We start from the raw sequence: 46625 nt of genomic DNA, 5'->3' as shown, positions 1-46625 counted from the left end.
TAACTTTAAACAATTATTATATTTGAAAAATATAGTATATCTATGTAGTCTTTCACTTATAATATCATTACCATACATTATATATGCGTGGAAATGTCTTAAATCTAATAGAGAGGAAAAATAACATGATTGAATTAACAGTAAAAGAGCTAACTCTAGTGACAGGTGGTTCTAAAGATATTGATGTTAGAGCATATGCAACCGCTGCTGGTATTGGAGCAATTGGTGGTGCATCAGCAGGTTTTTCAGTTGGAGGCCCTCCAGGAGCAGTGGTTGGGGGAATAAATGGAGCAATTTATGGTGCTGCATCTAATTTGCCATTGGATCTTTATGATAATCTACCTATCCACTTACATGAAAACCAACTTCCTTCTGGAACTCTATTTCCATCATCTTTTCCTGTTTCTCCTAGTTGGAGAAATGATAATAAAACCCAATCAGGTTCAGATTACAATGATGGTTGTAATTATTGCTAAGATTGCATAAGGAGAAGTAATATGCAAATTCATTTTCCAATCTCAGAAAAAGAATTTAGAAGCAATTTTTTTGAGAAAAAACCACTTTTAATGAAAAATGCAGTAAAAAAAGAAAACCTATTAAGTTGGAACGAAATTAACCAAATTTTCCCTCGATGTAATCTTATATCTGAAGATGATATTAAAGTTATGTATCGTGGAGAAAAATTACCAAAAGAATATTATTTAGAAGCTTATGATGATCTAGGGCATTTACGCTATAAATTTAAAGAGGAAGTGCTATATAACTTTATGAGAGATGGCGCAACACTTGTTGCTAATGGTATTGTTAATGAACCTAATGTCGATATTTTTTCACAAGAAATTGCTAACTTTAGCAAATGCCATACTTTTACAAGTTTATATATCGCATTTAATAATAAACGCTCTTTTAAAAGCCACTGGGATAGCCGGGATATTTTTGCTGTTCAAATGCAAGGTAAGAAACGTTGGATCATTCATGCACCAACATTTAAGGATCCTCTTTTTATGCACAAAAGTAAGGATATGCCTGAATATGAACCCAATCTAGAAGACGTATATATGGACATTATTTTAGAAGCAGGAGATGTTCTTTATCTTCCTAGAGGATGGTGGCACGATCCTATTCCAGTAGGAGAAGAAACTGTACATTTAGCTATAGGTATTTTTCCTCCCTATGCAAATAACTATTTAAATTGGATAGCTAAAGATATTGTCAAAAAAGAAGTAGCAAGAAAATCACTTTTTTGCTATGAACATGATCGTAAAATACTTGAAGAATTGGCAAGTGAAGTTTCTGAATTTATTATGGATAAAGAGAATTATTCTAAGTTTATAGAAGAATTCTATGATAATAAACGTATAGAAAAACCTTTAAATTTAGAAATATTGGGAAACCATAATATCACTAAGTTCTCAGGAAGCGAAATACTTTCCTTTCCAATAAAAAATGATAATTTAACTCACTCTAATAAAATTATCTCTAATGGGTATGGTATAACTATTGATGATGATTTTAAAAAGGTAATTTTATCTTTATTAGAAAATGATAAATTATCCGTAAATGAAATATCTTCTTTATTTTATCAAGGCAAAGAAGAAAAACTCAATGAACTACTTTGGAATCTTTCTTATTTAGGTATATTAAAACTTAATACTAATTAAATATGTTTAGAAAAGAAGCCCTAGAACATCAGAAATGGAAAAGTAATGCTGTATTGTTTTCCAAGATTCCAAGTTGGTTAGTTTTTTCTATTTCGACTGTCATCGTGGCTTCTTTTATTTTATACGTTACTTTTGGTAGTTATACCCGCCGAGAAATTGTTTACGGTGAAGTTGTGATGCAACCTCACCCAATCATACTTTCAGCATCTAAATCAGGTTATATTTCAGAAAGTTACATTAAAATAAATCAACTAGTAAAAAAGGGAGATCCGCTATTTAAAATTACATTAGATCGTATCACAGATAGTGGTAATGTTGGTATTAATTCAATTAATGCAATAAAAGCGCAGCTAGAAAAACTTAGTGAAATTATAACGTTAGTTAAAAGTAATCAGACTGAAACCTTAACAAACCTACAAAAGCAAATTGACAAAAACCGTAAAATCTATAATGAAACAAAAATATATTTAAATGAAGTTACCGCAAGCACAGAAGAATACCGCATTACATTAGAAAAATATGAAAAATTGATGAAAAAAGGCTATTCCTCTAATGATGAGGTGGCTCTGCAACGTTCGCGTTATTTCGATCAAAAATCTTTACGCAACAATTTACAAGAAAAATTAATCCAACAAGAAACTGTCATTATAGGGCTAGAAAATGAAATTGAGAGTCGTAGAACCGATTTTCAAAACCAGATTATTCGTTATGAATTACAACAAAATGATCTTGAAATTCGTTTACTTGAATTTGAATCTGTTTCAGAACTGATTGTTAATGCACCGCTAGATGGGTTAATTGAATCAATCAGTGCAACTGTGGGGCAAATTATTCGTGAAGAAGATGCTTTGGCTCAAATAATACCAGCTAATAAAGGAGAGTATCAGTTAGTAATGTGGGTGCCTAATAGCGCAATTTCTTTTGTTAAACCTGAAAATAAAATCAGTATTCGTTATGAGGCTTTTCCTTTCGAGAAATTTGGACAGTTTGATGGCACTATTAAATATATTTCGACTGTTCCTGCTTCTCTGCAAGAGCTTGCTTTTTATAAGAATGTTCCTAGTACAGATCCTAATAACCCATTATATAAAATTGTTGTAGAAATACCTGACCAAAATGTCTCTTATAACCATACCTCATTAGCATTTTTAAGTGGTATGAAAGCTGAGGCAACCCTATTTTTAGAAAAACGAAAGCTATATGAATGGATGTTTTTACCATTTTATGGTTTAACCAAAAATATGGAAAAAGAATAAAAATATAGGAAAACAGGGATATGTTAGATAAACTTAATTTTTCATTCTTTAGAAAAGTTCCTCTCGTATTACAAACAGAATCGGCAGAATGCGGATTGGCTTGCCTAGCGATGATAGCTGGCTTTTATGGAGGAGAATCTAATCTTTTTCAACTTCGTAGTAAATATGGTATTTCTTCTAAAGGTGCCACATTAAAAAATTTAATTGATATTGCACAAGATCTTAAATTAATTACTCGCCCACTTTCACTTGAACTTGATGAATTAAAATTGTTACGTTTACCTTGTATTTTACATTGGGATTTTAATCATTTTGTTGTTTTAACCAAGGTAAAAAATAAATCTGTTGTTATTTTTGATCCCGCTTTTGGTAAAAAGAACATCTCTTTTGCAGAGTGTTCAAAACATTTTACAGGGGTAGCCTTAGAAGCTTGGTCAGAGGTAAAATTTGAAAAATCTAAGGATAATGAGAAAATTAGCCTTTATGAAACATTTAAAAATATTTCTGGTATAAAAGGTGCATTATTAAAGATATTTTCTCTTTCTCTGTTAATTGAATTAATTGCGCTATTAATGCCTATTGGCACCCAATTAGTGATAGATCACGTTTTAAAAGCTAAAGATCAATCCTTGTTATTAATCATTTGTTTAGGTCTTTTTTTATTTACGCTCTTTAGAAGCGCGGTGAGTATGTCAAGAGCTTGGATTTCATTAAAAATGAATTATCTAATCGATTTTCAATGGACAAGCAGCTTTTTTTCTCATTTGTTAAAACTTCCTTTAGATTTTTTTGAGAAACGTCAAGTTGGTGATATTCAATCACGTTTTGATTCACTTAGAAAAATACAAAATACACTTACTAATAGCATAGTAACTACAATTATTGATTTAATTATGACTATCAGCGTTACTATTATGATGTTCCTTTATGGAGGATGGCTAACTTGGGTAGTGATAACTTTTTCCATTATCTATTTAATACTTCGGTTTGTAACCTATTTTACTTACCGCCAGATTACAGAAGAGAAAATTATTAAGAGTGCAAAATCTACTTCTCATTTTATGGAAACACTTTATGGTATCGCAACAATAAAATCTCTTGGATTAAATAAAAAGAGAGAAGAATATTGGATGTCATTGAATGCTGATGCTTTTAATACATCAATTAGAGTAACGAAATTAGATATGCTTTTTTCTGGTATTCATACTTTTATTTCTACCTTAGAACAAATTTTGATCTTATGGATTGGTGCAACAATTGTTATGGATAATATGATGACAGTTGGAATGTTTATGGCATTTAATTCCTATAGAGGCTCATTTTCCTCCAGAATGGGAAACCTAATTAATATTTTCTTTAATTTTAAAATGCTTTCTTTACACAGAGAAAGGATTGCCGATATTGCTTTAACTGAAATTGAAAATAGCATACACTCCTCACCATTTTCTTTATCAGAAGAACAAAAAGGTTTATCTATTTTAGTGAAAAATCTTACCTTTCAATATGATCAATTTACACAACCTATTATTGATAATTTAAATTTAGAAGTTAATGCTGGAGAAAGCATAGCGATCTCCGCTAAATCAGGTGCTGGTAAAACGACCTTACTAAAATTAATGTCGGGGCTCTTGAAACCAACAAAAGGAGAAATTTATATTAATAATATTGATATTAAAAACTTAGATATTTCACATTATCGCCAACATATTGCAACTGTGTTACAAGAAGATAAGTTTTTCTCTGGATCAATTTTAGAAAATATCGTCTGTTTTGATAATCAATATGATAAAGAATTTGCCATTCAATGTGCAAAACAAGCGCAAATTCATAATGAAATAATGAAGATGCCAATGAATTATGAAACATTACTTGGAGAACTAGGAAATAACCTTTCAGGAGGGCAAAGGCAAAGATTGTTTATTGCAAGAGCGCTCTATAAAAGACCTAAAATTCTTTTTATGGACGAAGCAACAAGTCATCTTGATGAAGAAAATGAAAGAAAAATTAATGATTCAATAGCTAAACTAAAAATAACTAGAGTAATAGTTGCCCATCGTCAATCTACTATTGAAAGTGCTGATCGATGTATAAATCTATAAAGCTAACCTTGATATAATTATTGTAATATGAGTTTTATAAAATCCTTAATACTAATAATTTAACCTATGATTTAATCTATGAAATATTTATAAGAAGCCTAAAAATACGATAGAGAAAATCATTGTAAACGTATTACTTATCGCAGTGATATTTACATTTATTACTCTCTGTTTATCTCTAAAAAATAAAGAATAAATAATCCAATTTATTCAAATTTATATGTTGTTGCTTTTATCACTTGATGATTTTTTGTATAATGCAATCGTTTTCGTTATTTTTTAGATTGAGGGATAGTCTATGTCAAGACCACTAAACTTTGTGATGATTTCACCCCATTTCCCGACCAATTTTGAAACCTTTGCCGTGCGTTTGCGGGAAAATGGTTTCAACACCTTAGGCATTGCCGACACGCCTTATGATCAACTGAGTGAAAATCTGCGCAATGCGCTGACGGAGTATTATCGTGTGGATAATATGGAAGATTACGATCAGGTTTATCGTGCGCTGGGCTATTTTGTGCATAAATATGGGCGTATTGATCGCATTGAATCACACAATGAATATTGGCTTGAGCTAGATGCGAAACTTCGCACGGATTTCAATGTATTTGGTTATAAAAATGACGATATGAAATCCATTAAAACCAAATCAAAAATGAAAGAAATCTTCCGCCAAACGGGCTTAAAAGTGGCGAAAGGACGTGTATTTGAAAGCGATGAAGATGCCAGAAAATTAGCACACGAATTGCATTATCCCGTGATTATCAAACCCAATTCTGGCGTGGGGGCGAGCGATACTTACAAGATCAAATCGGCTCAAGAATTGGACGCGTTTTTCAGCCAGAAAAATCCGAATGTGGAATACATTATGGAAGAATTTATTGACGGCGATATTGTTACCTTTGACGGCTTAACAGATCGCGATGGCAATATTGTGTTTTATTCCAGCCTTGAATATTCCGAAGCGGTGCTGGATACGGTGGAAAAAGACGGTGATATGTTCTACTACGTTCCCCGTGAAATCTCGCCAAAATTAGTGGAACTAGGCAAGCAATGCGTCAAAGCCTTTAATGTTAAAGAGCGGTTCTTTCATTTCGAGTTTTTCCGCGTAAAGAAAACCAACGAACTATTACCATTAGAAGTGAATTGCCGCCCACCCGGTGGATTAACCATTGATATGTGGAATTATGCTAATGACTTTGATGTGTTTAATGAATATGCACATATCGTCAAAGACAATCAATTCACTTCACAAATCACGCACCCTTGGAATGTGGTTTATATTTCCCGCAAAGCCAATCAGCGTTACGCTCATTCTATCGCTCAAATCTGGGAAAAATTCCCGCACAATATTATTAGCGTGCAGAAAGTGCCGGGTGTGTTTGCCAAAATAATGGGCGAGGAGGGCATATTGGCTCGCACGCCAAGCATTGAGCAAATGCGTGAAATCATTCAATTTGCACATCAAAAGCAGTAGGAGGCACAATGTTTTTTGAAGCTCGTCATCATTGGAGCGGTGAATTAGGCAGAGAAATGCCCTTCAATGTGTATGGACACAGTGGAAAACCCGTGATTGTTTTCCCATCTTCGGGCGGCAATCATAATGAATACGGCAATTTTGGAATGATTGACGCTTGCCGTTCTTTTATCGAACGGGGCTTAATCAAATTTTACACCCCGGATTCTTTTGATAAGGAATCTTGGCTCGCGGATTACAAATCAGGGCAGGATATGGCACAGGCACACAATGCTTATGATCGCTATATTATCAATGAATTAGTGCCATTAATTCGCTTTGAGTCCCAATGGCAGGGCGCAATGATCGCCACAGGTTGTAGTATGGGGGCATTCCACACGATTAATTTTGCCTTACGCCACCCTGATCTTTTTGACACTGCCATCGCACTTAGTGGGGTTTATGATGCCCGTTTTTTCACGGGTGAATATCAAGGCAATGCAGAGGTGTATTTTAACTCGCCGATTGATTATTTGTGGAATCAAAACGACCCGTGGTTTTTAGACCGCTACCGCCAAAACCATTATATAGTAGCTGTGGGGCAAGGTGCGTGGGAAGAGCAACACATCGCCGACACCGCAAGATTGCAAGAGGCTTTCCAAGCCAAAGATATTCCCGCGTGGTTTGACTTCTGGGGAACAGATGTGGATCACGATTGGCCTTGGTGGCGAGTACAAATGCCTTATTTCTTAGGGAAGTTGGAAGAGCAAGGGTTGTTAAAATAGGCAAAGGGCGGATTGATATTCCGCCTTTTATTTCTCGCTATTTATTCACAATTACTTATTCAATAACGCAAAATGCAAAAACTCGACAAAATGATCTGCCCAGTGCATTTCGTGGTGGATTTCATTTGCCATAATGCGTAGGCGAATATGATCGAGGGGTTGCCCCGTGCGTAACAAGGCTTGGTAGTAGCGTAGGGTGCAATCAATGTAGGTTTGGTTCATATTGGAAATGAATTGGGAATCCATTTCATCGCCCTCATTGGTGCCGACTTGAATAAACACACGGCTTTGCGGCTGCAAGGGGTGGCGATGAATAAAATCCATAAACGCTCCCTCACTAAACCAAGAGGCAAGGGAAAACACGCCCAAATGCCCAAAAACCTGCGGGTATGCCGCCCCCATATAAGCGGTAATAATGCCGCCCATTGAGCTTCCCGCCAGTAGGGTATGCTCTGCGTTAGGTAAAGTGCGGTAGTTTTCATCAATGAATTTTTTCACCTCGTTCACTACCCAATCGGCATATTCCGCCCCGCGTCCGCCAACGTTTCTTACTTCGGGGGAATGTCCCACTTCTGTTTTCCAAGGGGCATATTCATTTAATCGCTCTTCCCCCGCATTATCAATGCCGACAATAATTAATTTCGGCAACTGTTGATAATGCTTAATGGTAGGGATAATTTTCCACGAATGCCCCGAGTAGGATTCTTTGCTATAAAACACATTTTGCCCATCGTGCATATAAAGGACAGGGTAATGCTGCCAAGGTTCGTTGTGATAATCTTTTGGCAACAACACGCGCACACGGCGGTGGTGATGGTAATAAGGCACATAAAGAAAATGCTCTTGCATTTCCAGATAATGATTAAACACGCTCATTTTTTAACTTCTATAAAAAACGCTGGCAAGCCCAGCGTTTATCACAAATTATTTTCTCGCCAATGGCGGCACAAAGGTAATGCCCATATCCCAAGGCTGTTCAATCCAAGTATTTTGAGGAATATCAATCACATAGTCATCAACTAAATCCGCTCCCGCAGGTTTTGCGAACACCGTAACGAAGCGGGCATTTGGATAAAGCTCACGAATGGCACGCGCGGTATTTCCTGTATCCACCAAATCATCAACCACGATAAAACCCTCGCCGCCATTTGGCACTTGAGCAGCGTGAATCACATTCAGTTCCCCTTGTTGATTGTGATCGTAACTGGCGATACACACGGTTTCCACGTGGCGAATGCTCAATTCACGCGCTAATACCGCAGCAGGAAACAATCCCCCACGGCTCACTGCAATAATGCCTTTCCATTGTGATGCTGGCAATAAACGTTCAGATAATTTGCGTGCGTGCATATGGAACATATCCCAAGTCACAACATATTTTTCACTCATAACTCACCTTAACTTAAGAAAGGAGCGGAAACCGCCCAATAAATAAAATTGCGTTAGGATAACTTGAAACCAATTTTTATGCTATTATTTTGATGAATTTTTTTCATTTGAGGAAAAAACTATGTCTGAAATCCAACAACTTCAACCTACCTTGTTGTGGAAATGGTTCGATCAAATTTGTGCCATTCCTCACCCATCTTATCACGAAGAAGCACTGGTTAATTTCATCGTAAATTGGGCGAAAGAAAAACAATTTTTTGTCGAGCGCGATGAAGTCGGCAATATTTTAATTCGCAAGCCTGCAAGCGCTGGTATGGAAAATCGCCCTACCGTGGTGCTGCAAGCTCATCTTGATATGGTGCCACAAGCCAACGAAGACACCCAACACGATTTCCAAAAAGACCCTATTCAACCTTATATCGAGGGCGAATGGGTCACCGCCAAAGGCACAACCCTAGGGGCGGATAACGGGATTGGCCTTGCTTCTGCCCTTGCCGCATTAGAAGAGGAAAACCTTACTCACCCAGAGTTAGAAGTCTTGCTCACAATGACCGAAGAGCAAGGAATGGAAGGGGCAATTGGTTTGCGTCCAAACTGGTTGAAAAGCCAAATTATGATCAACACGGATACCGAAGAAAACGGCGAAATTTATATTGGCTGTGCGGGTGGTGTGAATGCTGATCTCAGTGTTCCTGTGCAAAAAATTGCCAACCCTTATGCGCATAGTTACGAGCTAGTATTAAAAGGCTTGCGTGGCGGGCATTCTGGCGTAGATATTCACACAGGACGCGTCAATGCTGTGAAAGCGCTAGTTCGTTTTCTTGCCCATCTCAAACAAGATCACCCACAAATTGATTTCGCCATTAGCCAAATTAAGGGCGGCTCAGTACGCAATGCCATTCCGCGTGAAGCCTTTGTAACCCTATGCTTTGATGGTGATCTCGCGCCATTACAAAGTGCGGTGGAAAATTTTGAAGTTTTATTAAAAACCGAATTAGCTATTGCCGAGCCTAACCTCAGCCTATTTTTGCAACCCGTTGAAAAAACTGCACAAATTTTTGACCGCACTTCACAAAACAACGTCATCAATCTGTTAAATGCGTTGCCAAACGGCGTAATTCGTTACAGTGATGCGGTAGAAAATGTAGTGGAAACCTCACTCAGTTTAGGCGTGCTAAAAACCTCAGACAACCAAGTGAACGCCACAATTTTAATTCGTTCATTGATTGAAAGCGGCAAATATTATGTGCAAGAAATGCTGAAATCTTTGACCGCACTTTGTGGTGCAAATGTCAATTTCGCTGGCAATTACCCAGGTTGGGAACCTCACCCAGACAGCAAAATCCTAGCCTTAACCAGCCAAATTTACGCGGATATTTTAGGCCATCAACCTGAAATAAAAGTGATTCACGCAGGGTTAGAATGTGGCTTGCTGAAAAAAATCTACCCTAATTTAGATGTCGTTTCTATCGGCCCAACTATTATTAACGCCCATTCCCCTGATGAAAAAGTGCATATCCCCGCCGTACAAACCTACTGGCAATTACTCACCAGAATTTTAGCGGAAGTGAAGTAATACATTAAAACATAAGTGCGGTGGAAAATTTCGAGATTTTTTACCGCACTTTTTATATATCCCCAAAATAAAAACCACCCGAAGGTGGTTTTTTTAGATACAGTAAAGAAAGTGCGGTAAAATTAGCGTTTGTTTTTGACTAATTTTTCTGTCAGTTCGTAAGCGCGTAGTTTAGCAAGCTCTTTAGAGAGTTTCGCGGCGAGCATTTCGTAGTTGGCGTCTTTGACGTTGGCTACGATATTTTGTTCTGCCTGGCGTTTCGCTTCTAAAATGCGATCACCATCAAGCTCTTTACCACGGATTGCGACATCCGCTAGGACGGTAACGACATTCGGTTGAACTTCTAAAAAGCCACCTGAAACGTAGATAACTTCTTCATTGCCATTTTCTAAGGTCAATTTGACGATACCCGGTTTGATTGCCGTTAATAATGGGGTGTGGCCTGGTAAGATACCAAGCTCCCCTTCAATCCCTGTGGCTTGAATGCTTTTTACTTGACCAGTAAAAATGCTTTCTTCTGCACTTACAACCGTTAAATTTAATGTTGCCATTGTGATTCTCCTTCAAGTGTTTAATCAGGCTTGAAGTGATTACATATTTTTGGCTTTTTCTAGCACTTCATCAATAGAACCAACCATATAGAACGCTTGTTCTGGGATATGGTCATATTCACCTTCTAAAATACCTTTGAAACCGCGAATAGTTTCTTTTAATGAAACATATTTACCCGGTGAGCCAGTGAACACTTCTGCAACGAAGAACGGTTGTGATAAGAAACGTTCGATTTTACGCGCACGCGCTACCACAAGTTTATCTTCTTCAGAAAGCTCATCCATACCAAGAATCGCGATGATGTCTTTCAATTCTTTGTAGCGTTGTAAGATACCCTGTACGCCACGCGCTACATCATAATGCTCTTGGCCAACCACTAATGGGTCTAATTGGCGAGAAGTTGAATCAAGGGGATCTACCGCTGGGTAAATACCTAATGACGCAATTTGACGGCTTAATACAACCGTTGAATCTAAGTGCGCAAAGGTCGTTGCTGGCGATGGGTCAGTTAAGTCATCGGCTGGTACATAAACCGCTTGTACGGAGGTGATAGAACCTGTTTTGGTAGAGGTGATACGCTCTTGTAATGCCCCCATTTCTTCTGCAAGGGTTGGTTGGTAACCTACCGCAGATGGCATACGACCTAATAATGCAGATACTTCTGTCCCTGCTAGGGTGTAACGATAAATATTATCCACGAAGAATAAAACATCACGGCCTTCATCACGGAATTTTTCTGCCATAGTTAAACCGGTTAATGCAACACGCAGACGGTTACCTGGTGGCTCGTTCATTTGTCCGTAAACAAGGGATACTTTATCTAATACGTTAGATTCGGTCATTTCGTGGTAGAAGTCGTTACCTTCACGGGTACGTTCACCTACCCCTGCAAATACGGAGTAACCTGAGTGTTCGATCGCAATATTACGGATTAATTCCATCATATTTACGGTTTTACCTACACCCGCACCACCGAATAAACCAACTTTACCCCCTTTTGCAAATGGACAGATTAAGTCGATAACTTTGATCCCTGTTTCAAGCAATTCTGTGCTGTTTGCTTGATCTTCATAGCTTGGTGCCGGTCGGTGAATTGACCAAGTTTCTTCTGCACCAATTGGGCCTTGTTCGTCAATTGGTTCACCCAGTACGTTCATAATACGTCCTAGGGTTTTTGTTCCCACTGGAACGGAAATTGGTTTGCCTGTGTTAGACACGGATAAACCACGTTTTAAACCATCTGATGAACCCATTGCGATACAACGTACGATTCCACCGCCTAATTGTTGTTGAACTTCAAGCACTAAGCCTGTTTCAACGTTTAAGGCATCATATACTTTTGGTACTGCATCTTGTGGAAATTCAACGTCAATAACCGCACCGATGATTTGTACAATTTTTCCAGTTGCCATTATCGATCCTCTTTACTTAAATTGCCGCTGCACCAGCAACAATTTCATTTAATTCATTTGTAATACTTGTTTGGCGAGCTTTGTTGTAAACTAATTGCAAGTCTTTAATTAAGTTTCCTGCATTATCAGTTGCCGCTTTCATCGCCACCATTCGTGCCGCTTGCTCAGAAGCCAAATTTTCAACTACCGCTTGATACACTTGAGATTCTAAATAACGAACCAATAAACTATCTAACAATACTTTTGGATCAGGTTCGTAAATATAGTCCCAAGATTGTGCGCTTTCACCTAAATCATCATTATCTAATTCAGGCAAAGGAACAAGTTTTTCTAAAGTAGGTTTTTGCGACATTGTGTTGATGAACTTATTGTAAGCAATGTAGATCGCATCTAATTTGCCTTCTCTATAAGCATCAAACATTTCATTTGCCGTACCAATTAATTCTTCAACAGAAGGCGTATCGCCCATTCCTGAATTTTGTGTGGCAATATTCAAGCCAAGAGATTGGAAAAACCCGATACCTTTTGCACCGATTAAACCCAGTGAAACTTCCACTTGTTTTTCCTTCCAACCTTTGATTTCTTGAAGTACGGTCTTAAATAAGTTGATATTTAAACCGCCACATAATCCACGATCTGTTGAAACAAGTAGGATACCTACTTTTTTCACTTCTCGTTCCACTAAAAACGGATGTTTGTAACCAATACTGGCTTTTGACACGTGGCTAATCACGCGGCGTATGGCTTGAGCATACGGGCGTGAAGATGACATACGATCCTGCGTTTTACGCATTTTCGATGCTGCAACCATTTCCATTGCCTTAGTAATTTTTTGCGTACTTTGAACACTGGAAATTTTGGTTCTTATCTCTTTTGCACCTGCCATTGATGTTCTCCGTTAATGTGAATTACCAAGCACTGTTTGCTTTGAAATTGTCTAAAATCGCTTGCAATGTTGCTTTGATTTCATCATTGTAATCGCCAGTTTTGGTTAATCCGTCCATAAAATCAGCATAGTTATGTGCTGCATATTCTAAAAGGGCAGATTCAAAAGAAGCGATACGCTCTAATTCAACATCTTCTAAATAACCAAATTCAACGGCAAATAATACTAATGCTTGTTGCGCAACGCTTAATGGAGAATATTGTTTTTGTTTCAATAATTCTGTTACTTTCTGACCGTGAGAAAGTTGTTTGCGTGTTGCATCATCAAGATCTGAAGCAAATTGTGCGAATGCTGCTAATTCACGATATTGCGCAAGTGCAGTACGAATACCACCTGCTAATTTTTTGATGACTTTAGTTTGTGCTGCACCACCCACACGAGATACCGAAATACCTGGGTTTACCGCAGGACGAATACCTGAGTTAAATAGGTTAGATTCTAAGAAGATCTGACCATCGGTAATGGAAATTACGTTGGTTGGTACGAAAGCCGATACGTCACCTGCTTGGGTTTCAATAATTGGTAATGCAGTTAAAGAACCTGTTTTACCTGTTACTTTACCTTGTGTGAAACGTTCAACATATTCTGCATTAACACGAGAAGCACGCTCAAGTAAGCGAGAGTGTAAATAGAATACATCACCTGGGAAAGCTTCACGACCTGGTGGACGGCGTAATAATAATGAAATTTGACGATAAGCAACCGCTTGTTTAGATAAATCATCATAAACGATGAGCGCATCTTCACCGCGATCACGGAAATATTCACCCATTGTACAACCTGCATAAGGCGCTAAATATTGTAACGCGGCAGATTCTGATGCAGATGCCACAACCACGATGGTATTTTGTAATGCGCCGTGTTCTTCTAATTTACGCACTACGTTAGCAATGGTTGATGCTTTTTGACCAATCGCTACATAGATACATTTAATGCCAGAATCTTTTTGGTTGATGATGGCATCGATAGCTAATGCGGTTTTACCTGTTTGACGGTCACCGATAATTAACTCACGCTGACCACGACCGATTGGCACCATTGAGTCCACCGCTTTATAACCAGTTTGAACAGGCTGATCAACAGATTTACGATCGATAACCCCTGGTGCGATAACTTCAACAGGCGCATAGCCATCGTTTTCAATTTCGCCTTTACCATCAATTGGCTGACCAAGGGTATTCACCACGCGACCTAATAAACCGCGGCCTACTGGCACTTCAAGAATACGTCCTGTACATTGAACTTCCATACCTTCAGAAAGATCAGTATAAGGCCCCATTACAACCGCACCTACCGAATCACGCTCTAGGTTAAGTGCCATTGCATAACGATTGTCGGGTAATGCAATCATTTCCCCTTGCATTACATCGCTTAAACCGTGGATACGAATAACCCCATCGCTCACAGAAACAATGGTTCCTGTGTTGCGTGGTTCACTCACCACGTTAAATTCGGCAATGCGTTTTTTAATTAATTCACTAATTTCAGTCGAATTTAGTTGCATCTTTTATTCCTCTTATAATTGCAACTCATTTGCAAGACGAGCCAGTTGCCCACGGCTACTTCCGTCAATGACAAAATCATCTGTACGAATAATAACACCAGCAATCAGTGCATTATCTACGCTGCAATTTAATTTAACTTTACGAGCAAGTTTCTTTTCCATTGCGGCTGCAATTTTAGCTTGTTGCTCTGCACTTAATGGTTGAGCTGAGATGACTTCCACATCTGCAATCGCTTGGTGTTCACTCACATAATGTTGGAACAGTGCAAATACCGCTGGAAGTACAGTTAAACGCTTATTTTCAGCCATTAACCGAATCAAATTTTGCCCATATTGATCAAGTTGGTCGCCACAAATTGAAATCACCGTATCAGCAACTTTACTGGCAGATAAATCACCTGTTAGGAAATCTTGCATCGCTTTATTTTCAACAACTTGAGAAGCAAAATTTAGCATTTCTGCCCATTTTTCCACCGCACTTTTGTTTTGTGCTTGTTGCTCGATAGCAAAATCAAATGCTGCTTTTGCATAAGGGCGAGCTATGGTAGTTAATTCTGACATAAGCCCAACCTTCTTATAGTTCTGCAACTAATTTTTCAATAATGTCATTGTTTGCCGCTTCATCAACCGTGCGACCCACAATTTTCTCAGCACCTGCAACCGCTAAAGAGGCTACTTTCGCTCGTAATTCTTCTTGAACACGTTTACGCTCTGTTTCAATCTCAGCGTGGCCTTGTTCAATAATTCTTGCTTTTAATGCTTCCGCTTCAGCTTTCACTTCTTCTAGGATTTCGTTGCGACGTTTATTCGCTAAATCCACAATTTCTTGTGCTTGAAGTTTCGCTTGATTAATTTCTTGCTCCACCAATGTTTTGGTTTCAGCTTGCTCTTTTCGTGCGACTTCTGCTGCAGCTAAAGCATTAGCAATTGAGCTTTGACGCTCTTCAATTGCTTTAATAATTGGTGGCCAAACATATTTCATACAAAACCACACAAATAGTGCGAATGCAATAAGCTGACCAATTAATGTTGCATTTAAGTTCACAACGCCCTCCTCAATAATGTCATCAATGTTACCCGTTTAGGGTAAAGCTTGGTTGTACAAACAACGCTGACAATTATTGTAATAATCCGATGAATGGGTTTGCGAAAATGAAAAGTAACGAAATACCTACTGCAATCATTGCGATAGCATCTAAAAGACCAGCAACGATAAACATTTTAGTTTGTAAGCTACTTGCTAATTCAGGCTGACGCGCAGAAGATTCTAAGAATTTGCCGCCTAAAATCGCAAAGCCAATTGCTGTACCTAATGCTGCGAAAGCAAGTAGGATTGATGCACCAATAATCGTAGCTGTAATTACAGTTTCCATAGTTTTCTCCGTTAGATTTAAGAAAGTCAGCCTAATTGGCTGGGTTAGTTAATAAAAATCGTTAAATAATTTGTGTTTAATGTTCCGCTTTGTTGTAAGCGATACTTAAGTAAACAATCGTTAGCATCATAAAGATAAACGCTTGTAAGGTGATAACCAAAATATGGAAAATCGCCCACGCAAGATGTAATGGAATGCCGAGTGAAGCAATCGCCATATTGGCACTATACATTACCGCGATCAAAATAAAGATAAGCTCACCTGCGTACATATTCCCGAATAAACGGAAACCTAATGAAATAGGTTTAGCAAGCAAGGTTACAGATTCAAGAATTAAGTTTACTGGAATGAAAGCCCAGTGATTGAAAGGGTGGAGCGTATATTCTTTAACAAAACCTCTCAATCCTTTAGATTTGATGGTATAGAAAATAATGAGGAAGAATACACAAATAGCCATACCAAGGGTTGCGCTAATATCTGCCGTTGGAACCGCTCTTAAATAATGAACGCCAAATAGATTTGCCACTTGTGGTAAGAAATCCACAGGGATTAAATCGATAGCATTCATAATGAACACCCAGCAGAAAATGGTTAGCCCTAATGGTGCAATAACATTGCGTGGCCCGTGGAAATTTTCTTTTACCACGCCATCAACCCATTCTACGATCATTTCTACAAAGCATTGTAATTTGCCTGGTACACCAGAAGTGGCTTTTTTACCCACTTTATAGAACACGAAAAGGAAAATAACGGCAGATACCGCTGAAAAGAAAAGCGTATCTAAGTGAACGTGCCAGAAAGAATCCCCTGTTTTAAGAAATTCTAAATGGTGTTGTATATACCCAGCAGTTGTAAGGTCAGACATAGTTAATCCCTTGAAATTTAAACTAAATTCTAAACATTTTAGTTACCATTACAGGTAACAGGTTATTTAACAGCAATGCTAAAAAATAACCTATAAAAAAGACGACATAATTAATTGTGGGAAAAAATTTAAACGCTACCACAATAAGAATGATCGTACATATAAACTTTATCGCACCACCACGATAAAAGGTCGTTAGCTGATGTGTGTTTTTCGCTGTTTTAAAAAACATCAAAAAAACAAACATACAATAGGGAACAAAAATGGCGAATGTTCCGAGCAAAAACGACACCGCATTTGAAGGCTGTACAGCCAATAAAACCAAGAAAACAGTAATAAAAATGAGTAACTCAATACTCAATGCAAGCTGATATTTCTTTTTTGTTTTCTTAATAACTGCTGACATTTGCCACTTTTAAAATACTAACTCGAAAGAGTGAAATTTATTATACGCCAGTTTTGCCAGTATTCAACTTATAAAACCTGCTAGAAAGCGTTCATTTTATTATATTTTTGTTAAATTCTCAAAAAATTTTAACCTTTATTTAACAAAATAAGGTTTCTTTCGCCAATTAATTCTGGAACTGTTAAGTTGATCACATTTTTTATCACAAAATCGGCTGATAATTGTTCCACTTCCTCTTGATGATATTGCCCTTTTAGGGCATAAAAAGTGCCATTTTCATCAACCAAGTGCTGACACCAGTCGGTCATATCTTTTAATGATGCAAAAGCGCGGCTTAATACGCCATCAAATAACTCTTCAGGCTGATAATCTTCAACTCGGTTTAATACTGGAATTACATTGGTAATGCCAAGTTCACGCAAGGCATTACGGATAAAGCTAATGCGTTTGCCTAAACTATCTAACAACACAAAAGTTTTATCTGGATTAATAATGGCTAAAGGCAAGCCAGGTAAGCCTGGCCCTGTTCCCACATCAATGAAACGATCACCTTGTAAGTAAGGACTGACAACAAGGCTATCCATAATATGTTTCACTAGCATTTCTTGCGGATCACGCACAGAAGTGAGGTTGTAAGCCTTATTCCATTTATCCAACAATGCCACAAGCTTAACGAGCTGATCTTTTTGCTGATCGCTCACAGAAAGTGCGGTGCTTTTTAACAGAAAATTTAATTTTTCTTTGAGTTGTTCGATGTTAGCCATTATTCACCACGCTTTAACATACCTTGTTTTTTCAGATTCACCAATAAAATTGAAATGGCCGCAGGTGTTACGCCAGAAATACGGCTTGCTTGTCCAATTGAGGTTGGACGATGTTGCATTAATTTCGACCGCACTTCATTAGATAGCCCAGATACCGCATCATAATCAAAATTATCCGGAATTTCGGTATTTTCATAACGTTTTTGACGTGCGATTTCTTCTTGCTGATGCTCAATATAACCTTGATATTTAATCGCAATTTCCACTTGTTCTGCCGCTTCTTTATCTTCAATCGCAGGCGCAAATGGGGTTAATTGAGTAAGAGATTGATAATTCACTTCAGGGCGGCGTAATAAATCTTCGCCACTTGCCTCACGGGTTAATGGGCTATTTAGCAATTCATTAGCTTCGGCCAAATATTCAGAACGTGGATGCAACCAAATGCTACGCAAACGCTGACGTTCTAATTCAATATTTTCCATTTTTTGATTAAAACGCGCCCAGCGTTTTTCATCAATTAAGCCAAGTTTATGTGCCGTTGGGGTTAAACGAATATCTGCATTATCTTCACGCAGCAATAAACGATATTCCGCACGGGAGGTAAACACGCGATAAGGTTCTTTGGTGCCTAAAGTACAAAGATCGTCCACTAACACGCCAATATAAGCTTGATCACGATGCGGATACCAGCTGTCTTTGTCTTGCACATAAAGCCCTGCATTAATTCCTGCCAATAATCCTTGCGCTGCGGCTTCTTCATAACCCGTCGTACCATTAATTTGGCCTGCAAAGAATAAACCTTTAATGGCTTTGGTTTCTAAGGTAGGTTTTAGATCACGGGGATCAAAATAATCATACTCAATAGCATAACCCGGTTTAATAATGCGAGCATTTTCCAATCCTTTCATTGAATTAACGATGCCCATTTGCACATCAAATGGCAAACTCGTAGAAATACCGTTTGGATAAACTTCATTGGACGTTAAACCTTCAGGCTCAAGATAAATTTGGTGCGAATTACGTTCAGAAAAACGCATTACTTTATCTTCAATGGAAGGACAATAACGCGGCCCAATTCCTTCGATCACACCGGCATACATCGGGCTACGATCCAAATTATTACGGATCAATTCGTGGGTTTGCTCGTTGGTATGGGTGATATAGCAAGGAATTTGGCGCGGGTGCTGATCCACTGATCCCATAAAAGAAAAAACCGGTAATTTTTCATCGCCGTTTTGTTTTGCTAACACATCAAAATTAATGGTTCTTGCATCAATACGCGGTGGGGTGCCTGTTTTTAAACGATCCACGCGCAAATTCAGATCGCGCAGACGATGAGCTAGACTCACTGAGGCAGGATCACCTGCGCGCCCACCCGCATAATTTTCCATACCAATATGGATCTTACCCGATAAAAATGTCCCAGCGGTTAAGATCACCGATTTAGATCTAAACTTTAATCCCATTTTAGTTTCTACACCCGCAACGCGATCTTGTTCGATCAAAATATCCGTTACTTCTTGTTGGAAAATATCTAAATTCGGTTGATTTTCAAGAGCGATCCTTACCGCTTGGCGGTATAACACGCGATCCGCTTGCGCACGCGTAGCGCGTACAGCAGGCCCTTTACTGCTATTTAAAGTACGAAATTGAATACCTGCTTGATCCGCCGCAGTAGCCATTAGACCACCCATTGCATCAATTTCTTTAACTAAATGTCCCTTACCAATGCCACCAATGGCTGGGTTGCAAGACATTTGCCCTAATGTATCCACATTGTGCGTTAATAATAATGTTTTTAATCCCATTCGTGCTGGCGCAAGAGCTGCTTCTGTACCCGCGTGTCCACCACCAATCACAATCACATCGTAACTTTCCGTATAAAACATAATAACCTTAATTTCGTGATAAATTTGATCTTCATAAAAGTAACCGCGTATTCTACATCAAATTGATCGTTGCTTAAATCGAAGATTGAAGATCCAGTGAATTTTGTTCGCTCGATCAAAGGATCAGAAAGAAGATCCTTGCCTTATTAAAATAAGATCTCTTTTTATATATAAAGATCTTATTATGATAATTATTAGGATCGCTGATCCTTGTGTATAAGGCAAATTTTCGCTTAAAAATAAAGGAGTTAGATCCTTTTTTAAGTTGTTTAGATCACCCATTGATCTAGCTGTATATGTTGTGAATAAAAGCAAAAGTTATCCACAATTAAGCTTTTTATTATTTTTATTTACAGAATAAATACAATATTTAGACAAGTTTTTACTAAATTATCCACAGGTGGATAGATAAGGGATCATTTAAAGCGAGTATGGCGATCTGATGAGATGATCATCAGATCTGAAGATTAAAGATGAGATAAAAAAGTCGGGATCCAATTTTCGGCATACTGTTCTTGATCGTCCACTGCAAGGACATCAATTTTTAAAGGATCGCAAATTTGCACCGCACTTTGTTGGGTTAAACATTCTTGCACAATGTTCACCGCATTGCAGAAGGTATCATAATCGGAATTTCCTAACCCGATCACCGCAAAGCGCAAATGAGATAAATCTGGTTTTTGTGTGCTAATTTCATCAAACAAAGGTTTAAGATTATCAGGCAATTCGCCAGCACCATGGGTGGAAGTAACAACCAACCAAAGATTTTCATCAGCCACTTCAGTAAAATCAGGCCCGTGTAAAAGTGCGGTGGAAATTTGCTGAGTTTCTAGCACTTGCTGTAAATGTTCAGCCACATATTCTGCGCCGCCTAGGGTGCTGCCTGTTATTAAACATACTTTTTTAGTCATTTTTACTCCTAAAAAATAAGGCTTAGATAATCACCTAAGCCTTTATTTTTATTCTGAAAATTAAACGTTATCAATACGACCTAACAAAGAGCGTAAACGTTCTTGCCAGTTTTGATGTTCGCTCTTAAGCTGTTCATTCTCATTGCGTAATGATTCATTTTGTTGTTGTGCTTGGCTATTTTTTTCTTTTAATTCTTCAACTTCTAATTGAAGTAATTCAATGGTTTCAACCGCTTGTTTAATTTTGGCTTCAAGTTGGTCTAAAATTTCTAACGACATAGTGGATTCCTTTTAAAAAATGGTTAATGAACATAGATGTGTGCTTATTCTACCTGAGTTTATTGATTTCGCAAAAAATTTTATCTTTTTATAACGCAATCGTTTGCGAAAGTGATAGAATACGCCGATTTTTAAGCAACCAAAGGATCAAAAAAATGAATAGAGCATTAGCCATTGAATTTTCTCGAGTTACTGAAGCCGCGGCACTTACTGGTTTTGCTTGGTTGGGGCGCGGAGATAAAAATGCTGCCGATGACGCGGCGGTGCAAGCGATGCGATTGATGTTAAATCAAATTGAAATGCGTGGCGAAGTGGTGATTGGTGAAGGCGAAATTGATGAAGCGCCAATGCTCTATATTGGTGAAAAAATTGGTACAGGCGCAGGCGAAGAAGTGTCTATTGCCGTTGATCCCATTGAAGGCACAAGAATGACCGCAATGGGGCAGCCTAATGCTCTTTCCGTGTTAGCCGCAGGGGGAAAAGACACCTTTTTACGCGCGCCTGATATGTATATGGAAAAATTAGTGGTTGGCCCTGAAGCCAAAGGAATGATCGACCTAAACTTACCCTTGGAACAAAACTTGCGCCGTGTGGCATCAAAAATGGGGAAATTGCTTTCTCAATTAACGGTGATCACCTTAGATAAACCACGCCACGCGGAAGTGATCAAAAAAATGCAGCAGCTAGGCGTGAAAGTCTTAGCCATTCCCGATGGCGATGTGGCCGCGTCAATTTTATGTTGTTTGCCTGACGGTAGCGCAGATATGCTTTATGGTATTGGTGGTGCGCCTGAAGGGGTGGTCGCTGCCGCAGCCATTCGTGCTTTAGGGGGCGAAATGCAGGCGCGTTTAATTCCACGTCATCAAGTCAAAGGCAGTTCGCCAGAAAATCAATCCATTGCCGCTGATGAAATTCGCCGATGCCAAGAAATGGGCATTGAAGTGAACCAAGTACTGAAATTAGAAGATTTAGTGCGTGATGACAATCTTGTTTTCTCCGCCACAGGAATTACCAATGGTGATTTACTCAAAGGTATTCACCGCCGTGGCAATCTTGCTACCACAGAAACCTTGCTCATTCGTGGCCGTTCACGCACTATTCGCCGTATTCAATCGGTACATTATTTAGACAGAAAAGACACCGCACTTTATCGTTTAATTGATGCTTAACTGAATTTTTAGTTGCTTTATGCCCATCTAGGCGGAAATTTTCCGCCTAATGGGTTTTTAACGCCAATTACCGCAGATCAAAGTGCGGTGCTTTTTTTCATTATTTTTCAATTTGTTATTTCTCTTCCCATCGCCTATTTGAGATTTTTGCGAAATTAGCCAAAAGCGCAAAAATTTGCTATAATCCGCCCAATTTTTTATCAATAAAAACAGAGAATTGTTATGTCGAATAATGTCCCAGAAAATTATGGTGCAAGTAGTATCAAAGTATTAAAAGGCCTTGATGCAGTGCGTAAACGCCCCGGTATGTACATTGGTGATACCGATGATGGAACAGGGTTACATCATATGGTTTTTGAAGTGGTGGATAACGCCATTGACGAAGCGCTTGCAGGTTATTGCTCGGACATTAACGTGATTATTCATTCTGATAATTCCGTTTCAGTGCAAGATGACGGACGTGGTATTCCGGTGGACATTCACCCTGAAGAAGGGGTTTCTGCGGCAGAAGTGATTATGACCGTATTGCACGCGGGCGGTAAATTTGATGACAACTCTTATAAAGTGTCTGGTGGTTTGCACGGCGTGGGCGTGTCGGTGGTGAATGCCTTATCCGATAAATTACAGCTCACCATTCGCCGTCAAGGCCACGTTCACGAACAATTTTATAATTTAGGTGATCCGCAAGCGCCATTAACCATTATTGGCGAAACTAGCCAAACGGGAACCACCGTGCGTTTTTGGCCAAGCCCAAGCATTTTCACCAATATTGAATTTGAATACGATATTTTAGCAAAACGTCTGCGTGAGCTTTCTTTCCTGAACTCTGGCGTATCCATTAATTTGATTGATGAACGCACAGACAAACGCGATCACTTCCATTATGAAGGCGGTATTCAAGCATTTGTGGAATATCTCAACAAAAACAAAAATCCTATTCATCAAAAACCGTTCTACTTTTCTACTGAACGTGATGGCATTGGCATTGAAGTGGCGTTGCAATGGAACGAAGGCTATCAATCTGAGAATATTCACTGCTTCACTAATAATATTCCACAACGTGATGGGGGAACGCACTTAGCGGGTTTCCGCGCAGCCTTAACGCGTACCTTAAATGCTTATATGGAAAAATCGGGGCTGAATAAAAAAGGCAAGAACGATAAAGTAGAAACTTCAGGTGATGATGCGCGTGAAGGGTTGGTGGCGATTATTTCAGTGAAAGTGCCTGATCCAAAATTCTCATCACAAACCAAAGATAAATTGGTTTCTTCTGAAGTGAAAGGCGCGGTGGAATCGGCAATGAATGAGCGTTTGCAAGAATATTTGGAAGAAAATCCAAATGACGCCAAAATGATTGCGAGCAAAATCATTGATGCCGCACGCGCCCGTGAAGCAGCGCGCAAAGCCCGTGAAATGACACGCCGCAAAGGGGCGTTAGATATTGCTGGGCTTCCAGGTAAATTAGCCGATTGCCAAGAGCGCGATCCTGCGTTATCTGAACTCTACCTTGTGGAGGGGGATTCTGCGGGCGGTTCAGCCAAACAAGGGCGTAACCGTAAAAACCAAGCGATTTTGCCATTAAAAGGGAAAATCCTAAACGTAGAAAAAGCCCGTTTTGACAAAATGCTTTCTTCGCAAGATGTTGGCACATTAATCACCGCACTTGGCTGCGGCATTGGACGTGATGAATATAACCCAGATAAATTGCGTTATCACAGCATTATCATTATGACCGATGCGGACGTGGACGGCGCGCACATTAGCACCTTATTGCTCACTTTCTTCTATCGTCAAATGCCAGAACTCATTGAGCGTGGACATATTTATATTGCACAACCACCGCTTTATAAAGTGAAAAAAGGTAAACACGAAGAATATATCAAAGACGATGAAGCAATGGCGCAATATGAGCTTAACTTGGCTTTAGACGGCGCCGCGCTTTATACTACAAAAGATGCGCCACCAATGAGCGGTGTCGCCTTGGAAAAATTGGTGGCTGAATATAACGGCGTGCAAAAAATGATCGCACGTTTAAGTCGCCATTATCCAGAAGCGGTGTTGAAAACCTTGATTTATCAACCTGAATTAACGACCGAACTGATGCAAAATGAAAGTGCGGTGGAATCTTGGGCAAAATCTTTGGTGGAAACCTTAATAGAAAAAGAAAGCAGCGGTAATCATTACAGCTATAAATTGCATTTCAACAGCGAACGCCATTTACACGAAGTGGTACTCACCGTGCGTACTCACGGTGTGGACACCGAATATGTACTCGGCTTCCAATTTGCTAACGGCAATGATTATGCGCGCATTGTAAAATTGGGTTCACAATTAAACGGCTTACTTGAACCTGATGCGTATGTCGCGCGTGGCGAACGCCAACACCCAGTGAGTTCTTTTGAACAAGCGGTAGAATGGCTAGTGAAAGAATCGCGCCGTGGTTTAATGGTTCAACGTTATAAAGGGTTAGGTGAAATGAATCCAGAACAACTTTGGGAAACCACAATGGATCCTGAAACGCGCACAATGTTGCAAGTTACCATTAAAGACGCCGTGGCAGCAGATCAACTCTTCACCACCTTAATGGGCGATGAAGTCGAACCACGCCGTGAATTTATTGAATCTAATGCGCTGCGTGCAAACCTAGATATTTAATTATCTTCAATGAAGAAAAGCCACTTACGAAAATGTCAGTGGCTTTTTTATTGGGGGAAAGGGATAAATGGGCAAAATATAATTGCCCATTTTTGTATTTTACTAGTTAGCTGAAGGTTGTTCTTTCATATTATCGTTTGTTAATGGTTTGCCTTGGTATTCTCCCGTTAGGCTATATAAGAAATCAACAATATCGCTAACTTGTTCTTTTGATAAACTTACGCCACTTTGATATTTCAACATCATTTCCACTGCTTGGGTTAAATCTTGTGCATTTGCATCGTGGAAATATGGGGCGGTAAGTGCAACATTACGCAATGTTGGTACTTTAAAACGATGTTTATCATAAGGATTTTTCGTTTGTGCAAAGCGACCATCATCAGCCTCGGTTAATGGTTTATTGCGATCAGCAAAATAATCTGCTTTCAAACCCATTAATTCATAAGATTGACCACCTAAATTAACACCAGTATGGCAAGTATCACATTTATATTGGTGGAATAACGCATAACCATTTTTCTGTGCTGCAGTTAAGGCATTTTCATCACCTTGCAAATAGCGATCGAAAGGACTATTTGGGGTAATTAAGGTTTTCTCAAATTCAGCAATGGCATCTGTAATAGTTTTTTCATTAAAACCTTCTGGATAGATTTTTTCAAAGGCTTGTTTAAGTGATTCATCTTTATTGAGATTATCAACAATTTGTTGCCAATTTTCTGCTCCCATTTCTACAGGATTTAACGGTGGCCCACCGGCTTGTTTTGCTAGGTTGGCAGCACGACCGTCCCAGAATTGAACAAAGTTGAAAGCAGCGTTATAGACAGTCGGCGCATTAATGCCTCCTTTCTGCCCTTTAATTCCAGTAGAAGTGGCAAGATTATCCACACCGCCTGTATTCAAACCGTGGCAGCTGGCACAAGCAATAGTACCATCGCCTGATAATGCAGTGCTGTGATAAAGTGTGTTGCCCAAATCAACCTTGGCAGGATTAATGGGCAAACTTTGTGGCACAGGTTGTACAAAACGTTCAGCCGATGTGCCAGAGGTGTTTGCAGGAAGTTGATATTCTTGGCGAACTTTATGAATCCAATCAAGCAAGGTTGCTTTCTCTTGATCGTTTAAACCTGATCCCCAATGCACCATTTTGAAAGAATGAATAGGCATTTCGTTATTTTGAATGACACTTTCAAGTTTCGCTAAATCTGCTGCGGAAATGCGTTGCGGTTGGTTGAGATAATCCGTGATATTATCCAGCAAAAAATGAGCTTGTCCTTGCTGAATATCTTTTTCCATTAAACTGCTAGCGATAGGCAATTTGGCATAAAATGGCATATTCGCATTGTTACTATGGCAATATTGACAGCCATTATTATATAACACGGTTTCAACGGCACGTTGCTGCGGATCAGTAATTTGGCTTTCTTGCAAACGGCGTTGTGTTTCTTGTTTATCAAAGTGGTGGATATATGCCACCGTCCCTAGGTAAGCGGCGACACTTGCGCCAATAAATGTAAATAACCACGATTGAGGTTTCATAAGATTCTCCTTTATAGAATAGTAAGTTAGGAAACATCTCGCACAGTATTAACAATTATTAAGAAAGGAATGTTGATAGAAATCAAAAAATTTCATTGGCAAATTCTATAGATTTAATAGGTATAATTTTTGTATGGTTATTTATCCCTTTTTTATGTATGGATTTTAATCTTAAAAAGTCAAGAAAAAAGCACCGCACTTGGGTTAGGAATAACAGCTCATTTAGCAGAGGATCAATAATATTAATAAAAAAACAGCCACTCACAGGTGGCTGTTTGATTTTATAAAGTGCGGTGCTTTTTCCGCGAGTTTTTATTTATCTTTTGGCAGATTTTTGATGGAGAAAATTAATCCGCCCCAAATAATAACCAAGGCAACGGCCATCATAATAATTGCACTAGTACTCATTTTATTGTTCCTCTTTTGCCTGTTCTTCTGGGTTAAATAACTCTTCGTGTTTCCATTTTAAGCGAGAGATTAGGAAGCTAATCACCACAAGGCTTGCCGCCATTCCCCACCCAAAGGTATTAACGAACCAAGATGGATAGCCCTCATAACCTTCAGTGAACACTTTCGCCCCTTCACTTAATAACATAAATGCAAGGATACCTGTGGTTAAAACGATACATAAACGCCATAAAAAGCCAACTTTGAAAGAAGAGGTTTCGTTTAAATGTTTGCCAAGTAAGCCTAATTTTTCGTTGGTAACGATAGCCACCAAGGAAACAAACGCCACCGCCACAATACCAAAATAGTTGACGAATTTATCTAATACATCAAGCATTGGTAAGCCTGTAGTTGTACCGAATAATACGGTTGAAATTAACATCATTGGCACACCAACAAGGAATGTGGCTTTAGCACGGCGAACGCGTAATTTATCTTGAATTGCCGAAATAATTACTTCGATTACAGAGATAAATGAAGTCAAAGCAGCGAAAGTTAATGAAGCAAAGAACAACACACCAAGCACTTTACCAAATGGTGCAGCGTTAATAATCGTTGGGAACGCAAAGAACGCCAAGCCGATTCCGCCTTTTGCTACCTCGCCCACTTCTTGCCCTGACGCTGTCGCCATAAAGCCAAGAGCAGCAAACACCCCGATACCAGCTAATAATTCAAAACTACTATTGGCAAAGCCCACAACTAAGCCGTTACCAGTTAAATCAGATTCTTTTTTCAAGTAAGAGGCGTAAGTCACCATAATCCCGAAACCGATAGAAAGGGAGAAGAAAATCTGCCCATAAGCGGCAATCCACACACTCGGATCAGAGAGTTTTGACCAATTTGGGGTGAATAAGGCATCTAACCCTTTTGTTGCACCCGGTAAGAATAAAGAAGAAACCACAAGCACCATAAACATTATTAAAAGTATCGGCATTAAAATGGTGGATAATTTTGCGATCCCTTTTTGCACGCCTAACGCCAATACGCCAAGTGCCACAAGCCATACGGCGATTAACGGGCCAACCACCATACCGACAAATTCAAAACTTACACCCTGAGCAATATCGCCCATTTGCAAGAAATCGTGTAAGAAGAAATCAATTGGCTTATCACCCCAAGCGGTATTAAGAGAGAAATAGGTATAGCTTGCCGCCCAACCTAGCACCACCGCATAGTAAATCCCGATGATGACATTCACCATCACTTGCCACCAACCAAAGGTTTCAAAATGGCGGTTAAAACGGCGATAAGATAAAGGCGCGCCCCCACGGTGACGATGCCCAATGGCATAATCTAAGAATAAAAATGGAATTCCTGCGGTTAAAAGCGCAATAAGATAAGGAATAATGAATGCACCACCACCGTTTTCATAAGTGGTATAAGGAAAACGCCAAATGTTTCCCAAACCCACGGCAGATCCGATGGCGGCAAAAATAAATGCACGGCTACCTGAGAAGGTTTCGCGTTTTGCTGACTGTGTCATATTACCACCTATAAACGTTAAATAAATGTAAAGGTTAGGAAATATAACGGAATATGATTTTTAGTCAATAGTTAAAAATGCTATAAATGGTCCTATTTTATTATATTTTGGCAATTTTTATAGTTTTAAACTTTACAAAGATTTTTATTTTTAGATTAATATTCTAAAAATGAGTTCCTCATAAGTAATCGTGCTAAAAAGCCTATCTTCTCCCCACATAAAAAACTAGCTTAAAAAAATGCAAAAAATTTTGTAAAAAATGGCCGCACTTTTGATTTTTACTTCAAAAGTGAGCCGATAAAAATGTAAATTAATGATGATTTGTTCATAAAAAATCTGCACCTTAATTGCTGGTTTTTACGTCCAAGTTTAGGGTGCAGATTAAAGCATAATGTATTTTTTTACTATTAAATATATTTATGAAATTTCAGGGCTAACCCAGTCAAATAGTTTTTTGCTTCTAGGGCAAGTCATAAGATTTTCTAGTTCTTTCACACAATGCTGATAGTGTGGCGTTTTTCTATGCTCATTTAATGCTTCTTCACTCGCGTAAACTTCATAAGCATAAAAACGTGTTTTGATTTCAGGATCGCGTAAAACATCGAAGCGAATATTCCCTTTTTCAGCACTTGTGCAAGCCTGATGATGTTTAAAAAGGGTTAAGAATTTTTCTTCTTTTCCTTCTTTCACATTAATTTCAACTAACATTGTAAGCATAATTGCTCCTTAATGAATTTGTGGTTAACTATTTTTTTCGTGAATATAGAGTTGATAAGCTTTTTCCGAATTTTCACCGCCATGAACAACGGCATTCACGGCTTTTAACATCGCAATAGGTGAATCTGATTGGAAAATATTTCTTCCCATATCTACCCCTAAAGCGCCTTGATCTATAGCTTGATAGCACATTTCTAATGCATCGCGTTCTGGGAGTTTTTTCCCGCCAGCAATAACAATGGGAACAGGGCAGCCAGCTGTAACACGCTCGAAGCCTTTATCAACATAATAGGTTTTGATTATATTTGCGCCCATTTCTGCAGCAATACGCGTAGAAAGTGAAAAATAGCGTTGATCTCTAGCCATATCTTTACCAACACCAGTTACAGCCATAATTGGCATTCCATAGCGATAACCTTGATCAACCAATTTGATAATATTTTTAATTGATTGATGCTCGTATTCTGAGCCAATGTAAACTTGCGCAGCCATAGCTGATACGTTTAGTCTTAATGCATCTTCAATATCAACTGCAACGGCTTCATTCGATAATTCAGTTAGAATTGAATTTGCTCCTGATGCACGTAATGCAATAGACTTATTAGTATCTGGAGGAACAACGCTACGTAAGATCCCTCTTGTACACATTAAAACATCAGTATATTCAAATAATGGTGCAATATTGAGATCTATGCGCTCTAATCCTGTTGTTGGGCCTTGAAAATAACCGTGATCAAAAGCTAACATAATTGTTTTACCTGTTTTAGGATTAAATATGTTAGCCAGTCTAGATTGCATTCCCCAGTCTAAAGCCGCACATCCTTTTAAATAAAATGCCTTATGTGTTTGGGGCTTATCTAATCCGAAGTCTTTTCCATCTTTGATATCATCTAAATCTGCCATTTTATTCTCCTACCTGATTTTAAAAATTATAGTTGTCAATATTATCTTTGGTAAAAACAACACGTTCAGGAAGGAGTACAATTCCATTTCCTTTCGCTTCATATTGATAACCTTGAACACTATTTGGTGATACTTCAACTTCACCAATATCAGGAACGTTAACTTTATCTCCTACGTTTAGTGTTCGGCCTTTTAAAAGTTCATTTGTTACAGCAATAGAAATTTCACCCTGTTTTACTACATCCCATAGACCAAATTGTTTTACTGTGCCGCGTTTTACATAAGGGCGCATTACATTTGGCGTACTAAAACCAACAATCGTAATTTTGTCATTTTTTAAGTTTTCTGCAGCTTGGGCGGCGGCAGGTAAGGCATTTGCATCAGGCGCAATAATAATATCTAAGTCTGGATAGGCCTTGATAATACCTTCTGCTGTTTGCAAAGATTTAATTGCATCATTGTAACCAAACTGAGTTGTTACAATTTCCCATTCTGGATGTTCTTTACTGATTTTGGCTTTAGCTGCATTCACCCATTGGTTTTGATCTGTTACTGTTGGACTAGAATAGAAAAAGGCAACTTTAGCTTTAGGTTTAGTAACTTGATTAGCAGCCATTTCAACTAGCATTGAACCAAGTTGTTCAGGTGTGCCTTGGTTGATATAGTAGCTTCGACATTCAGGTTTTACATCAGAATCCCACGTAAGAATTTTTACACCTCTTTTCATTGCACGTTGTAATGTAGAACAAAGTCCTTCAGGGGAAACCGCAGAAACGACAATTGCGTTATAGCCTTGATTCACAAAATTATTAATTAATTGTACTTGGTTTGAAACGCTTGGTTCTGTTGGGCCATCGTAAGTAACATTTACGCCTAGTTTTTTACCCATTTCAGTCGCACCTTGGCCGCCACTTGTAAAAAAGCCAACTCCAACGAGTTTAGGAATGAATGCGATTCTATCGGCAGCTTGTACAAAAGTTGCGGTTAAACCTAACATAATAGCAAGTGCGGTTGTTTTTAATTTCATTTTCATAGTGAGTCTCCTATTTTATAGTTGAACATTAATGAGATACTGCATAAATAAAAGTTAAAGATTAATTATAAAAGTCCTCCTTTATTTATTTTTGTTTTAAATAAAAACATTCTTCTTAAGCCAATTCATAATAAAACTTCGATATATGCTGAATGATTTTCCAATTAGTACGATAATTAATAATGCTCCTGATAAAGCACTAGAAATTTCATTAGAGACACCAACCATTTGTAAGCCCTGCTGTAAATAACCAATTAATAGTGCCGCGATGGCTGTGCCAAGAACAGAACCCGCTCCACCATAGATATTTGCACCGCCTAATACAACAGCTGTAAGGACAGGCATTAATAATGAACTACCTAAGTCAGAACGAGCCGAGCCAAAATAGGATGCTAGTAATATTCCAACAAATGCTGCAACAGCACCTAATAAACCGTAAATAATAAATAAGGTTTGTTTGATAGGTACGGCATTATAAATAGAAGTACGTTCATTTTGGCCAATTAAAAATATACTTCTGCCAATGACTGTTTTATGCATTAATAACCAGAATATTATAGCTATAATAATGAAGTAAATAATTGAAGTTGGAATGTTGAAAATACTTTGATTAGCGAAGTTTAATAAACTATCTGGAAAACCACCGATACCTTCATAACCAGTAGCGCCAGCAAATCCAGATAGTAATAAAGCTCCACCACCGTAAAGATACATTGTTCCTAGTGTAATGACGAGAGGATTAACTTTGGTGTACAAAATAAGACTTGCATTAAGTAACCCACATAAAATTCCAATGATAAAAGTAAGAAAAATAGCAATACTTAGAGGATAACCTAATTGAAATAAAACACCTAAAGATATAGCACAAAGACCGACAGTAGAACCAAAAGAAATATCCATACCGCCACTAACAATAATCAGTGTCAGTGGTAATGCCAACATTCCAATATAAATAAAGTCACTTGTGCTATATAACAAAATATTGATATCTAGCATTCTAGGGTTAAATAAACCAAATCCAATTATTTCTAAAATAACAAGAAAGAATAATGTTATTTCCCAGCTATATTTCTTTATCTGTAACATAATTTCTCCTTAATTTATTTAGTGTTAAGGAATCTGGAGTAACGTTGTAGTTTTAAGTTTTCACTAATCATTACTCTTATTCTTCCATCAAAAATTAATACACATAGTAAAACGAGTCCTGCAATAAAATTATTCCAATAAGCAGGAACTTTAAGTAAAACCAAGATCGTATCAATTTGTATCAGGAAGTAAGCGCCTAATACGGCACCGAGAATATTTCCTGTTCCACCAAGCAAACTAATTCCACCTAATACACAAGCAGCAATAGCTTTCATTTCTAAACCACTGCCAGTTGAGTTCGGAACAAAACCAATTTGTGAAGTGAATACTATTCCAGCGATAGCCGCCATTAATCCATTAATTGTAAATGCAAGGATTCGAATCTGATTTGTTTTCACACCAAGTTGTAATGCACCTTGTAGATTATCGCCTACGGCATAGAAATTGCGTCCATTTTGAGTACGAGTAAGAATGAAGTAAGAAATTAAAATAAGTATTAGTGTCATCCATCCAATGGGAGAGATAGATAACAAGTTAGGGGATGCAAGTAATTTTAAATCTTGTGGTAATCCTTCGATCCATTTACCACCAGTGATTAATAGCATTATTCCTTTGTACAAACCTAATGTACCTAGCGTGGCAACAATAGCAGGTATCTTTAATAAAGTAACAAGTATTCCATTAAATATTCCCGCTGCGATTCCACATAATAAAGTCATAAAAAATGCAGTAACCAGATTAAATTCAGCGTTAAGAAGACTACCCATAATTACAGCACATAGCCCCATTATTGAACCGATGGAAACATCAATGTTACGCGTTAAAATAACGAACGTTGTACCTAGTGCTAATAGGATAACAATAAGAGATGAATTAAAAATCATTGTTATTGTTTGCAAATGAAATCCATTACCTTCAAATCCAAGTAATAGAAAAAGAAATAAAATAGCAATTAGAATGGTTATTTCTCTATTGTTTTGAATGAATTTCCACATAGTTTGGTGTCTCCTTTGAAATTTATCCGCCAAATGCAAATTGCATAATCTTATCGCTATTTATTTGATCACCTTGCAAACTACAGTTAATTTCTCCATCATGCATAACAAGAACACGATCAGACATTTTCTCGATTTCTTCCAAGTCAGAAGAAATGAAAAGCACGGCAACATTTTGTTTAGCGACTGATTTGATAAGTTGATAGATATCAGCTCTTGCACCGACATCAACACCGCGAGTAGGTTCATCAACGATCAGTAAACGTGGATTGGCTTCTAAACATTTAGCAATTAAGACTTTTTGCTGATTTCCACCAGATAGGGTGCGAATAGGTTGTTGTGGCATTGCATATTTTATACCCATCGCTCTTTTATAACGTTCTAAAGTAGCATTTTCTCTATTTTCATCTAGCCAGAATCCTTGATTGTAATAAGTGAGCGCACAAACATTCCAAGTAAGTGCCGCATCTAAATATAATCCTGAAGATTGCCGGTCTTCGGGAAGATAAACAATACCTTTTTGTAAACGCTGTTTTAATGAGAGAGAAGTAATATTTTCATTTTTAAATAAAATTTCACCGCACTTTGCTTTTCTCAAACCATATAAGGTTTCTGCAAGTTCTGTTCTACCAGCTCCTACAACACCAGCTAATCCAAGTATTTCACCAGGATAAAGATCAAAGGTGATATTTTTAAAACCTTCACCAGTTAAATGATTTACTTCAAGGATAGGAGAGTTAGTATCTTTAGTACGTAGATGACCAGGTAATTCTAACCAAAGTTTTTGTGTTTCATTAAGCTGAGCATTTTTCAAGCTGGGCTTAATTGCGTTGATAATTTTTTCTTGAGTTAGGTCATTGGTTTTCCCTGTTAAAGCGATATATCCATCTCGCATAATACTAATGCGATGAGAGATCTGACATACTTCATTTAATTTATGGGAAATAAAAATGATACCTACACCTTTATCTAATAATGAATTAATTTTATTAAATAGATTTTCAGTTTCAGCAGGTGTTAAAGAAGCTGTGGGCTCATCAAGAATAAGCAAACTTGCGTTACGCATTAGTCCGCGCATAATTTCCACAAGTTGTTGATCTGCAACTTCTAAAGATCCTGCTTGCATATCAAGAGACAAATGAGAGTTTAGCTCTTTCAGCAATTCATTTAGTTTTTCTTCATTTTCTTTATGACGGGGTAAACTAAAAAGGATATTTTCTTTTACGGTTAAATTTGGAAAGAGCAGAGGTTCTTGTGGAACAAGATAGATTCCAAGACGATGTGCTTTCTGTGGGGAAAGTCTAGTCTGAATTTCACCACCAATTTTTATTGTGCCACTATCAGCAGATTGGATACCAGCGATAATTTTCATTAATGTTGATTTTCCAGCGCCATTCCCACCTAATAGAGAGTGAATTTCACCAGCATATACAGAAAAATCTATATCTTTAAGAACTTCTACGCCTGAAAAGGATTTGCTGATATTATGCACATCTAATAAACATTTTTTCATTGAAGATTCATTATGCATAAGATGTTACCTTTAATGATTGAACAAATGTAAAATATGAAATTCAATTTATCATAATGTTAGTTCCAAACATAAAATAAATCTGTGATCAAGATCTCATATTCAGATTATTTACCCTATAAATGGAAGTTTTTATCTGAAAGGTGATCTGTATCACAGTATTTGAAAAAATTGAAAATGAACAATTGATATTTTTATTATTCATATGAATAATATTTGTGAGTAGAAAATGAATGAAAAAAGACAAGAAATGAACGCATTATCTCATTCAATGACAGAAGAAGAGCTTTTAGCTCGTATTGCTTGGTTTTATTACCAAGATAATTTAACACAAGGTGAAATTGGAGAAAGACTAGGATTACCTAGGCTAAAAGTTTCTCGACTGTTAGAAAGAGGGCGTCAGCATGGGATTATTAAAGTTCAGATTAACTCTCGGTTTACTGGATGCTTAGAATTAGAACAGGCTTTACAACAACGTTTTGATTTGAAATATATTCGAATTTTACCAGAGCTAGAACAACATGATCTGAATGAACGCTTAGGAATTGGAGCTGCGCAATTATTAATGTCCTTACTCAAGCCTAATCAACTTTTATCCATTGGGTTTGGGGAAACCATTATGCAAACCATTAAATATAGCAATGATTTTATTACTCAGAATCAAATTAAACTTATCACTTTATCTGGTGGAGTTGGCCCCTATATGAAAGGTATTGGCCAATTAGATGGCTCTTGTTCCGTGAGTATTATTCCAGCGCCGTTAAGGGCTTCATCAATAGAAGCAGCTAAATTATTTAAAAAAGAAGCTTGTGTTAGGGATATTATGCTTGCAGCTTGTAGTGCTGATGTAGCAATCGTTGGTATTGGAGCAACGAGGCAGCGAGGACAAGCAACATTATTACGTTCAGGTTATATAACAGAAGAAAAGCAGCAAACAATTAGAGCAAAAGGTGCTGTAGGAGATATTCTTGGTTATTTTATGCAAAAAGATGGCACATTACAGCCTGATATGCCATTGCATGAAGAGTTAATCAGTGTTTCTTTAGATAACTTGCAAAAAATTCCTAATGTAATTGGTATTGCAGGTGGAGAAAATAAGGTCGAAGCTATCCTAAGTGCATTATATGGGAAGCATATCAATTCATTGGTAACAGAAGAAAAAACGGCTCGTATGATCCTTGCACACCTTGTCTAGATGTTATAAGTGCGGTTGATTTTTTAGCGTTTTTTCAAGATTATTCAGGAGGGAACATGGAAAAGAAATCAGCCTATTTAATGGCATTAGATGCAGGAACAGGGAGTATTAGAGCGGTTATTTTTGATTTAGAAGGAAATCAAATTGGTGCAGCACAATACGAATGGAGTCATTTAAGCGATCCAAATATCCCAGGATCGATGGAGTTTGATTTAGAACATAATTGGGATTTAGCTTGTAAAAGTATTTCGACAGTATTAGATAAAACGAAAATAAGTCCCGATCAGATTTTAGCAATTTCGACCTGTTCAATGCGTGAAGGTATTGTCTTATACGATGAAAAACAGCAACCAATTTGGGCTTGTGGCAATGTAGATGCTAGAGCAACCCAAGAGGTGAATGAATTAAAAGAGCTTTATAATCATACATTTGAAGAAACACTTTATCATATTTCAGGCCAAACTTTGGCATTAAGTGCTGTACCAAGATTATTATGGCTTGCCCATCACCGTAGTGATATTTATCGAAAAACTAAAGCGATAACAATGATTAGTGATTGGCTCGGATTTATGCTAAGTGGGCAGCTTGCGGTAGAACCTTCTAATGCGGGAACTACGGGGATGTTGGATTTGCATACTCGCCAATGGTCTCCAATGCTGTTAGATATGGCGGGATTAAACTCTACTATTTTGCCTCCAGTTAAGGAAACAGGTGAAGTCTTAGGGCAGGTTACAAAGCAAGCAGCGGAAATAACAGGATTGAAAGAGGGAACACCAGTCATTGTAGGTGGCGGAGATGTTCAGCTGGGGTGTTTAGGGTTAGGTATTACAGAGCCTTCACAGGCGGCGATTATTGGGGGGACTTTTTGGCAACAAGTGGTAAATCTGCCAGCCCCGCAGACAGATCCTGAAATGAATATTCGTATAAATCCTTATGTCATTTCTCCTTTAGTTCAAGCTGAATCTATTAGTTTCTTCACTGGATTAACGATGCGTTGGTTTAGAGATGTTTTTTGTGAAGAAGAAAAACATTTAGCTGAAAAACTTGGCGTTGATGCTTATAGCTTACTCGAACAAATGGCAGAAAAGGTACCTGCTGGAGCAAATGATGTTATACCTATTTTTTCTGATGCGATGCATTTTAAATCTTGGTATCACGCAGCACCATCATTTATTAATCTTTCGATTGATCCAGAAAAATGCAATAAACCTGTTTTATTTAGAGCATTAGAAGAAAACGCAGCAGTAGTCTCTTCTTATAATTTAGATCAGGTAGAAAAATTTTCTAAAGTTAAACTAAAAGAAATTGTTTTTGCTGGTGGCGGAGCTAAAGGAAAATTATGGAGTCAAATCCTTGCTGATGTTACAGGACTGATTGTAAATATTCCTGTAGTAAAAGAGGCAACTGCATTAGGTTGTGCGATTGCAGCAGGTGTTGGCGTTGGGGTTTATTCTTCTTTGGCCGAAGCAGGAAAAAAACTTGTCAGATTTGAACGAAAACATATACCAAACCCTAAAAATTATGAGCTTTATCAGCAGCACAAACAACAATGGGCTGAAGTTTATCAGAAACAATTACAACTTGTAGATGAAGGATTAACCACATCACTGTGGAAAGCACCAGGTGTAAAATAATCATTCAACTCATAAAAACAAACCTAGCCATCAAGCTAGGTTTGTTATTGGAGTGAGATCAGATTAAAGTCCATCAAGCAGAGGTGTCACATCAGGCATTATCCCTCGCCATAAATAAAAGGCGTGGGCGGCTTGGCCGACTAGCATTCCGAAGCCATCGCTGTAATGTTGTGCGCCTTGTTGTTTGGCGAGGGCAATAAATGGCGTGTCTGTGCCTTTGCTGTATTGCATATCGTACACCGCGCCAGCTTGTTGCAAAAGGATTGGCTCAATCGCCACGGTTTTGCCTTGTAAGCCGAGTGAAGTGGCATTGATGATGAGATCAAACTTTTGCACGGGAATGTCGGCAAGGGTGCAGCCTTGAATATTGCCGTAGGCGCTGAATTTTTCCGCCAATTCTGTGGCTTTGGCTAAGGTGCGGTTGGCCACAAGAATAGTTTGCTCCGCCTGCAATAAGGGAAATAACACGCCTTTGGTTGCGCCACCTGCACCTAAAATCAGCACGGATTGTTGCGGTTTGAGCCAGCCTAAACGCTGTAAATCGCTCACCAGCCCAGCGCCGTCCGTGTTATCCGCATAAAGCGTACCATCGGCGAGTTTTTTTAGCGTATTACAAGCGCCTGCCAGCAAGCAACGTTCGCTGTGTTGATCGGCAAGACTAAAGGCGCGCTCTTTAAATGGCGCAGTGATGTTGCAGCCTTTCGCCCCTTCAGCAAAAAAGGCAAGCAGTTGCTGTTCAAAATGTTGCTCATCACCGAGTATTGCGACATAGTCTAAATTTTGCTGGGTTTGCTCAGCAAAAATGCGATGAATTTGTGGGGATTTGCTTTGTGCAATGGGGTTGCCCCAAACCGCATATTTATCCATAAAAAATCCTTATTAACCTTGACGGAAAAGCTGTTGTGTAAAAAGATCCCGTATTTCAGAGGGATTATTCGCTCCACCCACCGCCATTTCTAACACGGGGAAGTCTTGCCCAAACTGGGCTTTCACCTCGCAAGCGGTACGGCAAGGTGGCAAGCCGGTTAAGTTGGCACTGGTGGAGGTGAGCGCAAAGCCTGCCTGTTCGCAAAGCAGTTTTACCGCAGGGTGATCGCTGATGCGCACGGCAATGGTAGAAAATTGCCCTGTGAGAAATTTTGGCGTATCGGCTTTTGCTGGCACAACCCAAGTGGTCGGGCGATCATAATGGGCGTTTAAGCGCTGCCAGTGCTGTTCGGAAAGCTGGCGTTCATCGATAAAAGGCCGCAGAAAATCCAAACTTGGCGCAATTAAAATCAAGCCTTTTTGCACAGGGCGCTGTTTTAAAACTAATAATTTTTGCACCGCACTTTCACTCAATGGATTACACCCCAAGCCAAACACCGCTTCAGTGGGATAGGCGATAACTTCATTTTGTTTTAATTGCTCAACCAGTTGAGCCACATTCTGTTGGTTATTCATTGTCTGTTTCAAATTGATGACGGCACGCCTTGTTGGCGCACAACCAAGTGCGACGCAAAGTGCGGTCGGTTTTTTCTTCTTTTTTCAGCGTGCTAATGGGGTACGCGCATTGCGGACAAGGCACGGCATAGGGCTGGCTGGCAAGGGTGAATTTGCATTTTGGAAATTGATCGCAGCCGTAAAAAACCTTGCCTTGGCGTCCACGACGCGGTACAAGATGGCCTTTGCCACAAGCAGGGCAAGGCAAATGCGCTTGCTCAGGTTCAAGTTGCTCGTGAACGATATAATCACAGTGCGGATAATCGCTGCACCCGATGAACATACCAAATTGCCCTTGTTTTAATTGCAAAAAATGACCGCACTTTGGACAATGTTGATCTAAGCCTTTCAATACTTTGGTTTCGTGAACGGGCTGTAATGGCTTGATAAAATCGCATTGCGGATAGGCGCTGCAGCCTAAAAATAAGCCTTTTTTGCCCTTTTTAATTTGCAGCAACGCGCCACATTGTGGGCAATGTTCTTCGTGCTTGGTGGCTTGGAATAGGCTTTTACTCATTGCATTGCTCACTTGAACTGAATAGATCGACCCCAACTTGACGCAGCAACTCCGCCGTTTCAAACACGGGCAAGCCCATCACACCGCTGAAACTGCCTTCAATATGAGAAATAAAGATGCCGCCCACACCTTGAATGCCATAAGCGCCTGCTTTATCCATTGGCTCACCGGTGCGGATATAAGCGGAAATTTCTTGTTCTGTCAAAGGCTTAAAGGTTACTTGGCTGGTTTGCACAAGGCTATGTTTTTGATCGGGCAAGCTGACACACACCGCGGTTAGCACTTGATGCGTTCTGCCGGAAAGCAAGCGCAGCATTTGCGCGGCTTGAGCGTGATTTTGTGGCTTGCCTAGAATTTGCCCATTGCACACCACGCTAGTGTCTGCGGACAATATGGGTAAGTGCGGTGCAAAATTGGCCAGTTTTTCAAGCTGTTGACGGGCGGCGTGATTTTTCTCTTGCGCCATTCTGCGTACATAATCTGCTGGCTGCTCATCAGCTTTCGGGGTTTCATCAATATCCGCATTGAAGATTTCCACCTTCAATCCCAACTGTTGTAACAGCTGTAAACGGCGCGGGCTTTGCGAAGCTAGATAAAGTTGTGGTTGTGTTGTCATTTTTTCCGCTGATTAAACCAAAATTGCATTATACTTTATTATAGTTCCGCAAAGATTTCATCTGAAAAATCCACCGCACTTTGAGCCACTGCACTTTGGAACGAGAAAATTTAGCGGAAAGTGCGGGGTAAATTTTGTTAATTTTAAGGAAAACAATGATCGAACTCACTCAATCTCAATGGCTAGGCGTTGCCATCTCATTGCTTATTTTGTGCCTTGTGCTGTTTTTTATTAGCACCAAACATCAACGTGATAAACAGCAACTCGCGCAAGAACTGAATAAAAATATCAATGATTTTAACCAGTTATTAGATAAATATGAAACCTTGTCGCAGCTGCGTTATCAGCTTGAACAAGAAAGCGTGAAAGCACAAACACGCGCGGAAGGATTGCAAACAAGGCTCAATGAACGCGATGAGAAAATCCATTATTTGCAACAAGAATTGGACGAAGAACAAGCGCGCCACAGCAATATTGCCGAGAAAATTACCAGCCTTAAAGAGCAATTTGGGATTGCCACGGCGCAGGTGCATAGCTTGCAAAATCAGCTTAATCAAACGCGTACCGAATTAAAAAGTAAGCAGCAGGATTATGCAGATTTAAGCGAAAAATCCACCGCACTTTTGCAGCAACTCACCGAACTAAAAACGAGTCTTGGCGAAAAAGAAAAACATTTTACTCAGCAACAAGAAGATTTTGTTAAAACGAAACAACAGCTTAGCGTTGAATTTCAAAATTTAGCAAATCGTATTTTGGAAGAAAAGAGCCAGAAATTCGATCAAACCAATCAAGCCAGCCTTGATGCCTTGTTAAAGCCATTCCGCGAGCAAATCGAAGGCTTCCAAAAACGGGTGAATGAAATTCATTCGGAATCCTTAAAAGGCAACGCCAGCCTTGAAAGTGAAATTAAAAAAGTGCTAGATGTGGGGCTTGCGATGTCGCAAGAAGCGAATAATCTCACTTCTGCCTTAAAAGGGGAAAAGAAAACCCTCGGCAACTGGGGTGAAATTCAGCTTGAGCGCGCCTTGCAATTAGCCGGTTTGGTGGAAAATGATCATTATAAAGCACAAGATCATTTCCGTAATGCAGAGAGCAAATCCAATTATCCAGATTTTGTGGTGTATTTGCCGGATAATAAACATTTGATTATTGACAGCAAAATGTCTTTAGTTGCCTATGAAAATGCGGTGAGTGCTGACAATGAGCAAGCCCAGCAACAATTTTTGCGTGAGCATCACAAGGCGATTAAAAATCATATTGATGAGCTTTCGCGCAAGGATTACAGCAATTTAATTGGTGTGCATAGCCCAAATTTTGTGCTGATGTTCATCGCCGTTGAGCCTGCTTATATTGAGGCAATGAAACAGGACAGCAATTTGTTTAATTATGCCTATGAAAAGAACGTCATTTTAGTGTCGCACACCACCTTAATGCCGATTTTACGCACCGTGGCAAACCTATGGCGCATTGAGCGCGGTAATGCAGAGGCGCGTGAAATTAGCGGTAAGGCAGGGGATATTTATAACCAAATGTGCTTGGTGGCGGAGCGGTTGGCGAAACTGGGTAACAGTTTGGCAACCGTGAGCGGGCATTATAATCACGCGGTTACTGCCTTTGCCGGGCAACAAGGTTTAGCAGGAAAAATTGAACGATTTAAAGATTTTTCTGCCAAAGCTAACAAAGTGATGCCACAGGTGGAATTGCTGCATAATGACCTTGATTTAGCCAAATTAAGCGCCATTTCAGCAGAACAAATTGAACAGGAAAAGCATTGATATTTTGCCGAAAAACAGGTAATTTCAGCGCCCATTAATGAAAAGAGAACAACATTAGAAATAGAAAAATAGGACATTTATGCAACATTCGTCTTCAACTAAATACAAAACCCCCACATTATTTAGTCAGATTATTTTCGCCAGCCGTTGGCTACAACTGCCGATTTATCTTGGTCTGATCGTGGTGCAAGGCATTTACGCCTATAAATTTATGAAATCCCTATGGGAACTCATCACCAATCTGCAAGAGTTGGATTCCAACGCCATTATGCTTTCTGTGCTGAATTTGATTGATGTAGTGATGATTGCGAATTTATTGGTAATGGTGATCGTTGGCGGTTACGAAATTTTCGTTTCCAAGCTGCATACCGAAGGGCACCCAGACGAGCCTGAATGGTTGAGCCACGTTAATGCTTCTGTGTTGAAAGTGAAACTTTCTATGTCGATCATCAGTATTTCATCTATCCATATGCTACAAACGTTCGTGAATGCAGCAAATATGCCAGAAAAAACGATGATGTGGCAATTATTGCTTCATTTAGGCTTTTTGGTTTCCGCCATCGCAATGGCTTATACGGATAAAATTTTATACAGCACAAGTCATAAAAATCATTAATTTTTCCACCGCTCTTTATAAAAGAGCGGTTTTTCTATCCGCGTTGCATTTTCTTTAATTGATATAAATAAGCAAGCGCCTGCTTCGGACTCATTTCATCAGGATCAAGATTTTCAATCATCTGCCAAAGCGCATCTTTCTGCTCGTTTTCTTCCATTAACAACAGCTCGCCCTGCCCTTGTTGTTGCATTGCTTCTGCATTTAACTGATTGTTTTGTTGGGAGAATTTTTCTAACTGCGCCAGTTTTTGTTTAGCGAGTTTAATCACCGATTGGGGAACGCCAGCCAATGCCGCCACCGCCAAGCCGTAACTTTTACTTGCCGCACCTTCTTGCACTGCGTGCATAAAGGCGATGGTGTCGTTATGTTCCACCGCGTCTAAATGCACGTTGACAATGCCTTTCAACTGCTCAGGCAAAACGGTCAGCTCAAAATAATGTGTGGCAAATAAGGTGAGTGAACGTACTTTTTGCGCAAGCCATTCCGCACAGGCCCAAGCAAGGGAAAGCCCGTCATAGGTGGACGTGCCGCGCCCAATTTCATCAATAAGCACTAAACTGTTTGCGGTAGCTTGATGTAAAATGTTCGCCATTTCCGTCATTTCGACCATAAAGGTTGAACGACCTGAAGCCAGATCATCTGATGCGCCAATACGCGTGAAAATGCGATCGATCGGGCCGATAATAGCACTTTCTGCTGGCACAAAAGATCCTATATAAGCCATTAGCGTGATCAATGCAGTTTGACGCATATAGGTGCTTTTTCCCCCCATATTTGGGCCTGTTATGATCAATAAATGACGATCTGCACTCAGTTTGACTGGGTTGGCAATAAACGGATTTTTGGACACTTGTTCCACCACAGGGTGGCGGCCATTTTGAATATCTACGCCAATTTCATCGCTAAAGATTGGCGCAACATAGTTCAGGGTTTCAGCCCGTTCCGCCAAGTTGGTTAGCACATCTAATTCTGCCAAAGCAAGGCTTGCCAGCTGTAATGCGCCTAAGTGCGGTAATAATTCATCGAAAATTTCTTCATAAAGCTGCTTTTCCAGCGCAAGCGCCGCGCCTTTGGCTTTCAGCACTTTATCTTCATAGGTTTTTAATTCAGGAATAATGTAACGTTCTGCATTTTTTAGGGTTTGGCGGCGCACATAATGAATAGGCGCTTTGTGTGCTTGCCCTTGCGGGATCTGGATATAATAGCCGTGTACCGCATTAAAGCCGATTTTCAGGCTATCAATGCCTGTGGTTTCTCGTTCCCGTTGCTCTAGCTCTTCTAAATAGCGGGTTGCGCCGTCCGAAAGGGAGCGCCATTCATCAAGTTCTGCGTTAAAGCCTTCCGCAATCACGCCGCCATCACGAATCAATAAAGGGGGATTTTCAATAATCGCACGTTCTAGTAAATCTAATTGCGCTGAAAAATCGGAAATTTGTTGAGAAAATACAGCAAATTGCGGACAATGTTGTTGATTAAGGTAGTGTTGAATCGCAGGAATTTGCGCGAGTGCGGTGCGTAAACGGGTGAGATCCCGTGGACGCGCTGAACGCAATGCCACACGCGCTAAAATCCGTTCCATATCCCCCACTTGTTGCAAGTGCGGTTGAAATTCTGCCACTAAATCCTGCTGCAAAATTTGATTGATCGTTTGTTGACGTAAGGTTAATTTTTCACGATCGCGAATCGGTTGGTGAATCCAACGTTTCAGCAAACGGCTTCCCATTGGGGTAACACATTTGTCTAGCACGGAAGCAAGGGTATGCTCTGTGCCACCCGTGAGATTTTGGGTGAGTTCTAAATTTCGTCTTGTAGCGGCATCTAATTGAATATTCTCATTATTTTGCACTAAGCTAATGTTTTGAATATGGGGCAACGCGGTGCGCTGAGTTTCCTTGGCGTATTGTAATAAACAGCCTGCAGCACAAAGCCCAAGCGGGGATTTTTCCACCCCAAAGGCGCGTAAATCTTGCGTACCAAATTGACGATTAAGCTGCTCAATGGCAGTTTTTAATTCAAATTCCCAAATGGGACGGCGGCGTAATCCCTTTGCATTTTCAATTAAATAACGATCTTCAAAATCTTCACAATAAAGTAATTCCACAGGCTGAATACGCTGTAATTCCGCCTGCAAACTCTCTTTGCTGGCAGGCTCACTCAACTGAAAACGCCCCGATGCCATATCTAAAGTTGCCAAGCCAAATTTCTCTTTTTCCTGATAAACCGCTGCAATTAGGTTATCTTGCCGTTCCGGTAGCAAGGCTTCATCACTAATAGTGCCAGGGGTAACAATACGAACAATTTGACGCTCCACCGGGCCTTTTGTTGTACTCGGATCGCCCACCTGCTCACAAATCGCCACACTTTCACCAAGCTGCACTAATTTCGCTAAATAGCCCTCCACTGCGTGATAAGGCACACCCGCCATAGGAATAGGCTGCCCTGCCGACTGCCCACGTTTGGTCAAGGAAATATCCAACAATGCCGCCGCTTTTTTTGCATCATCATAAAATAATTCATAAAAATCCCCCATTCGATAAAACAGCAAAATCTCAGGATTTTCTGCTTTCAATCGAAGGTACTGCTGCATCATTGGGGTATGTTGTTCAAAATTAGTCATCAGGTTTGCTCAATCTGTTATTTTCAATTTAGACAAATTATAACGAAATTTTTCTTATTTGATACTGTAGGAATTATTTTGCTGTCAGCTCATGAATCAGCTTTGTATGTTGAAATAGCAGATCCCCCCTTTAACCTCATTAATTTGAAGGATAAAGGTATTATCTGGAACACAGTTCACAAAATAGAAAAAAGATCAAAATTTTACTTGATACTGTATATCAATACAGCTATATTATGCAGCAGTTTTGATGATGAATTTATAAGGACAAGCAAAATGGCAAAAGAAGATAAAACAAAAAAAAGCGAGAAACCACAAATTACTACCCAAGAAGAAAAACAAAAAGCCCTTGCTGCGGCGTTAGGTCAAATTGAAAAACAATTTGGTAAAGGTTCAATTATGAAATTAGGGGAAACCCAAGAGTTAGATATTGAGTCTATTTCCACAGGTTCATTGGGGTTAGATATTGCTTTAGGTATCGGTGGTTTACCAATGGGACGTATTGTAGAAATTTACGGGCCAGAATCTTCAGGAAAAACCACATTAACCCTTTCAGTTATTGCGCAGGCACAAAAATTAGGTAAAACCTGTGCCTTTATTGATGCAGAACACGCCTTAGATCCAATTTATGCAGCAAAGCTTGGTGTTGATGTAAAAGAATTGCTTGTTTCTCAGCCTGACAACGGTGAAGAAGCATTAGAAATTTGTGATGCGTTGGTACGTTCTGGTGCGATTGACGTGGTGATTGTGGACTCCGTAGCCGCCCTTACGCCAAAAGCAGAAATTGAAGGGGATATGGGTGATGCGCACGTTGGTTTACAAGCGCGTTTAATGTCGCAAGCCCTGCGTAAACTCACCGGACAAATCAAAAACTCCAACTGCCTTGTGATTTTCATCAACCAAATTCGTATGAAAATTGGCGTAATGTTTGGTAACCCAGAAACCACCACTGGCGGTAATGCATTGAAATTCTATTCTTCTGTGCGCTTAGATATTCGTCGTACTGGTGCGGTGAAAAATGGCGATGAAATCATTGGTAACGAAACTCGTGTGAAAGTGGTGAAAAACAAAGTTGCCCCGCCATTCCGTCAAGTTGATTTCCAAATCCTTTACGGTGAAGGCATTTCACGCAATGGTGAGTTAATTGAATTAGGCGTAAAACATAAATTAGTTGATAAATCAGGCGCGTGGTTCTCTTATAACGGAGAAAAAATTGGTCAAGGAAAAGCCAATGCAATGAAATGGTTGGCAGAACACCCTGAACAAGCCGAAGAATTAGAAAATAAATTACGCGAAGAACTTTTAGCAAACCCAGACAAATCTCTCATTGCGGATATTGAAGCGGATCAAAATGAAGACATTGCAGAAATGGATTCTGAATTTTAATCCCTTTGATTAAATCATCTTCAAAAAAGTGCGGTAATTTTTGACCGCACTTTTTCTAACAGCAATTTAGGAATCAATGAGAAAAAATGGCATCATTGGCATTAAATTA

Annotated in this window: 43 protein-coding genes; 14 read left to right on the top strand and 29 right to left on the bottom strand. The window is 39.2% G+C overall.

The window, feature by feature from the left end:
• The first annotated feature begins 125 nt into the window (after window positions 1-125).
• The 6 genes from ACLS0A_RS07475 (at window position 126) to ACLS0A_RS07450 (ending at window position 7257) form a co-directional block, all read left to right on the top strand.
• Window positions 126-476 carry a hypothetical protein gene (locus tag ACLS0A_RS07475; protein WP_416083050.1) on the top strand — a complete coding sequence of 117 codons (351 nt, stop codon included), beginning with the start codon at window positions 126-128 and terminating at the stop codon, window positions 474-476.
• Between the two features lie 21 nt (window positions 477-497).
• Window positions 498-1661, top strand: coding sequence for a cupin domain-containing protein (locus ACLS0A_RS07470; RefSeq protein WP_416083049.1), 1164 nt, complete (start codon window positions 498-500; stop codon window positions 1659-1661).
• 2 nt (window positions 1662-1663) lie between these two features.
• A complete protein-coding gene (locus ACLS0A_RS07465; protein WP_416083048.1) occupies window positions 1664-2917 on the top strand; it encodes an HlyD family secretion protein in 1254 nt (417 codons plus the stop codon).
• A 20-nt stretch (window positions 2918-2937) separates the two neighbouring features.
• Window positions 2938-5016 (top strand): peptidase domain-containing ABC transporter, encoded by a 2079-nt coding sequence (locus tag ACLS0A_RS07460; RefSeq protein WP_416083047.1) that lies wholly within the window; start codon window positions 2938-2940, stop codon window positions 5014-5016.
• Between the two features lie 298 nt (window positions 5017-5314).
• Window positions 5315-6493, top strand: a complete 1179-nt coding sequence (locus ACLS0A_RS07455; RefSeq protein ID WP_416083046.1) for an ATP-grasp domain-containing protein — start codon at window positions 5315-5317, stop codon at window positions 6491-6493.
• An 8-nt stretch (window positions 6494-6501) separates the two neighbouring features.
• Complete coding sequence (locus tag ACLS0A_RS07450; protein ID WP_416083045.1) at window positions 6502-7257, top strand: esterase family protein; 756 nt, start codon at window positions 6502-6504, stop codon at window positions 7255-7257.
• 51 nt (window positions 7258-7308) lie between these two features.
• On the opposite strand, the gene ACLS0A_RS07445 is transcribed toward ACLS0A_RS07450, so the two are convergent.
• Together ACLS0A_RS07445 and gpt are read right to left on the bottom strand one after the other, a co-directional pair.
• The gene (locus ACLS0A_RS07445; protein ID WP_416083044.1) at window positions 7309-8133 is read right to left on the bottom strand and encodes an alpha/beta hydrolase; all 825 of its coding nucleotides are present in this window, start codon (window positions 8131-8133) and stop codon (window positions 7309-7311) included.
• 48 nt (window positions 8134-8181) lie between these two features.
• Window positions 8182-8646, bottom strand: coding sequence for a xanthine phosphoribosyltransferase (gene gpt / locus ACLS0A_RS07440; RefSeq protein ID WP_124994777.1), 465 nt, complete (start codon window positions 8644-8646; stop codon window positions 8182-8184).
• Window positions 8647-8767: 121 nt separating this feature from the next.
• Between gpt and ACLS0A_RS07435 the strand changes: the two genes are divergently transcribed.
• Entirely contained in the window at window positions 8768-10222 is a 1455-nt protein-coding gene (locus tag ACLS0A_RS07435) for an aminoacyl-histidine dipeptidase (protein ID WP_416083043.1), read from the top strand.
• Window positions 10223-10344: 122 nt separating this feature from the next.
• Here ACLS0A_RS07435 and ACLS0A_RS07430 read toward each other — a convergent pair whose 3' ends face one another.
• The 13 genes from ACLS0A_RS07430 to ACLS0A_RS07370 form a co-directional block, all read right to left on the bottom strand.
• The gene (locus tag ACLS0A_RS07430; protein ID WP_126371017.1) at window positions 10345-10773 is read right to left on the bottom strand and encodes a F0F1 ATP synthase subunit epsilon; all 429 of its coding nucleotides are present in this window, start codon (window positions 10771-10773) and stop codon (window positions 10345-10347) included.
• Between the two features lie 39 nt (window positions 10774-10812).
• Entirely contained in the window at window positions 10813-12186 is a 1374-nt protein-coding gene (gene atpD, locus ACLS0A_RS07425) for a F0F1 ATP synthase subunit beta (RefSeq protein ID WP_103855669.1), read from the bottom strand.
• A gap of 16 nt (window positions 12187-12202) precedes the next feature.
• Window positions 12203-13072 (bottom strand): F0F1 ATP synthase subunit gamma, encoded by an 870-nt coding sequence (gene atpG / locus ACLS0A_RS07420; protein WP_416083042.1) that lies wholly within the window; start codon window positions 13070-13072, stop codon window positions 12203-12205.
• A 22-nt stretch (window positions 13073-13094) separates the two neighbouring features.
• Window positions 13095-14636, bottom strand: coding sequence for a F0F1 ATP synthase subunit alpha (gene atpA, locus ACLS0A_RS07415; protein WP_416083041.1), 1542 nt, complete (start codon window positions 14634-14636; stop codon window positions 13095-13097).
• A gap of 12 nt (window positions 14637-14648) precedes the next feature.
• Complete coding sequence (gene atpH / locus ACLS0A_RS07410) at window positions 14649-15197, bottom strand: F0F1 ATP synthase subunit delta (RefSeq protein ID WP_416083040.1); 549 nt, start codon at window positions 15195-15197, stop codon at window positions 14649-14651.
• Window positions 15198-15210: 13 nt separating this feature from the next.
• Window positions 15211-15681, bottom strand: a complete 471-nt coding sequence (gene atpF / locus ACLS0A_RS07405; RefSeq protein ID WP_017806727.1) for a F0F1 ATP synthase subunit B — start codon at window positions 15679-15681, stop codon at window positions 15211-15213.
• Between the two features lie 73 nt (window positions 15682-15754).
• Window positions 15755-16009 carry a F0F1 ATP synthase subunit C gene (atpE, locus tag ACLS0A_RS07400; RefSeq protein WP_005539567.1) on the bottom strand — a complete coding sequence of 85 codons (255 nt, stop codon included), beginning with the start codon at window positions 16007-16009 and terminating at the stop codon, window positions 15755-15757.
• Window positions 16010-16085: 76 nt separating this feature from the next.
• The gene (atpB, locus tag ACLS0A_RS07395; protein ID WP_416083039.1) at window positions 16086-16874 is read right to left on the bottom strand and encodes a F0F1 ATP synthase subunit A; all 789 of its coding nucleotides are present in this window, start codon (window positions 16872-16874) and stop codon (window positions 16086-16088) included.
• A gap of 22 nt (window positions 16875-16896) precedes the next feature.
• Window positions 16897-17280 carry an ATP synthase subunit I gene (locus ACLS0A_RS07390; protein ID WP_103854312.1) on the bottom strand — a complete coding sequence of 128 codons (384 nt, stop codon included), beginning with the start codon at window positions 17278-17280 and terminating at the stop codon, window positions 16897-16899.
• 128 nt (window positions 17281-17408) lie between these two features.
• A complete protein-coding gene (gene rsmG / locus ACLS0A_RS07385) occupies window positions 17409-18044 on the bottom strand; it encodes a 16S rRNA (guanine(527)-N(7))-methyltransferase RsmG (RefSeq protein ID WP_416083038.1) in 636 nt (211 codons plus the stop codon).
• Window positions 18044-19933 (bottom strand): tRNA uridine-5-carboxymethylaminomethyl(34) synthesis enzyme MnmG, encoded by a 1890-nt coding sequence (mnmG, locus tag ACLS0A_RS07380; protein WP_416083037.1) that lies wholly within the window; start codon window positions 19931-19933, stop codon window positions 18044-18046. Before mnmG ends, rsmG begins: the two co-directional genes overlap by 1 nt.
• A gap of 467 nt (window positions 19934-20400) precedes the next feature.
• On the bottom strand, window positions 20401-20844 hold the full coding sequence (gene mioC / locus ACLS0A_RS07375) for an FMN-binding protein MioC (protein WP_194750835.1): 444 nt from the start codon (window positions 20842-20844) through the stop codon (window positions 20401-20403).
• A gap of 60 nt (window positions 20845-20904) precedes the next feature.
• On the bottom strand, window positions 20905-21123 hold the full coding sequence (locus ACLS0A_RS07370) for a cell division protein ZapB (protein ID WP_103854316.1): 219 nt from the start codon (window positions 21121-21123) through the stop codon (window positions 20905-20907).
• A 155-nt stretch (window positions 21124-21278) separates the two neighbouring features.
• Between ACLS0A_RS07370 and glpX the strand changes: the two genes are divergently transcribed.
• Together glpX and gyrB are read left to right on the top strand one after the other, a co-directional pair.
• On the top strand, window positions 21279-22292 hold the full coding sequence (glpX, locus tag ACLS0A_RS07365) for a class II fructose-bisphosphatase (protein ID WP_423105276.1): 1014 nt from the start codon (window positions 21279-21281) through the stop codon (window positions 22290-22292).
• A gap of 222 nt (window positions 22293-22514) precedes the next feature.
• Window positions 22515-24947 (top strand): DNA topoisomerase (ATP-hydrolyzing) subunit B, encoded by a 2433-nt coding sequence (gene gyrB / locus ACLS0A_RS07360; RefSeq protein WP_423099450.1) that lies wholly within the window; start codon window positions 22515-22517, stop codon window positions 24945-24947.
• A gap of 102 nt (window positions 24948-25049) precedes the next feature.
• Here gyrB and ACLS0A_RS07355 read toward each other — a convergent pair whose 3' ends face one another.
• The 9 genes from ACLS0A_RS07355 to lsrA all read right to left on the bottom strand — a co-directional run bounded on the left by ACLS0A_RS07355 (window position 25050) and on the right by lsrA (window position 34678).
• Window positions 25050-26483: a cytochrome-c peroxidase gene (locus tag ACLS0A_RS07355; protein WP_416083033.1), complete on the bottom strand. Its 1434-nt coding sequence runs from the start codon at window positions 26481-26483 to the stop codon at window positions 25050-25052.
• A gap of 312 nt (window positions 26484-26795) precedes the next feature.
• A complete protein-coding gene (locus ACLS0A_RS07350; RefSeq protein ID WP_416083031.1) occupies window positions 26796-26891 on the bottom strand; it encodes a methionine/alanine import family NSS transporter small subunit in 96 nt (31 codons plus the stop codon).
• 1 nt (window position 26892) lies between these two features.
• On the bottom strand, window positions 26893-28413 hold the full coding sequence (locus ACLS0A_RS07345) for a sodium-dependent transporter (protein WP_416083029.1): 1521 nt from the start codon (window positions 28411-28413) through the stop codon (window positions 26893-26895).
• Window positions 28414-28830: 417 nt separating this feature from the next.
• Window positions 28831-29130 (bottom strand): (4S)-4-hydroxy-5-phosphonooxypentane-2,3-dione isomerase, encoded by a 300-nt coding sequence (gene lsrG / locus ACLS0A_RS07340; protein ID WP_416083028.1) that lies wholly within the window; start codon window positions 29128-29130, stop codon window positions 28831-28833.
• A 24-nt stretch (window positions 29131-29154) separates the two neighbouring features.
• Window positions 29155-30033, bottom strand: a complete 879-nt coding sequence (gene lsrF, locus ACLS0A_RS07335; RefSeq protein ID WP_416083026.1) for a 3-hydroxy-5-phosphonooxypentane-2,4-dione thiolase — start codon at window positions 30031-30033, stop codon at window positions 29155-29157.
• Window positions 30034-30052: 19 nt separating this feature from the next.
• The gene (gene lsrB / locus ACLS0A_RS07330; RefSeq protein WP_416083025.1) at window positions 30053-31066 is read right to left on the bottom strand and encodes an autoinducer 2 ABC transporter substrate-binding protein LsrB; all 1014 of its coding nucleotides are present in this window, start codon (window positions 31064-31066) and stop codon (window positions 30053-30055) included.
• Window positions 31067-31162: 96 nt separating this feature from the next.
• Complete coding sequence (gene lsrD, locus ACLS0A_RS07325; RefSeq protein WP_416083024.1) at window positions 31163-32152, bottom strand: autoinducer 2 ABC transporter permease LsrD; 990 nt, start codon at window positions 32150-32152, stop codon at window positions 31163-31165.
• Window positions 32153-32166: 14 nt separating this feature from the next.
• A complete protein-coding gene (gene lsrC, locus ACLS0A_RS07320) occupies window positions 32167-33147 on the bottom strand; it encodes an autoinducer 2 ABC transporter permease LsrC (RefSeq protein WP_039172842.1) in 981 nt (326 codons plus the stop codon).
• A gap of 22 nt (window positions 33148-33169) precedes the next feature.
• Window positions 33170-34678 (bottom strand): autoinducer 2 ABC transporter ATP-binding protein LsrA, encoded by a 1509-nt coding sequence (gene lsrA / locus ACLS0A_RS07315; protein WP_126371039.1) that lies wholly within the window; start codon window positions 34676-34678, stop codon window positions 33170-33172.
• Between the two features lie 250 nt (window positions 34679-34928).
• Between lsrA and lsrR the strand changes: the two genes are divergently transcribed.
• Window positions 34929-35873 carry a transcriptional regulator LsrR gene (lsrR, locus tag ACLS0A_RS07310; RefSeq protein ID WP_416083023.1) on the top strand — a complete coding sequence of 315 codons (945 nt, stop codon included), beginning with the start codon at window positions 34929-34931 and terminating at the stop codon, window positions 35871-35873.
• An 80-nt stretch (window positions 35874-35953) separates the two neighbouring features.
• On the top strand, window positions 35954-37507 hold the full coding sequence (gene lsrK / locus ACLS0A_RS07305) for an autoinducer-2 kinase (RefSeq protein WP_416083051.1): 1554 nt from the start codon (window positions 35954-35956) through the stop codon (window positions 37505-37507).
• A 63-nt stretch (window positions 37508-37570) separates the two neighbouring features.
• Here lsrK and aroE read toward each other — a convergent pair whose 3' ends face one another.
• Genes aroE through ACLS0A_RS07285 form a run of 4 tightly spaced genes read right to left on the bottom strand, consistent with a single transcriptional unit; the run spans window position 37571 to window position 40122 of the window.
• Window positions 37571-38374: a shikimate dehydrogenase gene (aroE, locus tag ACLS0A_RS07300; protein WP_416083022.1), complete on the bottom strand. Its 804-nt coding sequence runs from the start codon at window positions 38372-38374 to the stop codon at window positions 37571-37573.
• Window positions 38375-38386: 12 nt separating this feature from the next.
• On the bottom strand, window positions 38387-38950 hold the full coding sequence (locus ACLS0A_RS07295) for a Sua5/YciO/YrdC/YwlC family protein (protein ID WP_416083021.1): 564 nt from the start codon (window positions 38948-38950) through the stop codon (window positions 38387-38389).
• A complete protein-coding gene (locus ACLS0A_RS07290; protein ID WP_416083020.1) occupies window positions 38943-39506 on the bottom strand; it encodes a DNA topoisomerase family protein in 564 nt (187 codons plus the stop codon). The genes ACLS0A_RS07295 and ACLS0A_RS07290 overlap by 8 nt, the downstream gene beginning before the upstream one ends.
• Window positions 39499-40122, bottom strand: coding sequence for a Maf family protein (locus tag ACLS0A_RS07285; protein ID WP_416083019.1), 624 nt, complete (start codon window positions 40120-40122; stop codon window positions 39499-39501). Before ACLS0A_RS07285 ends, ACLS0A_RS07290 begins: the two co-directional genes overlap by 8 nt.
• Before the next feature lie 155 nt (window positions 40123-40277).
• On the opposite strand from ACLS0A_RS07285, the gene rmuC reads away from it, so the two are divergent.
• The gene (gene rmuC, locus ACLS0A_RS07280; protein WP_416083018.1) at window positions 40278-41897 is read left to right on the top strand and encodes a DNA recombination protein RmuC; all 1620 of its coding nucleotides are present in this window, start codon (window positions 40278-40280) and stop codon (window positions 41895-41897) included.
• Window positions 41898-41976: 79 nt separating this feature from the next.
• Window positions 41977-42513, top strand: a complete 537-nt coding sequence (locus ACLS0A_RS07275; protein WP_126371051.1) for a TIGR00645 family protein — start codon at window positions 41977-41979, stop codon at window positions 42511-42513.
• Between the two features lie 34 nt (window positions 42514-42547).
• On the opposite strand, the gene mutS is transcribed toward ACLS0A_RS07275, so the two are convergent.
• Window positions 42548-45130, bottom strand: coding sequence for a DNA mismatch repair protein MutS (mutS, locus tag ACLS0A_RS07270; RefSeq protein WP_416083472.1), 2583 nt, complete (start codon window positions 45128-45130; stop codon window positions 42548-42550).
• Window positions 45131-45448: 318 nt separating this feature from the next.
• Here mutS and recA point away from each other — a divergent pair, with 318 nt between their 5' ends.
• Window positions 45449-46516 carry a recombinase RecA gene (gene recA, locus ACLS0A_RS07265; RefSeq protein ID WP_416083473.1) on the top strand — a complete coding sequence of 356 codons (1068 nt, stop codon included), beginning with the start codon at window positions 45449-45451 and terminating at the stop codon, window positions 46514-46516.
• Window positions 46517-46625 lie beyond the last annotated feature (109 nt).

The organism is Avibacterium volantium, assembly GCF_049366555.1.
GTDB lineage: Bacteria > Pseudomonadota > Gammaproteobacteria > Enterobacterales > Pasteurellaceae > Avibacterium > Avibacterium volantium_A.
This window is presented reverse-complemented; position numbering and strand designations above follow the sequence as displayed.

Excerpts from the sequence above, each read along its gene's own strand:
- ACLS0A_RS07475 (WP_416083050.1), top strand. The coding sequence starts at position 126 with ATGATTGAATTAACAGTAAAAGAGCTAACTCTAGTGACAGGTGGTTCT.
- ACLS0A_RS07470 (WP_416083049.1), top strand. The coding sequence starts at position 498 with ATGCAAATTCATTTTCCAATCTCAGAAAAAGAATTTAGAAGCAATTTT.
- ACLS0A_RS07465 (WP_416083048.1), top strand. The coding sequence starts at position 1,664 with ATGTTTAGAAAAGAAGCCCTAGAACATCAGAAATGGAAAAGTAATGCT.
- ACLS0A_RS07460 (WP_416083047.1), top strand. The coding sequence starts at position 2,938 with ATGTTAGATAAACTTAATTTTTCATTCTTTAGAAAAGTTCCTCTCGTA.
- ACLS0A_RS07455 (WP_416083046.1), top strand. The coding sequence starts at position 5,315 with ATGTCAAGACCACTAAACTTTGTGATGATTTCACCCCATTTCCCGACC.
- ACLS0A_RS07450 (WP_416083045.1), top strand. The coding sequence starts at position 6,502 with ATGTTTTTTGAAGCTCGTCATCATTGGAGCGGTGAATTAGGCAGAGAA.
- ACLS0A_RS07445 (WP_416083044.1), bottom strand. The coding sequence starts at position 8,133 with ATGAGCGTGTTTAATCATTATCTGGAAATGCAAGAGCATTTTCTTTAT.
- gpt (WP_124994777.1), bottom strand. The coding sequence starts at position 8,646 with ATGAGTGAAAAATATGTTGTGACTTGGGATATGTTCCATATGCACGCA.
- ACLS0A_RS07435 (WP_416083043.1), top strand. The coding sequence starts at position 8,768 with ATGTCTGAAATCCAACAACTTCAACCTACCTTGTTGTGGAAATGGTTC.
- ACLS0A_RS07430 (WP_126371017.1), bottom strand. The coding sequence starts at position 10,773 with ATGGCAACATTAAATTTAACGGTTGTAAGTGCAGAAGAAAGCATTTTT.
- atpD (WP_103855669.1), bottom strand. The coding sequence starts at position 12,186 with ATGGCAACTGGAAAAATTGTACAAATCATCGGTGCGGTTATTGACGTT.
- atpG (WP_416083042.1), bottom strand. The coding sequence starts at position 13,072 with ATGGCAGGTGCAAAAGAGATAAGAACCAAAATTTCCAGTGTTCAAAGT.
- atpA (WP_416083041.1), bottom strand. The coding sequence starts at position 14,636 with ATGCAACTAAATTCGACTGAAATTAGTGAATTAATTAAAAAACGCATT.
- atpH (WP_416083040.1), bottom strand. The coding sequence starts at position 15,197 with ATGTCAGAATTAACTACCATAGCTCGCCCTTATGCAAAAGCAGCATTT.
- atpE (WP_005539567.1), bottom strand. The coding sequence starts at position 16,009 with ATGGAAACTGTAATTACAGCTACGATTATTGGTGCATCAATCCTACTT.
- atpB (WP_416083039.1), bottom strand. The coding sequence starts at position 16,874 with ATGTCTGACCTTACAACTGCTGGGTATATACAACACCATTTAGAATTT.
- ACLS0A_RS07390 (WP_103854312.1), bottom strand. The coding sequence starts at position 17,280 with ATGTCAGCAGTTATTAAGAAAACAAAAAAGAAATATCAGCTTGCATTG.
- rsmG (WP_416083038.1), bottom strand. The coding sequence starts at position 18,044 with ATGGCTAACATCGAACAACTCAAAGAAAAATTAAATTTTCTGTTAAAA.
- mnmG (WP_416083037.1), bottom strand. The coding sequence starts at position 19,933 with ATGTTTTATACGGAAAGTTACGATGTGATTGTGATTGGTGGTGGACAC.
- mioC (WP_194750835.1), bottom strand. The coding sequence starts at position 20,844 with ATGACTAAAAAAGTATGTTTAATAACAGGCAGCACCCTAGGCGGCGCA.
- ACLS0A_RS07370 (WP_103854316.1), bottom strand. The coding sequence starts at position 21,123 with ATGTCGTTAGAAATTTTAGACCAACTTGAAGCCAAAATTAAACAAGCG.
- glpX (WP_423105276.1), top strand. The coding sequence starts at position 21,279 with ATGAATAGAGCATTAGCCATTGAATTTTCTCGAGTTACTGAAGCCGCG.
- gyrB (WP_423099450.1), top strand. The coding sequence starts at position 22,515 with ATGTCGAATAATGTCCCAGAAAATTATGGTGCAAGTAGTATCAAAGTA.
- ACLS0A_RS07355 (WP_416083033.1), bottom strand. The coding sequence starts at position 26,483 with ATGAAACCTCAATCGTGGTTATTTACATTTATTGGCGCAAGTGTCGCC.
- ACLS0A_RS07350 (WP_416083031.1), bottom strand. The coding sequence starts at position 26,891 with ATGAGTACTAGTGCAATTATTATGATGGCCGTTGCCTTGGTTATTATT.
- ACLS0A_RS07345 (WP_416083029.1), bottom strand. The coding sequence starts at position 28,413 with ATGACACAGTCAGCAAAACGCGAAACCTTCTCAGGTAGCCGTGCATTT.
- lsrG (WP_416083028.1), bottom strand. The coding sequence starts at position 29,130 with ATGCTTACAATGTTAGTTGAAATTAATGTGAAAGAAGGAAAAGAAGAA.
- lsrF (WP_416083026.1), bottom strand. The coding sequence starts at position 30,033 with ATGGCAGATTTAGATGATATCAAAGATGGAAAAGACTTCGGATTAGAT.
- lsrB (WP_416083025.1), bottom strand. The coding sequence starts at position 31,066 with ATGAAAATGAAATTAAAAACAACCGCACTTGCTATTATGTTAGGTTTA.
- lsrD (WP_416083024.1), bottom strand. The coding sequence starts at position 32,152 with ATGTTACAGATAAAGAAATATAGCTGGGAAATAACATTATTCTTTCTT.
- lsrC (WP_039172842.1), bottom strand. The coding sequence starts at position 33,147 with ATGTGGAAATTCATTCAAAACAATAGAGAAATAACCATTCTAATTGCT.
- lsrA (WP_126371039.1), bottom strand. The coding sequence starts at position 34,678 with ATGCATAATGAATCTTCAATGAAAAAATGTTTATTAGATGTGCATAAT.
- lsrR (WP_416083023.1), top strand. The coding sequence starts at position 34,929 with ATGAACGCATTATCTCATTCAATGACAGAAGAAGAGCTTTTAGCTCGT.
- lsrK (WP_416083051.1), top strand. The coding sequence starts at position 35,954 with ATGGCATTAGATGCAGGAACAGGGAGTATTAGAGCGGTTATTTTTGAT.
- aroE (WP_416083022.1), bottom strand. The coding sequence starts at position 38,374 with ATGGATAAATATGCGGTTTGGGGCAACCCCATTGCACAAAGCAAATCC.
- ACLS0A_RS07295 (WP_416083021.1), bottom strand. The coding sequence starts at position 38,950 with ATGAATAACCAACAGAATGTGGCTCAACTGGTTGAGCAATTAAAACAA.
- ACLS0A_RS07290 (WP_416083020.1), bottom strand. The coding sequence starts at position 39,506 with ATGAGTAAAAGCCTATTCCAAGCCACCAAGCACGAAGAACATTGCCCA.
- ACLS0A_RS07285 (WP_416083019.1), bottom strand. The coding sequence starts at position 40,122 with ATGACAACACAACCACAACTTTATCTAGCTTCGCAAAGCCCGCGCCGT.
- rmuC (WP_416083018.1), top strand. The coding sequence starts at position 40,278 with ATGATCGAACTCACTCAATCTCAATGGCTAGGCGTTGCCATCTCATTG.
- ACLS0A_RS07275 (WP_126371051.1), top strand. The coding sequence starts at position 41,977 with ATGCAACATTCGTCTTCAACTAAATACAAAACCCCCACATTATTTAGT.
- mutS (WP_416083472.1), bottom strand. The coding sequence starts at position 45,130 with ATGACTAATTTTGAACAACATACCCCAATGATGCAGCAGTACCTTCGA.